We start from the raw sequence: 57,671 nt of genomic DNA on the forward strand, positions 1-57,671 counted from the left end.
ACCACATTCGCTGCCGCATCCCCGCTGGCGTCTCGAGCCGGCGCCGTAGTGGCGGTGTAGGCCTCAACATTGGCGGCATAGCTACCGTCTGCGCTACGCACAAAAATGTCTTCACCAACCGGGGTGGGGTGCAGGAATTCCTCCGACTTCGATCCGCCCATAGCGCCCGAGTCGGCGGCCACAATGACGTATTCGAGCCCGAGCCGGGTGAAGATGCGCTCATAGGCGTCACGCTGACGCTGATAGCTCTCGTCGAGTCCCTCATCCGAGTAGTCGAACGAGTACGCATCCTTCATCGTGAATTCGCGGCCGCGCAAAATACCGGCGCGTGGCCGAGCTTCATCGCGATATTTATCTTGAATCTGATAGATCGTCAGCGGCAGGTCTTTGTATGACGAATAGAGGTCTTTCACCACCGAGGTGAACGCTTCCTCGTGCGTTGGTGCCAGCACCATCGGCACATCCTTGCGATCGGTGAGCCGGAACATGCCGTCGCCGTAGTCGTCCAGACGCCCGGTGGCCTCATATAGTTCGGCCGGCAGCAGCGCAGGGAAAAGCATCTCTTGAGCACCGGCGGCGGTCATCTCTTCGCGCACGATCTGCTCCACCTTGCGCCGCACCCGCAACCCCAGCGGCAGCCAGGCGAAAACGCCCGGTGCTTGGCGGCGGATGTATCCGGCCCGGACGAGCAATTTGTGGCTCGCAACTTCGGCATCTGCAGGGTCATCGCGCAGTGTGCGCACGAACAGCGTAGAAAGACGTTCAATCACGGGTGTAATGCTACCCGCAGCGATGAGTGGTCACCGTAACCGCTACCAGGGTTTGTCGGCTCCGCCCCCAAAGCGATTGCCGTCGAGCTCATCCTCACGCTGATCGCGGTTGTCTTCGAGGTCTTGTTCGATCTCGTCAAGCGCATCGGGGTTCGGGTCACCGGGTTGCCGTTTGTCTTTGCCGCCGTCTTCTTCCGGCTGCGGCTGGGGTGGCGACTGCTGTTCGAGTCGGCGAATTTTTTCGCGGATGCGCGGCTCGCTCTCGCGCAGTGATCCCGTCGCGGTCGAGTCGGCACAGGTGGGGTCGGCTTCGGTGATCACCTTGAGCGCTTCGACATAGTGCGCGTGCGCGTTTTCAAAATCGGCTTTGAAATAGGCATCGTCGCCCTGAGACTCGATAGTGATCGCAAGGTTTGCCCGAATTGGGCACTGTTCTCGCGGCTGCGCCAGACCGAGTGCGCTCTCAAATGCCGCGCGAGCCTCATCGTAGGCTTCCGCTGCCAACAGACTCGTCCCGGTGTTGTAGTCGGCCTTCCAGGTCTCAACGACATTGAGCCAGTGCAGCTGCGAGGAGGTGTTGAGCGCGCCCTCAAAGTTGCTATCGGCATACTGCGCGGTCACCACACTGGCGGCGATATGCTGCGCGATCAGCTTGCATCCGATAAGCCCCATCGCGGCAGCCAGCGGTACCGCCACGAGCACAAGAATGCGCCGCTGACGACGACGGCGACGTTCTGCTATCAGGAGGCGCTCTCGGCGGTCGGCATCGCTTTCGCGCAGCTTCGTGAGCGCCGCCACGCGACGATCGAACTCGTTCTGGGTGCTCTGGCCAGTCTGCTCGCTCTGGTCAGTCTGCTCGCTCTGGTCAGTCTGCTCGGCCATATTTTTGCGACTCATTCCGACACCACTTTCGCCGCCGCAAGTTCGCGCTGCTGCCGCACCAACCAACCACATTCAACGAGCATCCAACCGGCTGCCACCAGTGCAAACACCCAGTAAATCGGGAAGGTCGTCACTCCCCCGCGCTGTGTGGCACCTTCGCCGCGAGCCGGGTCAATATCCGCCGCTTCCGGTTCACTATCAGCGTCGCGAAGTTCATATTCAATGCCAAGGTCATCGGCAATGTCTTGCAGATTCGCCTCATCAATCGTCGAAATTCCCTCCTGGCCATTGCGGTCGCGGATATAGTCGCCGCCGCTATAGGGATCAGAATCGCGCATCCGGCCCCCCTGTTCGGTGCCATAACCAAATACTCTGCCGCCCTGGATGAGATCGGCCGAGCCGCGATACCGTTCGGGTGTGGTGTCGGAAGTGATCTCGCCATCCCCCAGGTAATAGACCACGCGCATCCGTTCCGGGTTGTAATCGATCGCATTATTGAGCACCTGTTGCAAAAGCTCAGCTCCGGCACCGATTGACGAGCCTTGACTGCGACCGGATGGCTGCGGTTGCGCCAATTGCATCGCTTTGGCGAGCGCCGTCGTATCAGTGGTAAAGGGCAGCCGGTATTGGGCTTCGCTATCAAATGTGATCAGCGCGAACCGCGCCCCCGCGTGCCGCAGCGCCAGCTGTTCAATATCGCTGCGCATCCCGGCCAGCCGCGGTTCGCCGTCGTTCCAGTCTTCGGCGCCGGCCGAGCCGCTGAGGTCGACCACAAACACCACATCGAGTTCGGTGTTCGCGGCATTGGTCGCCACCGACCCAACGCACGGGCGCAGCGCCGCGATCAGCACCGCACACACCAGCAGTAGCCGCCCAAGCCACATACCCCGACCATCTTTCGCGGCCGCACGCATCCCGACCAGCACCAGTGCCACCAGGCCGATGCCGATCAGTAGCAGCAGTAGCGGATGCACGAGCGGATTGAGCGTCATAGTCGCGACCTCCAGACCATCGTCAGATAGATCGCCGTACCTCCCAGCAGCAACCACAGCCAAACTTCGGGCCGGTCGGTGATGGTCAGCTGCGGGGCACCGCGAATGAGGCTTGTCTGTTCAGAGGTGATGGTGTCAACGATGGTGTCGACCTGGGTGCCGTCAGTGAGCGCGAAATACGTGCCGCCATTGTTTTCGAGCGAGATTCGATACTCTTCGGCGTAGGCGTCCTGGTTTTCGTTGGCGTCGAGCCCGTACACCGAAATCGAATTATGGCGCGCGTATTGCAGCGCTTCGGGAAGGGTGACCGTCTGTTCCCCATTCACCTGGTTGTCGGTGGCGAGAATGATCGACCGCGAGCGGCCGTCATCGATCGGTTCTTCATCGGTAGACGGCGCCGCCCCCTCAAACTGCATCACGCACGAGGCCAGGCCATCGCCCACGAGCGAAGCGCCGGGTTTTTCGAGGGTGCCAACATTGACGAACTCGGAATAACCACCCGACTCCATTGCGTCACGCATTTGCTCAAGCTGTTCTTTCACAAATGCGTAGTCGTCGGTGAGCGGAAAAATCGGCACCGCCGACGAGTTCCACACCACCAGCGACATTCGTTCGCCATCGAAGCCCGGCAGCATCTCGAGATAGCGGTCGATCACCTTCGCGTCGTAATCAACCATCGATCCCGATACATCCAGGCACAGCACAATATCGCGGTTATATTTTTCGGGCGTCACCACGTTCGTGTACACCCAGCGAGCCCCGCCAATCGTGGCAACGCCGAGACAGAGCACTGCGGCGATAAGCGCGAACCAAACCCGTTTGGAAGCGCCCCGCACCGCCCGCTCATACTCGGGTAGCCGTGTCAGACGCTCCGAATTGGCGATCGGGGTGCCCGTTTTTCGGCGACCTGTCCTGCGCAGCTGCTGACTGATGACCACGGCCACCAGCAGCGCCAGCACGACTACCGGCACCCACCACAGCACTAGTGACATCCCGACATCACCTGCCTGGCGGCTCGCACCGACTCATCAAAGTTTTCGGGCGGCTCGGCGGCAAACACCGCCGGATAAAATTTCGCCACCGCATCGGCTGTGCCCCGCAGCGGTGACTGCTGCAGCTGCCTGAGCGTCATCTTGTCGGCGGGGATACCAGTTATGGCGGCGACATATTTTCGCACCGCATGCGAGAGTTCCTCGGTGGCTTCGCGCTGACCGAGTTCGCCATGTCGAGCCCGCTGTTCGATCGCATCCACGCGCTCGGCCAACTGCTTTTGTAGCGTCGCGGGGTCGGCCGGGTGCGCATTGGGATGCTGGCGCACTGAGCGTGTTTGCCGTCGCGTGAGCAGCGTGGTCACCAAAAAATAGGCGATGATCAGCGCCACTAGCAGCAGCCCCAGCAGCAACCACACCGGCGAGTATCCGGTTGGAGGCATCGGCGGGCTCGGTGCCGGCCAATCGTCATCGGGTTTCAGCAGCGGCACCAACGCCAGGTTCAGAACGAGACTAGTGCCGGTCATACTGCCTCGTTTTCAACATCTCGAGCAATTTTGGTGCCACCTCGTCACGGCGATCGATGCGCGTATACGAGGCGCCTGCGCGACGCAGCAGCTGCAGCAACCGCTCGTTGCGCTGGTCGCTGGCACGTACCACGGCCTCGGCAAGCTCGGCATCCCCCTGCAGCACCCGCGGCAGTGCCCAAAACCCGGCCACATCAAAACTCCCCTGCCGGCGACTGTTTTCTAGCCCCATCGGGTGCGCATCAGCCAGTTCAACCCACAGCAATTCGTGCTGATACGACAGCGTGGCGATGAGCTCTTCGAGTTCGCTACTCATAACCACCTCATCAGCGACCACCACAAGTAGCGAGCGCTGCCGCTCGCGGTCGCGCACCTGCCGAAGTAGTGCCAGCAGGTCACTATCAGCGGTGTCGGACCCACTATCCCTGTGGATGCGTCCCAGTAGCCGCTCGAGTTCGCCCTCCCCAACGCGGAACGGGAACCGTTCGTTTCGGCGCGCATCCACCACCAGCGCCCCGACCTCGTCGCCGTGTTGCAGCGCAAGCCAGCCCAAAATGCCCACGGCCTCGACTGCAAGATCAGCTTTTCGCTCTCCGGCGGCCGATACCGCACCGAGATTCCGGCCGCCCGCAACCGCGAATAGCAGACGGTGCCGCCGCTCGGCGCCATAGCGACGCACCATGATCGCACTGTGGCGGGCGCTGGCCCGCCAGTCGATATCGCCAACCTCGTCGCCGGGCTGGTAATCACGCAGATCATCAAAATCTAGGCTGCGGCCGCGATGCATTGATGCGTACTGCCCCTCGAGCAGATGCACCACCGGACGCCGGGCACGCACATAAAGCCGTGATTTCACACGGCTCAGCAGCGATTGCGACTCAACTTGCACGGACACTACGGAGTCCGGATCGCCCCGAGAACCGCATCAACATAGTGGTCGGCTGTCACACCCGTGGCCGCTGCTTCATAGCTGAGCACGAGCCGGTGCCGGAGCACTCGCGGCGCAATCGAACGCACATGCTCTGGAAGCACCTGCGCGCTGCCCTCGATCAGTGCCAGGGCGCGGGCGCCGGCACTCAGCGCGATAGCCGCTCGCGGTGACACTCCGACCTCGAGCAGGCGGGCGAGCTCTGGCGGCAAATACTGTTCGATGTGCCGGGTTACATAGGTTATCGACACGATGTATTCGGTGATTGCCGGGTCGATGTACACGCGCTTCACCAGTTCTTGCAGCCGCTGCACATCGTCGAGTGTGGCAACCGGGTTTGGTTCGGCGGCAAACCGCCCCTCATCGATGCGTCTCAGCACTTCGGCTTCCTCAGCAGGCGTGGGATAGTCGAGCACGTCCTTCAGCATGAAGCGGTCGAGCTGCGCTTCAGCAAGCACATAGGTCCCTTCCTGCTCGATCGGGTTCTGGGTGGCGATAACCATGAACGGCTTTGGCAGCGGATACTCCACGCCACCGATCGTGGTCTGCCGCTCCTGCATCGATTCGAGCATCGCCGACTGAGTTTTGGCGCTCGACCGGTTAATTTCGTCAAGCAGCACGATATTCGCGTGCACCGGCCCCAGCTGGGTGCGAAACTCGCCATCGCGGGCGTCGTAAATCTGGCTGCCAATAATGTCGCTTGGTAGCAGGTCGGGTGTGCACTGGATGCGGTTAAAGCTGCCGTCAACTGCCGCGGCAATTGTTTCGGCCGCGGTAGTTTTTGCCAGCCCCGGCACCGATTCGAGTAGCACATGGCCACCGCAAATAAGCCCCACCAGCAGCGACTCGCCGAGCCGCCGTTGGCCAACAACCCGCTCTGAGAAGGCCTCGGCAATCCGTGAAATCGTTTCGGACGATTCCGCAAGTTCGGCTTCGCTAAGCGAGTTGGCCGCTGCCTGGCGATCCGGCTGTGCTAACTGCTGCGGCGGCAGCATCGGTAGTGGCCGGTTCAGCTGTTGCGGCTGATGCGTGGGCTGCGGCAACGGTTGCGGTTGTCCCCACCCTGGCTGCGTTGGTGATGTCTGACCATATGCTCCCTGAACCTGCGACGCTCCCCCCGCTTGTGGCACCTGCCCCGGTCGCGCAGGCGGCGGTGGCCCCTGCCACTGCTGCTGGTATGCCGAAAAAGCGCCGTTGGGAAGTTCAGAGGGCGAATGCATGCGCCCAGGTTACGCGATGATTTCTGGTGAGCCTTCAGACCCCGGTGGCATTTCGGCGGCAATGCGCTCAGCCTCTGCGATGAGGGTCGGTACGATCTCCGATTCAGGCACGGTTTTGATGACCTCGCCCTTGATGAAGATCTGTCCCTTACCGTTACCCGAGGCGACCCCAAGGTCGGCTTCGCGAGCCTCGCCCGGACCGTTCACAATGCATCCCATTACCGCGACGCGAATCGGGACGGTGAGGTGCTTCAATCCCTCTTCAACCGAATTGGCGAGGGTGTAAACATCCACCTGCGCGCGGCCGCAGGACGGGCACGAAACAATTTCGAGCTTGCGTTCGCGCAGATTGAGCGAGCGCAGAATCGCCAGCCCCACCTTCACCTCTTCAACCGGTGGAGCCGAGAGTGAAACGCGAATTGTGTCGCCAATTCCGTCGCCCAGCAGCGAGCCGAATGCCACCGCCGATTTGATGGTGCCCTGGAAGGCGGGCCCGGCCTCGGTCACACCGAGGTGCAGCGGCCAGTCGCCGCGCTCTGAAAGCATCCGGTATGCATTAACCATGACCACCGGGTCGTTGTGTTTCACCGAAATACCGAAGTCGTGGAAGCCGTGCTCTTCAAACAGGCTCGCTTCCCAAACCGCCGACTCAACAAGTGCTTCCGCGGTGGGCCGACCATATTTTTGCAGCAGCGACGGCTCGAGCGAGCCCGCGTTGACACCGATTCGCAGTGCCACACCGGCATCCGACGCAGCCTTGGCGATCTCACCGACCCGGTCGTCAAACTTACGAATATTGCCCGGGTTTACGCGCACCCCGGCGCAACCGGCATCGATAGCCTGGAAAACATAGTTCGGCTGGAAGTGAATATCCGCGATCACTGGAATCGGGCTCTTTTTCGCGATGATCGGCAGCGCCTCGGCGTCATCCCGGCTGGGCACAGCAACGCGCACAATATCGCAACCAGCGGCCGTTAGTTCGGCGATCTGCTGCAAAGTGGCGTTGATGTCGGTGGTCGGGGTGGTGGTCATCGACTGCACCGTAATGGGCGCATCGCCCCCGACATACAGCGAGCCGAGTTTCACCTTGCGCGTCTTGCGGCGCGGGGTGATGACTTCGGGGACCTTGGGCATACCGAGATTTACTGCAGACACGCTACGAGTTTACGACGGTACTGCCTGACAGACTGCACCGACTCGGTGCGCCCCGTCACGAAGGCTACTCAAACAGCCGGATGGGGTTGACGATATCCGTGAAGATGAACAGCGCACCAATCACCATCAGCAGCCCCGCCACCACGATCGTGACCGGCAAAAGTTTTGCCGAGTCGAACGGTGCTGGCTCGGGGCGGCGCAGCAGACGCGCCCACCACTTGCGCAGCCCGTCCCACAGCGCCGCGGCAATATGCCCGCCATCAAGCGGCGGCAGCGGAATCAGGTTCATCAACCCGAGCGCAACGTTCACAGAGCCGACCATGCCGATCATGGTGGCGGCACGATCGGCGATCGACACATCGTGCAGCTGCGCGATCTGACCGGTAATCACCCCGACACCGACCACGCTCACCGGCCCATTCGGATCGCGTTCGGCGCCAAGGAAGCCGGCCTGGAACATCTCAACCACCCGCTGCGGCATAGTGATGATCACGTTCACCACCGCGCGCGACTGCTGCACAAACATTTCACCGGCGTAGAGGGGCGATTCGTGCACCTGCTCGAACCGCGAACCGAAGCCCACAAAACCGACCGTTTCGAGCACCGGGTTCCCGGCGTCATCCTTCACCTGGCTACCGGTGACCTCGTCAAAAACATAGCGCTGAGTTGGTTCGGGCCGCAGCACGGTCTCATGAATTACGCCCTCGCGCGTGTACTGGAGTTTGAGGTCTTTACCGGCTGACTCGCGAATGATCTGCTGCATGTCATCCCACGAGTCGAGGTTTTCAGAGTCAATCTTTACCAGGGTGTCGCCGGGGCGCAGCCCCGCAGCGTATGCCGGAGACGGTGTCTCGCACGAGTCGGGATCGGCGGTTGTTTCTTGGCCGGCCGGAACCACGCAGCGGTACACCGATTCAAGCGTCAGCGATGGCTGATTCACACCGAACCCGGTGGCGACGATCACAAAACAAATGATGGCGACGATGAAATTCATCAGCGGCCCGCCAAACATCACCAGCAACCGCTGCCACACCGGCAAGCGGTAGAACGCACGATGCTCTTGGCCGGGCGGAATTGTTTCGGCCGATGCCTGGCGACCATCCTCGATGAATTGCGAGAGGATCCCGGTGCCTCGCGCCTTGGCCTTCTCGCCCGGTGCCGGCGGGTACATGCCGATCATCTGCACGTATCCGCCAAGCGGAATCGCTTTCACACCGTATTCGGTCTCACCACGTTTTGTTGACCAGAGCGTCGGGCCAAACCCGATCATGTATTGCGTGGTCAGCACATTAAAACGCTTCGCGAAGTACAGATGCCCGCATTCGTGCAGCGCAATCGACAGCGCGATACCGAAAATCGCGATGAGGATTCCAATAATGAACGCAATGACATCAATCACAGCGTTCAACCTTAAACCGCAATGATCCGGGCCGCCTCGGCACGCGCCCAGCGCTCGGTTTCGGCCAGCGACTCGCGGGTGATCTCACCCGATGCTGGCTGATAGCGGTCAACCACCCGTGCCACTGTGTCGACGATCTCGACAAAGCCCAGCGCGCCCTCGTGGAATGCATCCACACACACCTCGTTCGCGGCATTGAACACCGCCGGGTATCCCCCGCCAGCTTCACCAACCCGAGCCGCCAGCTGCAGTGCCGGGAAGGTCTCGTGATCGGGAGCTTCAAAAGTCCAGGTGTGTGCGCTTGTGAAATCAACCGGCGGCACTGCATCCGGCACACGTTTGGGCCAGTCGAGCGCCAGCGCGATCGGCAACCGCATATCGGGATTCGACACCTGCGCCAAAATCGAGCCGTCAACATACTCGACCATCGAGTGAATCATCGATTGCGGATGCACCACCACATCGATCTGCGAAAACGGGATGTCAAAAAGCACATGGGCCTCGATAACCTCCAGCCCCTTATTAACGAGAGTGGCCGAGTTTGTGGTCACCACCCGTCCCATATCCCACGTGGGATGCGCAAGCGCCTGCGCCGGGGTTACTTCGCGCAGCTGTGCCCTTGTTTTCCCTCGAAATGGGCCGCCGGAGGCCGTGAGAATGAGCCGCCGCACCTCGGACCGGCGGCCGCCGCTGAGACACTGCGCTAGAGCCGAGTGCTCAGAATCAACCGGAACGATCTGGCCGTGCTTCGCGAGCCTGCGCACGAGCGGCGCCCCGACGATGAGCGATTCTTTATTGGCTAGTGCCAAAGTACGACCGGTTTCGAGCGCGGCCAGTGTCGGCCCCAGCCCCACCGACCCGGTAATACCGTTCACTACCACATCGGCGTCCACATCCCGGACAAGCTGCTCGGCCGCATCCGCACCCAGCGCGGTGTGTGCCGCGGGCACGTTGAATTGCGCCGCCTGTTCGGCGAGCTGTTCGGCGTTGCGTCCGGCGCTGAGCGCCACCACCTCGAAGCGATCGGGGTTTGCCCGCACAATATCGAGGGTCTGGGTGCCGATCGAGCCGGTTGATCCGAGCACCACTACGCGACGCAGCTGTTCAGTCATGACACATACGTTAGCGCCGCCGAGGCCGTAGCATGGCTGACAGTGTGCTTGCGGTGGCAAAACCCTGCGTGTTCGGGTCGCCTGGAAGCGAATGATTTTTGTAGTAGAGCTGTGTCTGAGGAGGCGGTGTCACGGTGGGACGTTCGGGAACTTTCATTGCAGCGGATGCGGTGGAGCTTGCGACGGTTTCGCGCGGCGGCTTCATTGAGTCGCGGCATATCGGCTCGGCGGCGGTGGTTGACGGCGAGGGCGAACCGATCGCCCTCATCGGTGACACTTCGACACCAGTGTTTCCGCGTTCGACCATGAAATTTTTGCAGACGCTGGCCGCATTGGATGCGGGTGCTCCGCTTGACGGTGAGCATCTGGCGATCGCCTGCGCCAGCCACTCCGGCACCCCCCTGCACGTGGCGCTGGTGCGAGATATTCTCGGCCGCGCGGGGCTGGATGAGACTGCGCTGCAGTGTCCGCCCGCCTGGCCCGCCGACCGCGCCGCCCGCGACGCGCTGATTCGATCTGGTGAACCGAACGCCCCGATCTATATGGAATGCTCGGGTAAGCACGCGGCGTTTCTTGCCGCCTGCCGTGAAGCGGGATGGCCCACCGACAGCTATCTCGACCCCGAGCATCCTCTGCAGCGTCGAGTCGCTGAAACCGTGGGCCGATTTGGTGGTGGACGTATCGACCACACCTCGGTTGACGGTTGTGGCGCCCCGGTACACACCATGCCGCTGGTTGCGTTGGCGCGCAGTATGGCGCGTTTCGCCACCGCGCAAGAATCGTCGCCGTTCGCGATATTCCGCCACGCAGCACAGATTCGGGATGCGGTGATTGCCCATCCGACCGCGATGTCGGGTGCCGGCCGCCCCGATACCGTGTTGATCGAACAGCTCGGCATCATGGCAAAGTTTGGTGCCGAAGGGGTGTATGTCGCCGCCACCCGCGAAGGTGTGTCGGTGGCGTTGAAATATCTCGACGGCACCGGTCGCGGTGCACCGCTGGTGGCGCTCCAGCTGCTCGTCGCGGCGGGCGCCGTTGCGCCGCAACAGGCCGAGCAGGTGCTGCCGCATCTGGGCCTGGAGGTGCGTGGTGGTGGCCGCGTGGTCGGGCACGTGAATGTGGGTGCCGGTGTTCCTGTCGAGCTTCCCGCTCGCTAGTTTTGATCGCGGTTGTCGGCCTGTCATTTGCTTGGCCGGTTCGTTTCGGTCGCCGACTGGTCTGTTACGCCGGTTTCGCTCCAATCGGCTTCACAAAACTGCCACGGTAATCCATCGCGCAATCGCACCCGGCGAAATTTGCCGTTCGGAGTGCGCCACAGCCCGTATTCATGCGGGTCGAGGATGGGTGGCGGTAGCGGATCATCACGCAAAAATGTTCGCCACTGCGCCGGGTCAACACCGATTGCGAGCACCGGCCGCTGCTGTGATTCTCGAGCCAGCGCCCCGTAGGTGCCCTGCCACTGCTCGGGGTCTCCGATGAGTACTCGGGCACCGGTTACCACTCGCACCTGCTCGCCCGGCGCTGCTGGCATGGCCGCCCCGGGTTTTGGCACCCCGCCGACATCGTGGCCAGCCGCCGCAAACCACTGTGATAGCCGATCGGTTTGGCGTGCCACCACGATGCAGCCGGATTCCGGCACCTCAAATAAACTATGTCGTAGCACCGGCGCTCGTTGTTGCAATTCCGTTTCGCTGTGGCAGCTGTGTACCTGCACCAGCAGGTCGTGCCATCGGCCGCGGCCGGGCATAAAATGCCCGCTGAAATGACGGGTTTCACCCCCGTTCAGCAGCCACTCCTGTTTTGAGTGCGTTGCTAGCCGCAACACTGCGCTCATGAGTGACCCCAGTCGCTGTAGTGACCCGTTAAGCCGCGTGCTGGCAAACACCACACTGTGGCCGCCCGGCTGCCGAAGTAACCGGGTGATGCGGTCAAGCAGTTCGGTGCGATGCGGTTCTTCAAGCTGCTGTTCAAGCGCATCCAAATCATCGATAAGTAGCAGGTCGCCGGCCGCACTGGCGGTTGGTAACTGGTCCAGAAGCTCGTAGACATTTTCGGCGCTGTGCCCCACCCAGCGCACCGGCCGCCGCGCCGCGGCCGCCGCACGCGCCATACTCGCCAGAGCAGTCGACTTACCCGACCTCGGCGCTCCCACAATAAAGGCGTGGTCACCCGGTCTCGGTAGGTCGAGCTGCCACTGCAGCTGCTGCTCGGGTTGGTCGGCGGTAGCCCAAGTGGTGCCGCGCTGCGGAACATCCTCGCCGAGTGCTGGCTGCCAGGGGCGCACTATTTCGGGTAGGCACTCACTGCGTCGACGATGGTTTTCGCGGGCCGCAACCTCAGCAATATCCACCGAGCTCGCTCGTGCCACTTGCGCGGTGCCAACGCTGCCGCTACCAATGCGATAGAGCATGCGACCACGCGGGGTGATGGGCAATTCGGCCGCATTTTCAATACCGAGAAGCGTGCGTGAATCAATGGGCTGTTCCACTCGAAGGCTCAGGCGCAGGGCACAGTTTGCCAAAAGTGATTCGCGAAACACCCCTGTGGGCCGCTGCGTGCACAGCACCAGGTGGATGCCGAGGCTTCGGCCTCGCGACCCAATATCGGCGAACACTTCGGTGAGCTGCGGGTGGTCGGTCACAAGCGCCTGGTATTCATCGACAAATACCACCAGCCGCGCAAGCCGCCCCTGCGCCTCGGCAATATCGCGCACGCCCAGCTGCCGCAGGCAGTGCTCGCGGCGTTTGAGTTCTGCCTGCAAGCTGGCGAGAACGCGCAGCGCTTCGCCCTCATCGAGATCGGTGACAATACCCACGCAGTGCGGCAATTGCTGCACCGCATCGAAGGTCGCCCCGCCCTTGAAGTCGAGGCAGAGAAACTGGCAGGAATCGGCGCTGTAACGGTCGGCAAGCGCGGTGACCCAGGCCACCAGCAGCTCGCTTTTCCCCGAACCGGTGGTACCGCCGATAACCGCGTGGGGTCCGTCACGCACCAGGTCAATTACCAGCGGCCCGGATGCTGCCATCGCAAATTGCGCCGCGAGTTCAGCGGCGCTCGATCCCGCTCCGCTGCCGCACAGCATCGGGTTTAGCTCGCAGCTGTCGGGAATCGCAGCCTGACGTTGATCCGTCTGGCGTTGCGCCGGCACCACAACCCGCTGCAGCCACTGGCGAAGTTCGAGCACCCCGATTGTTTCGGCGCGTGCCGCCACCCGTTTGCCATCGGGCCACTGCACCACGGCGCTGCCATCGGCGCGCACCATCAGGCTCACTGCATCCGGTAACGCACCGCTGGCGGCAATCAAAATCGGTTCGGATGCATCCGGTCGATAGTGCCGCTGCCAGTTCACCCGCACTCCCCAACTGCGCAGTTGCTGCGCCAGTGGTTCGAACGCCTCGCCCGCAAGATTGATCATCTTGCCGGGGTCGTGATGGGCTCGCTGCACGATTAGCGCATATGCGGCGCCGTACATGACCGACTCGGCACCGGTCACCGCAATGGGGGCTGCGGTCACCGCAAGTGGTGCCCCCGAAAATTGCTGAGCTGCGCGCCGCACCCGTTCGCAATCGGGGTCGTCTTGACCACTACCTTCGATTCGCAGCTCGCTCGGCACGGTCGTGGTTCCCACAACCACAGCGCCTTCGGTGTTCGGCAGCAGCTCGCAGGTCAGTAGATCGCGGGCAAGCGGATGCGCAGCACGGGCTCGGGCGCGAAGCCGTTGGTGTGCAGCAACCACTTCTGTCTCGACACGCTCGAGCTCGGCTTCGAACTCGGCACGTTTACGCCGCATCCGGCGCCGGCCACCGATTTTTCGGTCGAATGACTGGGCCAGCATCAGCACCGGCCCGAAGAGCATGAACATGAGCAAATACGGGCTGCCGATAACGAGAAATAGCGTGAACCCAAGCACCATAGGCGCGATCATCGCGATTGCGGGAAGCTGCTGCGGTTCAGGAGGTACCGGTGCACTCGGAAGCCGGATGGGTGGTTCCACCGCGGCCGCCGGTGTTTCGGCAACCATGCCTTCGGCTGGCTGCTCGTGGTGGTGAAGCAGCACCAGTTCAGTTTCGCTAGTGGGCGGCTCGAACTCGGCTGTGGCCGGATGCACTCGAGTAGCTGCTGCGGGCACGGTCACGTCAGCGGGTCGTTGGCGATCAGATCGTGCAGGTCAGCATCGCGCACTCCGCCGGCACATCCGGTGCTGCCGATCCAGCCGGGCAGCACCGCCCGCGCGCACAGGTCATCAATTTCGATGGCGAGCGGGTGCGTCTGATCGCTCCGCAGCACCTGCTGTGCGTAATAGTCGGCGGCGGTGAGGTTTCCGCTTGCCCAGTGTGTCCAGGCCAGCACTGACAGCACATCGCCGCGTCGGTCATTTTCGAGATGCGCGGCCAGCTGTCGCAAAAGTCGCGTTGCCCGCTCACAGCGGTCGAGATCAACCGCTTCAATAGCCACCCGGTCGATGGCTGCCTGCAAAAAGTCGCTGGCGGCTGACCACTCCGAGGCTTCGCCGGTGTGTGGCGCATCGTCTTCGCGGCCGCACTGGAACCCCTGTGTCCACCACCCCTCGAACGCAGCGTCTCCGACGCAGCCATGCGGTCGGCCCCGCTGTGCCCTCGAGTGCAGCAAGTAAACCGCGAGCAGCTCGTTCACCGCCTCTGGGCCGTATCCGATGTGGTGCAAGAGCAGACCGGTAAGCGCGACCGAGCGCATCCCGCTGACGACCACCGCCAGTCGCAGCACATATTCGTCGAGTTCTTCAACCGCTGCGGCCAGCTCGAGTTCATCCCAGGTTTCGAGAAGCTCAAATGGATGCAGGCGCGGCATCACCTCGTCAACCATGTGCAACAGTTGAGCGAGTTCGTCACGTGCTTCGACAGCCGCAGGTTGAATTTCCAGTCGCGCTGTTGGCGACTGTGCCAGCAAATCGAGGTCGTGTTGCAGGCTTTCGATCGTGCCGCTTCGCGAGCCACCATATTCACACCAGCCATCGGAGGCGTGCACCAATACGGTTGCCACCTCGATAGCGGTCACATCACAGACCGCGATCAGCGCCGTGATGAGTTTTTCGTAGGGGGGTTCATTGAGCCCGAGCGGGCGGTGCGTATAGATCGCGATTGCGACCTGGGTAATGTCGTGGAAGCGGGTAAGTTTTGCGGCAACCGCGGCCGCATACATTTCAAATTCGTGTTCGTATGCGGGCAGGTCGATACGCATCACAGCACCACCGTATTTTTCGCTAAACGGCAGTACGACGAGCGATTCGACGGGCATGAACCCGCACAGTTCGGGGATTGTGGTCAGGACTTCAACGGGGTTGCGGAGGGTTCGAGTGTTGCTGTTCATGGCAGCAAAGCTAGGTGCCCGCACAGGTGCGTGCCCGCGGAAAAGAGGTCTCTGGGGATAGTTGTGTGCGCAGCCACCTGTGGAAACTCAGTAGCGGGACCGGCCGAAACCGATCCCGCTACTGCGCATCAATCACTGCGAGCTAATTGCTCGGCTGGTCGCCCGGCTGCGCACCGGGCTGCTGTCCCGGCGCCTGCGGCGATTGACCGTAGGGTGTTGAGGATGCTTGCTGCGCACCGGGCTGCTGTCCCGGCGCCTGCGGAGGCTGGCCGCCATACTGCGGTTGGCCGGGCTGCTGCCCGTATGCCTGAGCCCCATACGGCTGGCTGCCGTAAGACTGCTGGGGTTGAGCGCCCGGTTGCTGACCGTAGCCGGGCTGCTGGCCGTAACCGGGCTGCTGCCCGTAGCCGCCAGCCTGGCCGTAGCCGGGTTGGCCGGCATATACATAGCCGCCGGCTTGCATCCCGCGGTTCGCCGCCGCCGCACTGGGGCCGCTCACCAGGCCGCCGGACAGTCCACGCCACTGGCTGCTGTCAAACGCAATGATGGCGTACCAGACAATTGGCAGGAAGATGAACAGCACGATCCAGGCGCCGTCTTTTCCGAATCCCTCGCCGATGCGATAGGCCGCCATGACGATGAACACCACCGCAACGATGTTTGCGAATGGCACAAAGGTCAGCAGTGACAGCCAGCCCGGATATGCACCCGCTTCAAGGAAGACCCACATGTTGTAGATGGGCACCCAGGCTTTCCAGCCCTCGATCCCCATTTTCGCGTAGATTTTCATTAGCAGCAGCGACGAGATCACATAGACGATAACGCCGAAAATAAGGATGAACGCGAACATCGAGGCGATGAGCGCGAAAAACCCACCATATGTGCTATACAGATCAGTACTCATTACGATTCTCCTTGCTCAGTCGAAGCAGTCGTTCAAAAGCATAGAGATCGAGACTCCAGGGCGGGTTAACTAGGAAGATTTTTTCCGAATATCCATCGAGCGGACTATGTCGATGCTTCCGCTCATCGACGAATGAGCCGACACACCAAGGCCGCGCTCAGTTCGGGCGCACCACCACACGCACTCGTTGTGCAGCCATCGGTTCCATGACGAATTCGGGCGCGAGGGCTTCTCGCAGCTCTTCGAGACTGGTAATGCGGTCTTCATGGCGCTCGGCGAGTTTACGCACGAGCAAACCCTTCGCGCGCTTATTGAAGTGGTTGAGTGAGCGAAACTCGCCGTTCGGTAGCGCTTCAACAACATCGGCCCAGACCGCATCGTCACGATCTTCGGGGAGCGGGCCGAGGGTCACGTATCCTTTTGACCGCAGATCGAGAATCGGGCCCTGATGGGTGGCTAGATACGCCGTTACGGCTTCGGCCCAGCGCTCTCGCAGGGATGCGCCGGGAAGTTTGGAGTTGTATGACAGCCGGTATGCCGCGATTGCGGATCCAGCGGAGACGAGCCCGTATAACGCCGATTGAATCAGCACGTGCTCGTCGAGCCACTGCCTGACGGCGTCATCTAGCGAACCGGCATCGAGCGCGTCATAGAGCACTCCCGTGTACCGCTGCGCGGCCGGTTTCACCTCCGCGTTGCGAAGTTGGCGGTTTCTCGCAAGTTCTTTATCGGCCTGACGAACAGAAATTTTCAACGCTTTTGCGGCAAGCTCGGCATCAGCCGAGCTCAATGCGATGAGATCGTCGCGCACCTTCTCACCGATGGCGCGCAGCTGAGGGTCGTCGGGCTGAATATTTGTGGAAACGCGGCTACCGCCGTCCGATTTTGTTTCGGACGGCGGTAGCAGCAGGAGCAGTTGCGAGGTCACTCTGAAACGAGCGCCTCACCGGCGATGACCGTGACCTGGTCGCCAGCAACCGACAGAAACCCGTCGTCTGCCTGCGCCGTAATCTCGGTGCCGTCAACTGCTTTCACCCGCACCTCACCCTTCGCGAGGGCGGCGAGCACGGGACTGTGACCGGGAAGAATACCGATCGACCCCTCGGTGGTGAAGGCCGAAACCATGGTGGCTTCACCCTCCCACACCTGCTCAGTGGCGTTGGTGACGTTGACGTGCAGCGTGTTCGGTGCGGTCGCCATGGACTAGCCCAGTTCTTTCTGCAGTTCAGCGTACTTCTCGAGCACGTCCTCGATCGGCCCCACGTTGTAGAAGCACTGTTCGGGGATGTGGTCGAAGTCACCGCGGCAAATCGCGTCGAATGCCTCGATCGTGTCCTTGACGGGCACGGTCGAACCCTCAACACCGGTGAACTGAATCGCGGTGTAGGTGTTCTGCGACAGGTACTGCTGGATGCGACGTGCGCGGGCCACAGTAATCTTGTCTTCTTCCGAGAGCTCGTCAACACCGAGGATGGCGATGATCTCCTGAAGCTCCTTGTTCTTCTGGAGGATCTTCTTCACCGTGGTGGCGACGCGGTAGTGCTCTTCACCCACGTACTGCGGGTCGAGGATGCGGCTGGTCGAGGCCAGCGGGTCGACCGCGGGGTACAGACCACGCGAAGCAATCGCACGCGAGAGCTCGGTGGTGGCGTCGAGGTGAGCGAAGGTGGTTGCCGGAGCCGGGTCGGTGTAGTCGTCGGCGGGCACGTAAATGGCCTGCATCGAAGTGATGGCGTGACCGCGCGTCGAGGTGATGCGCTCCTGGAGAATACCCATCTCGTCGGCCAGGTTGGGCTGGTAACCCACAGCCGAAGGCATACGGCCCAGCAGGGTCGACACCTCCGAGCCTGCCTGGGTGAAACGGAAGATGTTGTCGATGAACAGCAGCACGTCCTGCTGCTGAACGTCACGGAAGTATTCCGCCATGGTCAGACCGGTCAGCGCGATGCGCAGACGCGTCCCCGGCGGCTCGTCCATCTGGCCGAACACCAGGGCGGTCTTGTCGAGCACCCCGGCTTCTTCCATCTCGAAAATCAGGTCGTTACCCTCACGGGTACGCTCACCAACACCGGCGAACACCGACACACCACCGTGGTCGCGTGCCACACGGGTGATCATTTCCTGGATCAGAACGGTCTTACCGACACCGGCACCACCGAACAGACCGATCTTTCCACCCTGCACGTAGGGGGTGAGCAGGTCGATGACCTTAATACCGGTCTCGAACATTTCGGTCTTCGACTCAAGCTGGTCGAATGCCGGCGGGTCGCGGTGGATGGGCCAACGCTCGGTGATCTCGTAGGGCTCGGTGATCATCGAGTCGTTGAGCACGTCACCGGTAACGTTGAACACCTTGCCCTTGGTGACGTCACCAACGGGCACCGAGATGGGTGCGCCGGTGTCAACAACTTCCTGACCGCGAACGAGGCCGTCAGTCGGCTTCATCGCGATGGCACGAACCATGTCGTCGCCGAGGTGCTGTGCCACCTCGAGTGTGAGCTTGAAGGATTCCTCCCCCATGCTCACCTCGGTGGTGAGGGCATTGTAAATGCCGGGCATCGCGTCGTGCGGGAACTCGATGTCGACCACCGGGCCCGTAACGCGAGCGATGCGGCCGACGCCGGCAGGCTTGGTACCTGCCTGCTGCTCGTACGTCGCATTCGTCGTCATGTGCATTCCTTTTTCTTCGTGGTTGGCGCGGGTTACGAAGCGAGCGCGTCCGCGCCGCTCACGATCTCAGTAATCTGCTGCGTAATTTCGGCCTGGCGCGCGTTGTTTGCCAGGCGCGTGTAGTCACGCACCAGTTCTTTAGCGTTGTCCGATGCCGACTTCATTGCCCGCTGACGTGCGGCCTGCTCTGAGGCGGCCGAGTGCAGCATGGCGTTGAACAGTCGCGCTTGGATGTAGACGGGCAGCAGCGCATCCAGCACTGCCTCCGGCGTGGGTTCGAACTCGTAAAGCGGGTAGAGCTCATCGTTCTGAGGCTCCTCGCCACCCTCTACAACCTCGAGGGGCAGCAGACGAACCACTGTGGGTTCCTGGCGCACCATGTTGATGAAGCGGTTGTAGATGAAGTGAATCTCCTCTACGCCGCCATCCTCATACGAGGTTGTAAACCGGTTCACCAGCTCTTCGCCGATTTCTTTGGCGGTGGTGAACTCTGGCTTTTCGGTCGAGCCGGTCCAGTCACGGTCGAAGCTGCGCTCACGGAAGGTGAAATAACCGACAGCCTTGCGGCCGACGAGATAGTAGACAACTTCTTTGCCCTGCTCGCGGAGCAGGGTCGTGAGCTCTTCGGCTTCCTTAAGCACGTTGTGCGAGAAGGCGCCGTTGAGGCCGCGGTCGCTGGTGAAGAGCACGATCGCCGCACGGCGAACCTGCTCGGGCTCAGTGAGCAGCACGTGGTCGATGTCGTCGGCGTAGGTAGCTGCCGCCGACACTGCCTGCGTAACTGCGCGGGTGTACGGGTTCGAAGCTTCCATGCGGGCGCGCGCCTTGTTGATGCGCGAGGTCGCGATGAGCTCCATAGCGCTCGTGACCTTTTGCATCGTCTGGGCGGATTTAATCTTCGCCCGATATTCGCGAAGCTGTGCTCCCATGGTTCTCCTGGTCTCTCAGTAACCCGGGTGGCGCCTAGCGGCGCTTCCCGGTAACGATCTGCTCCTGATTGACGTCTTCCTCGTCGGTTGCGTCAAATTCTTCGGTTCCAACCGAGAACAGCGGCTTCCCGTCCGACTTCTGGAAGGTCTTCGAGAACTCGTCGATGGCTGATTCCATCGCCGACTTGGTTTCGTCCTCGAGTTTGCCGCTGTTGCGCAGGTCGTCGAGCACCGAGGTGTTGCGCTTGAGGTAGTCGAGCATCTCGGCTTCAAAACGCAGCACGTCTTCTACCGGCACTTCATCAAGCTTGCCGTTGGTACCGGCCCAGATCGAAACGACCTGTTCTTCGATGGGGTACGGCGAGTACTGCGGCTGGCGCAGCAGCTCGGTGAGGCGGGCACCGCGCTCAAGCTGGCGCTTGGTTGCGGCGTCGAGGTCGGATGCGAACATCGAGAAGGCCGCGAGGTCGCGGTACTGGGCCAGCTCGAGCTTGAGCGTACCCGAGACCTTCTTGATGTGCTTGCGCTGTGCGGCACCACCAACACGCGACACCGAAATACCCACGTCAACAGCCGGGCGCTGGTTGGCGAGGAAGAGGTCAGACTGCAGGAAGATCTGACCGTCGGTGATCGAAATCACGTTGGTGGGGATGTATGCCGAAACGTCGTTTGCCTTGGTCTCGATGATCGGCAGACCGGTCATCGAACCCGCGCCGCGCTCATCCGAGAGCTTCGCGCAACGCTCGAGCAGACGCGAGTGGAGGTAGAACACGTCACCGGGGTAGGCTTCACGGCCCGGCGGACGACGCAGCAGCAGCGAAACTGCACGGTAGGCTTCAGCCTGCTTCGACAGGTCGTCAAACACGATGAGCACGTGCTTGCCGTTGTACATCCAGTGCTGACCGATTGCCGAACCGGTGTAGGCCGAAAGGTACTTGAAGCCGGCGGGGTCGGATGCGGGCGAAGCCACGATGGTGGTGTACTCGAGGGCGCCTGCCTCTTCGAGCGCACCGCGCACGGCGGCGATGGTCGAGCCCTTCTGACCGATGGCGACGTAGATGCAGCGAACCTGCTTGGTCGGGTCGCCCGACTCCCAGTTCGCCTTCTGGTTGATGATCGCGTCGATGGCGATAGCGGTCTTACCGGTCTGGCGGTCACCGATGATCAGCTGACGCTGACCGCGCCCAACGGGGATCATCGCGTCGATGGCCTTGATACCGGTCTCGAGCGGCTCGTGCACCGACTTGCGGTCCATAACGCCGGGGGCCTGGAGCTCGAGGGCACGGCGGCCTTCGATACCGGTGATTTCACCGAGGCCGTCGATCGGCTGGCCCAGCGGGTCGACCACGCGGCCGAGGTACCCCTCGCCCACCGGCACCGAGAGCACCTCGCCGGTGCGGGTAACTTCCATACCTTCGACGATGCCGCCGAAGGGGCCGAGCACGATGGCGCCGATTACGTCTTCTTCGAGGTTCTGCGCGAGACCGAGCGTACCGTCGGCGAAGCGAATGAGCTCGTTCGCCATTACCGAGGGCAGGCCCTCGATACGCGCGATACCGTCAGCAGCGCTGATCACCGTGCCGACTTCGGTCGCCGTCGCACCCTGCGGACGGTACGAGTTCGCGAATTCGCTGAGCGCGACGCGGATCTCGTCCGGATTGATCGTAAGTTCTGACATTTTCTTCCCTTGTCGTCGGGGCTAAGCCCCTAGGTTCTTCCCATGTTGTGGGGGCCGAGCCCCTCGGTCGTAACCGTTCGCTACGCGAGCTGAAGGCGGAGGTCGTGGATTCGCGCTGCGGCGGTGTCGTCGATGACCTCGTCACCGAGTTCCACACGCACCCCACCGATTACCGAGGGGTCGATGACCTGGTTGATAGCAACCGTGCGACCGAAGCGGGCAGACAGACCAGCTTCAAGGCGCTCAAGCTGCGACGCTCCAAGCGGGCGAGCCGTGGTCACCGTTGCTACCTGGCGGTTTGCCTGGTCAGCAACAGCGGCAATTGCTCGCTGCACAAAACGACGCGGACGGTGACCGCCGGGGTTACGCACGAGCGAACGCAGGATGCGTAGCGAGTCTTCGCCGAGTCGGCTGCCGAACAGTCGCTCAACCAGCTGAACTTTGGCTTCGGAGCTACCCAGGCGTGACCCGATTGTGAGTTCGAGTTCACCGTTGGAGGTGACCGTGTCGCTGAAGCTGTTCAGTTCGCTGACGAGCTGGGCGTGGTTCGAAGTGGCCTGCGCAACGGCGCGGATCGCGGCCTCTTGCACCGCTGCGGTGAATTCATCAGCACTTTCCCAGCGCTGCGCAACCGCGGTGTCGAGCACACGCTTGGCGCCTGCCTCAAGACCGGGGAACGCACGCTGAACGAGCGCCGACTTGTTTGCCGCATCCACGCCTCGAGCTGCGAGATCGCCGGCCAGCTCACGGATGTTCGCGAGCGAATCGGCCACGTCGAACAGCTGCCGAGCGGCAGCTACATCACCGGGGCCAAAGCCGTCGACCTCGCGCTTGATGGCGACGAGGGCCTGATTGCTGGTCGTAGCCATTAGTTGGTCGTTCCCGCCTTCTGGTCGAGGTCGCTGAGGAACCGGTCGACGTAGGCGCTCGAACGCTGGTCGTCGGAGAGGTTCTCGCCAACCACGCCCGAAGCGAGGTCGAGGGCGAGCGCGCCGACTTCCTGACGCAGCGAGACCACTGCGGCCTGACGTTCGGCCTCAATCTGGTCCTTTGCCGATTTCGTCATGCGGTCGAGCTCAACCTGGGTCTCCTGCTTCTTCTCGGCCTTAATGGCCTCGCCCTCGGCACGTGCCTTTTCGCGGATTTCAGCCGCTTCGGTACGCGCTTCGGCCAGGAGCTGTTCGTACTCATCCTTGCGAGCATCGGCTTCGGCCTGCACGGCCGCTGCCTTTTCGATACCGCCTTCGATCTTGGCGGCACGCTCGTCGAGAGCCGAGTTCAGCTTGGGAAGGACGAACTTCCAGAAGAAAAGCAGGAGCACCACGAGCACGACAAGCGACCAGAAGATGTCGTATGCCGCCGGGATCAGCAGGTCCGGCTGCCAGCCGAACTTCTCGCCGTTCTCGGCTGCGAGAATGATGTCGTAGTTCATGATGCTCACTCCGGAATCGTCTTACGCGCCGAAGATGAAGGGGGTGGCGATACCGATGAATGCGAGCACCTCGGCGAATGCAATACCGAGGAACATCGTGGTCTGCAGGCGGCCGGCCATCTCGGGCTGACGAGCCATCGCCTCAACGGTCTTACCAGCGATGATGCCGATACCGACGCCGGGGCCGATGGTTGCGAGGCCGTAGCCGACGGTAGCGATGTTGCCGTTGATCTCGGCGAGAGTGGTGGTGTCCACTAGGGTTTCCTTCCGGTTGGGCGAGGAGGCCGGTTGGCCTCGACGTCTTACTGGTGATTAGGGGATCAGGGGTTTTTATTCGTTCGCGAACGCTAGTGCGATTTCGCGACCGAAAGCTGGATGTAGCTGGTGGTCAGCAGCGCGAACACATAGGCCTGCAGCACCGAGACCAGCAGCTCCATGAGGGTCATGATGAACGAGCCGGCGAGGGTGAACACACCCATCACGCTCCACATGTTCATCAGACCGACAAAGAACGCGGTGGCTGAGAAGGTGATGACCAGCAGCAGGTGACCAACCATCAGGTTGAGCATGAGTCGCAGGGCGAGCGATACCGGGCGCACCAGGAAGGTGTTCACCAGCTCAATCGGGGTGAGCAGGATGTAGAGCGGCCAGGGCACACCTGCCGGGAACAGCGCGTTGCGCAGGAAGGTCAGACCGCCAGCCTCGCGGAAGCCTGCGTAGATAAAGACCACATAGGTGGTGAGCGCCAGTACGAGCGGCATACCGAACAGACCGTTACCCGAAATATTGAGGAACGGAATCGCGGTGGTCAGGTTCATGAAGAGGATGCCGAAGAACAGCGTGAGGATGTACGGCAGGTACTTTTTACCGATGCGTTCGCCGAGCATGTCGTAAACGATCTCGTCGCGAACGTAACCGACAGCTAGCTCAATGATCGATTGGCCGCGCGAGGGAACCACCTTCGGTTTCCGCAGCGCGAGCCAGAACAGGAGCATGAGCACGACAACGGCAATCAGCCGCACCATAATGACGCGGTTGATTTCGAAGATCGTGCCGTCAAACAGCAGTGCCGGTGGGAAGAATTCTTCCTGAACGGTCGGTGCACAGTACTCGCCTTCGGGGCAGTTTGCTGATGCAGCGAAGATGCCGGTCAGATTCAGGGCAGTCGGGAACAGCGCGATCTCCTGTCACTGGGCGCGAACCGATCGGGTTCGCGAAGTCTGGCAAAGCGGTGTCGAATTTTGCGCTTGGCGCGATTCACACCGACTGTCCAACTCTATCAGGAAATACTCCGGTTCGAAGTGCAGTGGTGTGTCCGTGTTGGTGAACGATTGGCGAAACATTTGCCGGTTTTAACTACTCACCGGGCAGTTTGATATCGCTCATTGCACCGAGACGGCTGCTTGCAACCACGAGCAGGTCAATAGTCAGGTGGCCGATGATGGCGACAACCATGCACGACCACAGCATCCAGTCGTGGGTGAAATCGAGCTGCTTGACGATTGCGAGCACGCCGAGGAACACCAGCAGCTTCAAAATCCAGGCGCCGAGGATGATGCCCATAAACATCACCGCGTCAAACCGAGCCGCGAGGATCACCGAGATCACCGTCACACCGGTGAACAGCATCGCCAGGAGCGCGGCGACGACTGCCGACCACACCCCGGCCCATCCGGCGACAAACCAACCGACAATGCCGCCCACCACCGCGATTGCCGCGGTGAGCACCAGCGACCAGCGCAGCACGCGCTTCATCACCGGCACGCTGGCGGGTTGATTCGTTGAGGTCATGAGTCATTCTCCTTGGTTTCTGCGGCAGTGACAATTTCGGTGACAGCTGAGCCGTCGGATTCGACATCACCGGGTTCAGGTTCGGCGACCGGTTTGTTTGTCGGTGCCGAAACATCCGATTTAGATTCTTCGTCGAGCAGCTTTCGAATTCGATTTCGCAGCGCAAGCGGCGCGGCTTGCGCGCGGCGAACACGGTCTGATTCCGACTCACCCAGCGCATCCAGTGGATCAAATTCGTCATCATCATCGCCATACGGTGATAGCTGGGCCATTTTTTCGAGCCGTTTGCGACGGCTGGCAATTGGCGAGACTGTCACCGCGACGCACAGCGTCAACCCCACGACGAGGAACGTTCCCCAGGCCCAAACACTTGGTGCGACGAACGCGATCAGCGCGGTCACTGCGATCACACTTGCCCAGGCATAAAACACCAGCACCGCCCGGCGCTGGGTGTGCCCCATGTCGAGCAGTCGGTGGTGCAGGTGTTTGCGATCGGCGCTGAACGGTGATTTACCAGCGGCGAGTCGACGGATGACCGCCATCGTGAAATCGACAATGGGCACAATCAGCACGGCGAAGGGGAAGATCAGCGGCATGAAGGCCGGGAAAAGCTCGTTACGGTTGATCGCCACGGGGTCGACCTCGCCGGTGACCGCAATAGTTGAGGACGCCATCAGCAAACCAACCAGAAGTGCTCCGCCATCCCCCATAAACATTTTGGAGGGGTTCCAGTTCCACGGCAAAAATCCCAAACACGCACCCACCAAAATTGCCGAGAGCAGCGCACCCAAACCGAAGCGGCTGGTTTGCAGCTCTTCAGTGAGCAGATAGGCATAGATCAAAAACACACCGTTCGCGATGATCGTAACCCCGGCTACTAGCCCGTCGAGCCCGTCAATGAAGTTCACCGCGTTCATCACCAGCACGACCGCCAGCACCGACACCAGCACCGACAGCCACTGCGAGGGCACGAGCACTCCCCCGACCGGCAGGGTGGTGATCGCCACACCTGAGAAGGCCAGCACCACACCACCGATCATCTGCACGCCGAGTTTTAGCATCCAGTCGAGATCAACAAAGTCGTCGATCACGCCCATCACCACGATGATGGTGGCGGCACCGATGATGCCCCACATCCGATCGGGTGCAGCGTAGACAATGTCGAACCAGCTGATTTGCGAGGCAATCGCGAGTGATACCAGAACGGCAATGAACATGCCGATACCACCCAGCCGGGGTTTTGGTTTGCTATGCACATCGCGTGACCGCACCGGTGGATACCAGCGGTGCCGCATCGCGAGTCGATATACCCCGCCACAGGCGAGAAACGACACCGCGGCGGTAATGACGATGATCAGTGCATAAAAACGCACGCTGGCTGGGCCCTATGCTTCGATGGCCGGAGACACTGTTTCCGACGGTTCGGTGGCTGACGGTGACGCGGCCCTATCGGCCGCTTCGGCGGTGGTCTCGTCGGGCGCCAGCAGATCGCCGAGCTGTTCGGCGAGTAGTTCCCGCGATAGCGCTCCCTGGCGCACGATGCGCGCGGGCCGAGGTGGTGTTTCGCACAGCGCGGTGGCGTCGAGAATGGTCGAGGCGACTCCCCCAACCTCACCTGCATCGAGAAAAATATTCACCGCGTCCGAAAGCTGCTCCACCGCAGCTTCCGCGGTGGCGGGTGCGGGCTTACCGTGCTTATTGGCGCTCGACACCGCCAACGGACCGGTTTCACGCAGCAGTTCGAGTGCCAGCGGATGGTTTGGGATGCGCAGCGCGACCGTGCCACGAGTGTCGCCTAGATCCCATTGCAAGCTCGATTGGGCCGGCAAAATCACCGTGAGCGGCCCCGGCGCGAACTGATCAAACAGTTCAATCACCGGCTGCGGGATCTGCTCGGCAAGTGCTTGCAGGGTGGCCACTGAGGCTGCCAGCACCGGCGGTGGCGCTTGCCGGGTGCGTTCTTTTGCCGCCAAAAGCGCCGCTACCGCATCGGGGTTGAATGCATCGGCGGCGATGCCGTACACCGTATCGGTGGGCAGGACAATCACTTCGCCGCGACCAAGCGCCATGCGGGCCTCGCGCATCCCCGAAAGCAGTTGTTCGGGCTGCGACAGGTCAAATACTTGCGACATGATGACGCTAGTCTAGCCGCGACTTTGCCGAGGTGATGCGCTCTCGACCCGTTAGGTCGGGGTAAGTTTGTGCCTGCTGCAGGCCGGCCGCGACAAATAGCTCGCGGATGAGCTCCCCCTGCTGCTCGGTGTGTTCCACAAGAATGCTGCCACCCGGCCGCAGCAGGCGGGCCGCGTCCGCAGCCAATTGACGAATATCATCAAGCCCATCGCTGCCGGAATACAGCGCGGTTTCGGGGTCAAACAGGCGCACCTCGGGATCCCGCGGAATTTCACGATCGGGCACATAGGGCGGGTTCGATACCAGGACATCGACCGAGCGACTCGGCAGCCCGGCGAGCAACCGGTGCCAATCACCAAAGTGTGCGCGCACCTGCGGCGCGATCCGCTTCAGGTTTTGTCGCAGCCAGGGCCAGGCGTACGGTGACGATTCGACCGCGGTGACTCGCGCTTCCGGTAGCTCGACCGCAATCGAGGCGGCAATCGCACCCGTTCCCGATCCGAGATCGTAAATCGCGGGTGCATCCCCGCAGTCACGTGCCGATTTAATCGCGAGCGTCACGAGCGTCTCGGTTTCTGGACGCGGAATAAACACTCCCGACCCCACCTCAAATTCGTGCCCGTAAAACCCGGCCGTGCCGGTGAGATATTGCAGCGGGATGCGGCGAGCACGCTGCGCGGTAAAGCTGCGGATGCGCTGCACCTGCACCGGTGTGGGCCGGCGGCCGAGCAGTCGGGCTAGTTCGAGATCGCCACGGCTGCGTTCGAGGGCTGCGGCGATGGTGATTTCGGCTTCACTGGGTGCGAGCCCGGCGGGCACCAGTATTTGCCGCGCCTCAGCGACGAGTTCGTCAAGCGTCGGGACGGGATCGGATACAGGCATGGCCATATTTTCGCAGGCCGAATCGCTGCACCGTTCGGCAACGTGACTCTGCGTGACATTTCGAACGCAAAAAACAGTTCTGTTTGCAACTATATGGGGACACAAAAGAAAGGTGACCCCCATGGCAGCGATTTATCGCGACATTACCGAGACCATCGGCGGTACTCCGCTGGTACGACTCAACCGCGTCAACGAGACCGACGCCAATATTCTGGCCAAGCTCGAGTTTTTTAATCCCGCTTCGAGTGTGAAAGACCGTCTCGCCTGGGGCATCATCCGGGCCGCGGAGCGCTCGGGGCAGCTTCAGCCCGGCGGCACCATCATTGAGGGCACCTCGGGTAATACCGGTATCGCCCTGGCCGCGATTGGCGCGGCCCGCGGCTACCGCGTAATTATTGCCATGCCCGAGACCATGTCGGTCGAGCGTCGCCAGATTATGCGCGCGCTCGGTGCTGAACTCGTGCTCACTCCCGGCAGTGAGGGGATGCGCGGCGCGGTCGCGAAGGCACAGCAGCTGCGCGACGAGATCGAGGGGTCGATCCTCGCCAACCAGTTTGAAAACGAGGCCAACACCGAAATCCACCGCGAAACCACCGCCGAGGAAATCTGGAATGACACCGACGGTGAGGTTGATGTGGTGGTCGCCGGTGTGGGTACCGGTGGCACCATCACCGGTGTGGCGCAGGTGTTGAAACAGCGCAACCCCGAGGTGCGCATCGTCGCGGTCGAGCCGGTCGATTCGCCGCTTTTGAGCGAGGGTAAGGCGGGCCCGCACAAAATCCAGGGCATCGGCGCGAACTTCGTGCCCGAGGTGCTCGAGCGCGACCTGATTGACGAGGTCATCCCCGCATCACTGGATGACTCGGTGCGTGTCTCTCGTGATGTGGCCGCTCGCGAGGGTATTTTTGCGGGTATTTCTGCCGGTGCAAACCTTTGGGCTGCGCTGCAGGTGGCAGCTCGCCCCGAGTATGCTGGCAAAAACATTGTGGTGATCGTGCCCGACACCGGCGAGCGCTACCTGTCGAGTGTGTTGTTCGACGATCTTCGCGCCTCGAACGAAAGCTAAGTATGCTTGCTTCTCCCCGCCGCCCGCACTCCGCGATGCCCCGCCGTTCGCGCGCTGATGAGTTTTTTCGACGCGTGCGCGAGGACATTTTTGCGGTGCAGCGGGGAGATCCGGCAGCGCGCAGCAAGCTGTCGATTGTGATTAATTATTCGGGCTTGCACGCGCTGTGGCTGCATCGGGCCGCCCACGCACTGTGGCAGCGCCCCGGTGGCAAGCTACCGGCACGAATGCTCTCGCAGTTTTCGCGCTTTTTGACCGGGATTGAAATTCATCCGGCCGCCCGCATCGGCCGCCGGTTGTTCATCGATCACGGGATGGGCGTGGTGATTGGTGAAACCGCGGAGATTGGTGACGATTGCGTCATCTATCACGGCGTCACCCTCGGGGGCGTATCGACCAAGCAGGTAAAACGCCACCCGACCATCGGCGACCGGGTATTGATCGGCGCCGGTGCGAAATTGCTCGGCCCGATCACGATCGGTGACGATTGCCGAGTGGGCGCCAATGCGGTGGTGAATAAGGATGCACCGGCAAACTCGCTCGTGGTGGGCATCCCTGCAAAACCGCGCCCTCTCAGGCCTCGCGCGCACAGCGAACACCGTCCGATCGTTCCCGATTCGTGGGTCATCTAGCGACCAGCAACCCAACCGACAGCAAAGTGGCCACGGTTCCGAATGGTTCCGTGGCCACTTTTGTGTTGCGCTTGGCGGATGCGCGACTAGGCGTCTTCCTGCCCCGAAAGGGCCGCCAGGCGGGCTTCTTCATCGGCCTGCACAGCCGAGTCAATTACCGGCCCGAGCGCCCCGTCCATCACCTGGTCAAGGTTGTAGGCCTTGTATCCGGTGCGGTGATCGGCGATGCGGTTTTCGGGGAAATTATAGGTGCGGATGCGCTCCGAACGGTCCATCGAACGAATCTGTGAGGCACGCATCCCCGCTTCGGCTTCGGCGAGCTCCTCTTGCTGTTTGGCAAGCAGTCGCGCCTGCAGAACGCGCATGGCGGCGGCCCGGTTTTGGATCTGCGATTTTTCGTTCTGCATCGAAACCACAATACCGGTGGGCAGGTGCGTAATGCGCACGGCCGAGTCGGTGGTGTTCACCGACTGACCACCGGGACCCGACGACCGATAAACGTCAATTTTGAGGTCGTTCGGGTCGATGTTGATTTCCTCGGGCTCATCAACTTCGGGGAACACCAGCACACCGGTGGTGGAGGTGTGAATGCGGCCCTGTGATTCGGTTGCCGGAACGCGCTGCACGCGGTGCACGCCACCCTCATATTTGAGTGAGGCCCACACGCCATCAGCCGGTTCGTTTGAAGTCGACTTAATGGCCACCTGCACCGATTTGTAACCGCCGAGGTCTGACTCGGCCTTGTCGAGCAGTTCGACCTTCCAGCCGCGGCTTTCGGCATAGTGCGTGTACATGCGCAGCAGGTCGGCAGCGAACAGCGCCGACTCTTCGCCACCTTCGCCGCCCTTGATTTCCATGATCACGTCGCGGCCGTCATCCGGGTCGCGCGGGATGAGCAGACGGCGTAGTTTTTCGTGCTGTTCTTCAAGTTTTTGCTCGATCGCCTCGGCCTCGTCCGCGAACATTTCGTCTTCGCGGGCGAGTTCATTGGCGGCTTCGAGGTCGTCCTGCAGCGCGGAGAGTTTGTCGTCGGCCGCGAGAATCTGCGACAGCTCGGCGTAGCGCCGGTTTACTTTTTTGGCGCGGGCCGGGTTGGCGTGCAGTTCTGGGTCGGCAAGCTGTTCTTGCAGCTCGGCATGTTCTTCGCGCAGCAGGCCTACCGACTCGGCAAATTCGTTCGGTGTGCTCATGCGCGCACCGCCAGATTTGCTTCGCGGCTCACCGCGGCGACGAATTCTTCGTTCGTGGCGGTGGACGAGAGCCGTTCGAGCACCGATTCGAGCGACACCTGGGTGTCATCGCCGAGCGCGCGGCGAATCTTCCAGGTGGCAGCGAGTTCGGTTTCGCTCAGCAGGTCTTCTTCGTGCAGCGTTGACGACTGCTGAATGTCAACGGCCGGGAAGATTCGCTTATCAGCCATCGCGCGTGAGAGTCGCAGCTCCATATTGGCGGTGCCAGCGAACTCCTCGAGAATAACCTCGTCGGTGCGCGAACCGGTTTCGACCATCGCGGTGGCGAGGATCGTCAGCGAACCGCCGTTTTCAATATTGCGTGCGGCACCGAAGAAGGTTTTCGGCAGGTGCAGCGCCGAAGCATCCACGCCACCGTCGATGATGCGGCCCGAGCCGGGCGCCGCGATGTTGTAGGCGCGGCAAAGCTGGGTCAGCGAGTCGAGCAGCACCACCACATCGAGACCGAGCTCGACCAGTCGCTTGGCACGCTCGATAGCGAGCTCAGCGATGGTGGTGTGGTTTTCGGCCGGCATATCGAAAGTTGACGACACGACCTCACCGTTAATCATGCGCTGCAGACGGGTGACCTCTTCGGGCCGCTCCCCCACGAGCACGAGCATCAGGTGCGCATCCGGTTCGTTCTGGGTTACCGCGCTGGCAACCCGCTCGAGCATGATCGATTTGCCCGACTTCGGCGGGGCCACCACAATGCCGCGGGTGCCCTTACCGATCGGAGCAAAAAGATCAACCATCCGCTGTGCGGCGTGGCCACCTGCGGTTTCGAGTCGCAGCCGGTCGACCGGGTACAGCGGAGTGAGCGAGTCGAACTCGGGGCGCTTGGCGATCTGTTCGGGAGTCTGACCGTTAATGGTGTCGATCTTGGCGAGTGCGTTGTACTTCTGGCGACCACCCTGGTGCTCGCCCTCGCGCGGCTGACGAATCGCGCCAACGATTGCGTCGCCCTTGCGCAGCCCGTACTTTTTCACCTGACCGAGGGAGACGTACACGTCGTTTGCTCCGGGGAGGTATCCAGAGGTGCGCACGAACGCGTAGTTGTCAAGCACGTCGAGGATGCCCGCAATCGGCAGCAGCACATCGTCGGGCGCGATCTCGGGGTCGGCATCATCGCGCCGGTTGCGACCACGCTGACGCTGCTGGTTCTGGTTCGAGTCGTCGTTGCGATTGCGGCTGCGGCTGCGGCTGCGTTTGCGACCGTTACCCGAGTGCTCCTGCTGCTTATCGTCGTCGGCGTCTTCCGCTTCACCGCTCGAGTCGTCGTCACGGGCCGGCGGCAAAACAATGTCATCGAGCGTCTTCGGGCTCGACGACTCGTTGCCCTTGGCTGCGTCATCATCGCTGTTGTCGTTCTGTTTGCGCTTTTTTGACTTGTTTGACTTCGACTTCTTGCGCGGCTGATCGCCGCCGTCAGCGCTCTTGGCACCGCTATCGGTCGGTTTGCCTGAGTCTTTTTCAGTCGACTTCGCGTCAGCGGCGGGCTGCTCAGCTTTGCCGGGCTCGTTCTGTTTACCGCGGCGGCCGTCAGCGTCGTCACTGTCAGGTTTTTCGGATGCAGCCTCGGGAGCAACAGTCACGCGGCGGCGCGGCTGCCGAGCCGAGGTCGGTTTGTTATCAGACGCTGATTGTTCGGCTCCGCGCTGCTCGGTGTTTTTGTCATCGGCAGCGGCCTTGTTCTCAGCGGCCGCAGCTGCCTTCGAGCTGCCTTCACCGCGGGCCTGCTCGATGACTTCGATCAGCTGGCTCTTGCGCAGTCGCGCGCTGCCCTTAATACCCATTTCGGCGGCAAGCGCCTGCAAATCAGCAACTCGCATTGAGTTGAGCGGGCGTGCCTGAGTTTCGTTTTGTTCAGTCATGTGTTGGTGTTCTCGTCCTGTTATGAGGAAATGCGAGTCGGTACTCGAATGGAACGCGTCAACGCGCCACCGGACAGATCGTCCGCAAGAACTGCGGTATCCGCCTCGCGATCAGATGTTTCGATATTCGTAACCGGTGCCGCAAGCGGCGAGGTCACGCATCCATCGACGATGTCGACAGTTCCGAAACTACCTCCACTGTAGCACCCAGTGTGTCTACGGCGGTCATAATTGCCTGCCAACGAGTGTCGGTGCGCTCGCTAGCAATACGCTCCGCAACCAGCCGGTCGGCCGGGTCGCTGCACATCACCAGCACGCTCGGGCCCGCTCCCGAAACCACCGCTGGCAGCTTCGCGGCCCGCAGTTCATCAATCAAAAGCTTCGTTTTTGGCATCGCTGACGCGCGGTAGCTCTGGTGCAGGCGATCTTCGGTGGCGTCGAACAACACCTCGGGGCTCTGGGTGAGCGCCGCCACCAGCAGCGCCGACCGCGACAGGTTAAAAATGGCGTCGGCGTGCGGCACCTGGTCGGGCTGCAGCGAACGCGCGACGGCGGTTGACATGGTCTCTTCGGGGACCAGCACCACCAGCGAAACCCCGCGGTCGACCGCAAGCTGTTTCGACCGCGGCTCGCCCTCGGCATCCATCCACGCGATCGTGAGACCACCGAATAGGCAGGGAGCAACATTATCGGGATGCCCCTCCAGCTCGGTCGCAATATTGAGCAGCTGGTTCTCGGTAACGGCCACCTGGTCGGATACGAGGCCTGCCGCGGCACACACTCCGGCAACAATTGCTGCGCCGGATGATCCCAGCCCTCGGCCGTGCGGGATCGTGTTGTGTGCCCGCAAGCGCAGACCGGGGCTGGCAAAGCCAAGGCGGTCGAGCGCCGTGTAGATCGAACGCACCACCAGGTGTCGTTCATCCAGTGGCACCTCGCCCTCACCGACACCGGCAACCTGAATGTCAATTTCGCCGGCGGGCAGTGCCTGCACCTCAATTTCGTCGTAGCGAGCCAGCGCCAGGCCGAGCGTGTCAAAACCGGGGCCAAGATTCGCACTGGTGGCTGGCACGCGCACCGCTACTGTGCGTCCCTGCGTAACCTGGTTCATGCGCGCATACCGAGCACTTCGGCAACCACGCTGGTGTCGGCGTCAACAACCGTGGGAGTTACGTCGTTGCCGTTTTCGTCGCGCAGCGCCCACTGCGGGTCTTTCAAACCGTGACCGGTGACGGTGAGCACACAACGCGAGCCCACGGGGATATTCCCCTTGTCGGCTTCCGAGAGCAGACCAGCCACCGAGATCGCCGAAGCCGGTTCGACAAACACACCGGTTTCAGCGGCGAGGATGCGCTGGGCTGCGAGAATTTCGATGTCATCAAACATGCCGAAAAAGCCGTCGGTTTCGTCGCGCGCCTCGAGCGCCAGGCGCCACGAGGCGGGGTTACCGATGCGGATAGCCGAGGCGATCGTCTCGGGAGCGGTGACAACCTCACCGCGCACGATCGGCGCGGCACCCGAGGCCTGGAAACCAAACATCCGCGGCAGTTTGGTCGATTTACCGGCTTCACGGTATTCGCGGTAGCCGCGCGTGTAGGCGGTGTAGTTACCGGCATTACCAACCGGGATGAAGTGGAAGTCGGGGGCGTCGCCGAGCACGTCGATGATTTCGAACGAGGCGGTCTTCTGCCCCTCGATACGGTCATTGTTGACCGAGTTCACCAAGTGTACCGGGTAGTTTTCGTCCAGCTCGCGAGCGATGCGCAGGCAGTCGTCAAAGTTGCCGCGCACCTGCAGCAGCTCGGCGCCGTGGATGATTGCCTGCGAAAGCTTGCCCATTGCGATCTTGCCCTCGGGCACCAGCACTGCCGATTTAATACCGGCATATCCCGCATAGGCTGCGGCCGAGGCGGAAGTGTTACCGGTGGATGCACACACGACCACCTTCGCGCCGTGCTCGACGGCCTTCGAAACCGCCATAGTCATCCCGCGGTCTTTGAACGAACCGGTGGGGTTCATCCCCTCAAATTTCACGTACACATCCGCGCCGGTACGACGCGACAGCGACGGCGACGGGATGAGCGGGGTGCCGCCCTCTCCGAGCGTGATGATCGGCGTGGCTTCGGTCACGTCGAGGTACTCGGCGTATTCGCGGATAACTCCCTGCCATTGCTTGGCCATGTCTTTTCCTCACCGCGCTATTCAGTAGCGCTCATCTGAACTTGCAGTTCACTGCGATTGGGCGGGGCTGTTAGTCGCCCTCAACCCGAAGTACGCCGGATACCCGGTCGACGGTCGGCATTTGCTCGAGCGATTCGACCAGTGCGCCCAGAGCGCCTTCGGGCGCACGGTGCGTACCGATTACCAGGGTAGCGCTCGCATCGTCATCCTCGCCCGGCTGCTGGGTGAGCGTCGCCACCGACACACCGTGTTCGCTGAAGCACTGGGCGATTTCGGCGAGCACACCCCGCTCGTCATTCACCTGTAGTGAGATCTGGTACGAGGTTTCGATCGCGCTGATGTCGATCACCGGCAGGTTGGCGGCCATCGACTCGCCGAGCCCGGGGCCACCCATCAGATGACGGCGCGCCGCCGAAATCAGGTCGCCGAGCACCGCCGATGCGGTCTCCACTCCCCCGGCTCCGGCGCCGTAGAACATCAGCGGGCCGGCTGCGGCTGCCTCAACAAAAATCGCGTTATTACCGCCGTGCACGCTTGCCAGGGGATGCTGTTTTGGAACGAGTGCGGGATACACGCGGGCTGAAACACGCTCGGTTTCGCCGTCGACGATCCGCTCACAGATCGCCAGCAGCTTCACCACATAGCCGGCAGCGTCGGCGTCAGCGATCTGCTTTGCGGTGACCTCGGTGATGCCCTCGCGATAAACCTCGTCAACCGGAACCTGCGTGTGGAAACCGATGGATGCAAGAATCGCGGCCTTCTGCTGTGCGTCGTAACCGCCAATATCGGCGGTGGGGTCGGCCTCGGCATAACCGAGCTCAGTGGCGATTTCGAGCGACCGCTCAAAGCTGTCGCCGCTGGTGTGCATCCGGTCGAGGATGAAGTTGGTGGTGCCATTAACGATGCCGAGAATGCGGTCAATCCGGTCACCGGCGAGGTTTTCGCGCAGCGGACGGATGATCGGGATCGCGCCACCGACAGCGGCCTCATAGTAGAGCTGCGCGCCAACTCGCCCAGCGAGGGCGAACAGTTCGTTACCGTGGTGCGCGAGCAGTGCCTTGTTGGCGGTGATGACATCAGCACCCGATTCGAGCGCCAGCTTGATGAGTTCACGGGCGGGTTCGATACCGCCCATGAGCTCCACCACAATTTCGGATTGCAGGATGAGCTCACGCGGGTTGTCGGTGAAAAGTTCTTTTGGCAGATCGGTATCGCGCGGTGCATCCACATTGCGAACCGCGATACCCACCAATTCGAGCTGCGCGCCACCGGTGCGCTGGGCAAATTCTTCGCGCTGTTCGAGCAGCAGGCGTGCCACCTGGCTACCTACCGAGCCGGCGCCGAGCAGGGCAACTTTGACGGTGCGGTTGCTAATCATGGGTGTTCCTCCGGGGTCGATGCGGTGTCGGCCGCGAGCAGGTCTTGGATGGTGATGCGACGCACCAGGGTGCGTGATTGGCCATCCCGTACCGCCACCATGGCGGGGCGATCAAAGTAGTTGTAGTGACTTGCCATAGCAAAGCAGTAGGCGCCGGTGGCGGGCACGGCGAGAATATCGCGATAGTTCACGTCATCGGGCAAATAGTCGGCATAAACGACGATATCTCCCGACTCGCAGTGGCTGCCAACCACTCGCACAAGCTGCAGCGGCGCATCCGATTCACGATTCGCAAGCCGCACGCAATAGTCGGCCCGGTACATGGCCGGGCGAGCGTTATCGCTCATACCGCCGTCCACCGATACATAGCGGCGCACGGCCGGGGTGCCGTGCTCGTCGCTGACCGTCACATCCTTGGTGACGCCCACGCGATAGAGGGTCACACCGGCCGGCCCCGCAATTGAGCGGCCCGGTTCGAAGGTGACAAGCGGTAGGTCGGTGCCGGTTTCTGCGCAGGCCCGCGCAACTTCCGCGGCGATTCCACGGGCAAGTTCGTCGAGCGGCAGCGGCCGATCGCTTGGCAGATAGGCAATCCCAAAGCCACCGCCGAGATTTACCTCGGGCACGGGGCCGCCCTTCAGCAGCTCGGCGCGCAAGCGCATGAGCCGGTCGGCCGCGGCACCGAACCCATCAGCCGAGTAGATCGAAGAGCCAATATGCGAGTGCAGGCCCCGGAACTCAAGCGCTTCGTAACCGCGAATTTTGGCGACCGCCTCGGCGGCACTTGCCAACGTGATGCCGAACTTCTGGTCTTCGTGGCTGGTGGCGAGATACGAATGGGTGTCGGCGTGAATACCCGAGTTGATGCGCAGTAGCACCGGTTGCCGTTTACCGAGCTCGGCTGCCACTGCGGCGAGCCGGTCGATCTCGGTGAGCGAGTCGATAATCACCGTGCCGACACCCACCTCGGCCGCGCGGGCGAGCAGCGCATCCGATTTGTTATTGCCGTGCAGCCCAATCGTTTCGGGTTCGATTCCGGCAGCCAGTGCCACCTCAAGCTCACCCGCCGACGCGACATCCAGCCCCACGCCGGCCTGCTGCATCCAGCGGGCAATATCGATGCTCAGCAGCGCTTTCGAGGCGTAATGCAGCTGCACCTGCGCGCCGATAGCATTGAAGGCCTCGGTGAATGCGGCCAGCGCCGATGCTGCCCGTTCGCGCATATCGTGCTCGTCAATGACGTAGAGGGGTGAACCATACCGTTCGAGCAGCTCAGTGGCGCGCACGCCACCAATGGTGAGCTCACCTGCTGCATCGCGGATTGCAGTCGTCGGCCACACACCCGAGTTGAGCTGGCGAGCGTCCGCCGGGTTTAGCCACTGTGGAGCGAGTGGGTTTACCGCGTTTGACTCTGAAAAAATCACGCCACAATCCTATCCAGAGCCGAGCGCGACCTCGCCCGCTGTGACCGATTAAGTAATCTGACCGCGGGCGAGGTCGGCACGCTAGTGCGAGGTTTCGCCACTCTCAGCGCCGAAGCGCGCGAATCGACCGATCGGGAGGGTGCCCCCGGGAACCGCCTCGATGAGTTCGCGGGTGTAGTCGGTGGCCGGGTTGCCGAAAATACCGTCGGCCGGGCCCTGCTCCACCACGCGCCCCTGCTGCATCACCACGATATCGTCAGCGTTCTCACGCACCACCGCGAGGTCATGCGTAATAAACAGGTACGACAGCGAGAGTTCTTGCTGCAGTTCGTTGAGAAGCCGCAAGATCTGGTCTTGCACCAGCACATCGAGCGCCGAGACTGCCTCGTCGAGCACGATCACTTCGGGTCGAAGCGCGAGCGCCCGCGCAATTGCCACCCGCTGACGCTGGCCGCCCGAAAGCTCGTGCGGATAGCGGCGCATTGCAGATTTTGGGAGCGCCACCATGTCGAGTAGCTCACCCACGAGCTTTTCACGACCGGCACGGCCCCCACCCACGCGATGCGTGCGCAATGGCTCATCGATCACCCGAAATACCGAATAGGTGGGGTCGAGTGAACCGTAGGGGTTTTGGAAGACCACCTGCATCCGCCGGCGCATCGCAAACGTTTGTGCGCGCGACATTTTGGTGATGTCCTGACCGTCAAACAGGATGCTGCCGCTTGTTGGCTCGAGCAGCTTCAGCACCATATTTGCCACGGTTGATTTACCCGATCCCGATTCACCGACGACGGCGAGGGTTGATCCCCGGCGCAGTTTGAATGACACATCGTCAACGGCTCGGAATACCCGGTTTCTCGCTCCCCGCATGGGGAATTCCTTGACGAGATTGTTCACCTCAATCACGGCATTTTTTGCGCCCTGCACATTGATTGTTTCGGTGACCGCAACGGGGTTGATCCCCTTCTGCACGGCACGGATGCGCGCGCTTGATAGCGATGGTGCTGCATCCACCAGCCGCTGGGTGTAGGGATGCTGCGGGTCGGTGAGAATTTCGAGGCTCGGCCCCGATTCCACCACCCGTCCACGGTGCATCACCACAAGATGTGAGGCGCGTTCGGCAGCCAGGCCGAGGTCGTGTGTGATGAACAGCACCGCAGTGCCGCGCGAGCCGGTGAGTGTCTCGAGGTGATCGAGGATGCGTCGCTGCACGGTCACATCGAGGGCGCTGGTCGGTTCATCCGCAATCAGCAGTTTCGGGTCGGAAGCTAGGCCGATTGCGATCAGCGCACGCTGCCGCATACCGCCCGAAAACTCGTGCGGAAACTGGCGTGCTCGACGTTCCGCGTCGGGAAGCCCGGCTTCGCCCAGCACTTCGACCGCGCGCTTTTTTGCGTGCGCAGCAGAGGTGCCATTGGCGAGAAGCGCTTCTTCAACCTGCGTGCCAATTCGCCACACCGGGTTGAGGTTCGACATCGGATCCTGCGGGATCATGCCGATCTCGCTCCCCCGCATCGCAACCAGCTCCTGCTTGGTCAGGTTCGTGATGTCACGTCCGTTGAACTCGATCGAACCGCCAACAACCTGACCGGTTCCCGGCAGCAGACCGATGATGGCGGCGGCCAGGGTCGATTTACCCGATCCCGACTCCCCCACGATCGCTACAGACTGGCCGGGGTAGATGGTGATGTTTGCTTTCCGAACTGCGGCAACAGTTCCGGTTGACGACTGGAACGCGACCTCGAGATCGGTAAGTTTAAGCAGTGGTGTCTCGGTCATCGTTTCACCGACTTCGGGTTGAGCGCATCACGCACAACGTCGCCCATCATGATAAAGCTGAGCACGGTGAGCGCCAATGCAATTGACGGGAAAAAGAGCACCATCGGGTCGGTGCGAATAGAGGTCTGCGCCTTGGCAATATCGCCACCCCACGAGACCACATCCGGTGGGAGACCAAGGCCAAGGAACGAAAGTGTCGCCTCGGCAACGATGAAGGTGCCCAGCGCCACGGTCGCATAGACGATGATCGGTGCGGCAGCGTTCGGGAGTACATGCCCGATGAGGATGCGCCACTCTGGCACACCGATCGCGCGGGCTGCCGAAACATACTCGCCGTTTTTGGTTTCGAGCACCGCACCGCGGGTGATCCGGGCAATCTGCGGCCAGCCGAAGGCCGCCAGCACGACAGCCACCATGACCACGTTGCGTGCATCCTTAAACATCTGCATGAACACGATCGCGCCAAGCACGAACGGCACCGCGAAAAAGATGTCGGTGAGTCGTGACAGCAGCGAGTCGAGCCAGCCGCCGATATATCCGGCGAGCGCTCCGAACACCACACCGATGGTGGTAACGATTGCGGTCGAGAGCAGGCCCACCGCTACGGAGGTGCTGGTGCCGTGCACGATACGCGACATGATGTCGCATCCCTGCCGGTCAAAACCGAGCGGATGCGCGCCGCTCGGGTCGCCGAGCGAGTTTTTGAGTTCACAGAAACTGGGATCAGTCGGGGCGAACACATTGGGCATGAGCGCCACGATCACCACGATTGCGATGATGGTGCTCGAAAACCAGAACAGCGGTCGCCGACGCATGATGCGCCAGGCTTCGCCGAACATCGAGCGGGGAGCAGACTCGTCCTTGACTGCGTCCACAGCACCCAGGCCGGTTTCATCGGTTTCGGCGACCCAGCGCTCCTGGCCGGGACGCAAACCCTTCGAGTTCGATTGCAGATCAGACATAACGAATCCTCGGGTCAAGTACTGCGTAGAGCAGGTCGACGATCAGGTTGGCCAAGATGTAGACGAGCACCAGAACTGTCGTAAAGGAGACCACCGTGGTGGTTTCACCCTTGAGGATGGCCTGGTAGAGAGTTCCACCGACACCGTTAATCGAGAAGATACCTTCGGTGACGATTGCTCCGGCCATAAGCGCCCCAAGGTCACCACCGAGGAAGGTAGCCACGGGAATCAGTGAATTACGCAGCACGTGCCTGCCGAAAACCCTGCGTTCGGGCAGCCCCTTTGCTCGTGCGGTTCGCACGAAGTCACTCGACAGGTTTTCTGACACGGTCTGTCGGGTGAGTCGCAGCACATAGGCGAATGACACCGATCCCAACACAATCGCCGGCATCAGCAGCGATTGGAAGTTTGGTGAGCCGCCCACCGTGGTTGGCAGCCATCCGAGTTTCACGCCGATAAAAAACTGCAGCACGAAACCAACAACGAAGGTGGGAACGGCGATCAGCACGAGTGAGAGCACAAGCAGCGTCGAGTCGAAGACACCGCCCTTTCGCAGACCCGCGATCATGCCGAAGGCCACACCGAAAACCGCTTCGAAGACGAGAGCCATCACCGCAAGCGCCGCGGTCACCGGGAACGCTTTCGCCATCACTTCAATAACGGGGCGCTGGCTGAAAGTCTCGCCGAAGTCGAGCGTAAAAATGCCCTTGAGATAGAGCAGATATTGCATGAAGAATGGCTCATCCAGGTTGTACTGGGCCCGGATGCGCGCTTCAGCAGCTTCTGAGAGTCCGCGGTCACCGCCGAGCGCCTGAACCGGGTCACCTGGCATGAGGTGAACCAGCGCGAAGATCAAAAAAGTCGCGCCGAAAAATACTGGAATGATTTGGAGCAGTCGTCTGCCCAGATATCGGAGCATATTGTGCGTCCTCTGGCACCGGAGTGGGGCCGGTTTGTTGACCAGCCCCACTCATCGGTAGTCGATGCCGACTAGTTCTTGGTGATCTCGTAGTAGACCGGGACCGAGTTCCAGCCGAACTCGACGTTCGAGACTGACTCGCTCCAGCCGCCGACCACGTTCGCGTACCACAGCGGAATCGACGGGAGGTCCTCGAACAGGATCGACTGTGCTTCTTCGAAGTATTTGTTGGCTTCCTCTACCGAAGTAGCCTTGGCACCTTCAGCAAGCAGCTTGTCGAACTCGGGGTTCGAGTAGTCGGTGTCGTTCGAACCAGCACCGGTTGCGTACAGCGGCGCGAGGAAGTTGTACAGACCCGGGTAGTCGGCCTGCCAACCGGTACGGAAGGCGTTCTTGATCGAACGGTCGTTGACTTCCTGACGCAGCTCCTTGAAGGCGGCGTAGGGCTTGCCCTTGGCCTCGATACCGAGGTTGTTCGAAATCTGGTTGGTCACAGCTTCGACCCAGGCCTGGTGGCCACCGTCCGAGTTGTAACCGATTTCGAGCGTGCCGCTCCACGGCGAAATCTTGTCGGCCTCAGCCCACAGTTCCTTAGCCTTCTCGGGGTTGAACTCGAGTACTTCGCTACCGGGGATGCTGTCGCTCCAGCCATCGATTACCGGTGAGGTGAAGTCACTGGCGGGGGTACGGGTACCGGAGAACACCACGTCGGTGACCTCCTCACGGTTGATCGCCATCGAGATGGCCTGACGACGCAGCTTGCCCTCTTCACCGGTGAAGTGGTCAATGTTCGGGATGGTGACCGACTGGAACACAGCGCTGGGCTGGTTCACCGAGCGCCCTGCAAGCTCGTCTTCGTAGGTGCCGAATGCCGAGTCGGGCAGCGCGTCAAGAACGTCGAGGTTATTAGCCAGCAGGTCGTTGTAGGCAGCATCCTGGGTCGCGTAGAACGTGATGGTGATACCACCGTTCTTGGGGGTGCGGGGACCGTCATAGCTCGGGTTTGGTACGAGGTCGACCTTGACGTTGTGCTCCCAACCGTCCTCAGCAATCATGTACGGGCCCGAAGCGAGCGGAGCGTTGCCGTACGCGTCGAGGTCTTCGAATGCGACGTCCGGAAGCGGTGCGAATGCCGAGTACCCCAGGCGCAGACCGAAGTCGGAGGTGGGTTCTTTCAGCTTGACGGTGAAGGTGTGGTCGTCAACCTTCTTCAGACCCGACAGTTCGGGCACATCCGCACCCTCATCTGCCGAGTAGCCCTCGATCGGTTCGAAAAAGTAGCCCGAAAGGTGACCGTTCTTCGGGTTCGCCCCATAGTTCCAGGCCTTGATGAAGTTGTCGGCCTTGATTTCGGTGTCGTCCGAAAACTTTTGACCGGGCTTGATCTTGATCGTCCACTCGCTGGCATCGTCATTGGGAGTGATCGACTCGGCCAATTCGTTCTGGGCCGCACCGTCAACGTCGTAGTACACGAGCGTGGCGTTGATGAGGTCGAGGATCTTGCCGCCACCGACCTCATTGGTCATGGTGGGGATCAGGATGTTCTCGGGCTCGGTGCCGTTGGTGGTGACGATGGCTTCCGGGTTACCGGCGCCACCGCTCCCCTCGGGCTGCTCGCTGCCAGAGCCAGCGCAGCCGGCCAGCAACAACGAGGCGGCCAGAATTCCAGCCGTCGTCACCAAGATACGGTTCTTTTTCACTTGTTCCTCCTTGAGCAAGTGTCCGAGCCACGATCAGGGCTCTGTTCCAATGCGCCCATTGGCGCAACCAATTTTGGTTGGCATCATGATAAGCCAATTCTTCGGTGCCACACCAAATTGACAGTGGTGCTAAGAAGTGAATTGACTATTTGCGACACTTACCCAGCTCGGTAAACGATTCTTCAGCCGCCGTAAAACTGTGCCGGGTTCGCACACCGACCGTCAGCCCCGCATCCGAAACATCCACATTCGTGATTTGCAGCAGTTCGGGAATGTACTCGGCAACGCAGGCATCAAAGCTCACCAGCCGTTCCTGAGTGTCGATCTGGCTGCTGAAATCGCCTGCTTTAAAGCGCAGGTCGGTTGCCTCGATGCGAATATAGCCACCGGCACGAATCCGAACGCGCGCATCCACCAGCACCGCAATTTGCCGCCCGAACACGTCAATCTCGGTGCCGTAGCTCAACGTGCCATTCGAAAATTTTAGGTCGTTGATCGTGATGCCCGCCGCTTGCGCCGCATCCTGTAACAACCGGTTGACCTCGGCGGCACTCAGCCGAATTTCACCCTCGAGCGAGTCGATCTGCACCGGGTCGCCGAGCTGAATACCGGCGGCGTCCGCGTTCACCTCGCCACGCACATCCCCCACCGTGAGATCGGAAGTTGACAGGTGCAGTTTCGAAAGCCGCAGGGTCGCAAGCTCGCACAGCACGCAGGCGCCCTTGGGTGCCGCGTTAATGTGCGCGCTCACGCCCTGCGGCAGAGCTTCGGCAATCTTGTCGGCGGCGATGCGTCCAACGAGCACGCGAGCTACCAGCTCAGCGATAATCAGCAGCACCGCCAGGGATGCTGCCACGATCACCAGCGCACGGCGCCGGCGCTTAGCCCGTTTAACGGTGATGGATGCGGTCACGCTACATCCGCTCGGGAGCAGTCACTCCCAGCATCTCGAGACCGTTCGCCAGCACCTGCCGCGCTGCCAGGTTGAGCATCAGACGGCTGGCATGCACCGGTTCAACCGGTGCATCACCCTGCGGAATCACGCGGCAGTTGTCATACCAGCGGTTATAGGCGGCAGCGAGATCTTCCAGGTAGCGGCTGACGCGGTGCGGTTCGCGCTCGGCCGCGGCGAAAGCCACCAGGCGCGGGAACTCACGCAGCTGACCGAGCAGCTCGTTTTCGGTGGCGTGGCTGAGCGCTGCCGGATCGAACGCTGCCGTGGTAATTCCCGCATCTGCGGCGTTACGGGCCACCGCGCAGGTGCGCGCGTGGGCGTATTGCACGTAATACACCGGGTTGTCGTTCGAACGCGACACCAGCAGGTCGAGATCGATATCAATCGATGAATTGGTGGATGAACGCACCAGCGAGTAACGCGCCGCGTCAACACCCACCGCATCCACCAGGTCGTCGAGGGTGACGATCGTGCCGGCGCGCTTCGACATCCGCACCGGTTCGCCGTCACGCACCAGGTTCACCATCTGGCCGATGAGAATCTGCATGTTGACATTGGGGGTGTCGCCAAATGCCTGGGCCATGGCCATCATGCGGCCGACATAGCCGTGGTGGTCGGCTCCGAGCATGTAGATACATTCGTCAAAGCCGCGATCGCGCTTGTTGAGGTAGTAGCCAATATCACCGGCAAAATAGGTAGGTTCGCCGTTGGAGCGCACCACCACGCGGTCTTTATCGTCACCAAAATCGGTGGAGCGCAGCCACACCGCGCCCTCCTGCTCGAAGATGTTGCCGAGCTCGCGCAGTTTGGCGACGGCACGGTCGACCGAGCCGTCTTCGTGCACCGAGTCTTCGTGGAAAAACACGTCGAATTCGACTCGGAACTCGTGCAGCTTCTGTTTGATTTCGTCAAACATGAGCGCCACGCCGTGCTCGCGGAAAACTCCCTGTTCGGCGTCGCGGTCGGCAGCTGCTGCCAGCTCGTCGGCGTGTTCAGCTGCAACCTGCGCGGCGATTTCAGCAATGTAGGCGCCGCCGTAACCGTCTTCGGGGGTCGGCTCGCCGTGGTGTGCGGCCAGCAGCGACTTGGCAAAGCGGTCGATCTGGGCGCCGTGGTCGTTGAAATAGTATTCGCGGGTCACATCCGCACCGGCCGCGATCATCACGCGAGCCAGCGAGTCGCCCACTGCTGCCCAGCGGGCACCACCGAGGTGGATGGGGCCGGTTGGGTTGGCTGAGACAAACTCGAGGTTGATCTTGTGCCCGGCAAGGCCGCTGCTGGTGCCATAGCCCGCACCGGCCTCGACAATTTGCGCCGCAAGCGCACCGGCGGCAGCCTCATCAAGGATGATGTTAATAAAACCGGGGCCGGCCACAGCCACTGATTTCACTGCCGGATTTGATTCGAGCGCCGCGGCGATTTCTTGCGCAAATTCGCGCGGATTCGATCCGACTCGCTTCGCGAACCGCATGGCGATGTTCGAGGCCCAGTCACCGTGTTCACGGTTGCGGGGGCGTTCAAGTTTGAGGTCGTCAGCGGTGAGTTCGAGTTCGCGGCCGGCTTCGCGGCGGTCGAGCGCGGTGCGCGCGGCTGCGGCGAGGGCTTCGCTCAGGGTCAGATCGGTCATGGTTATCTATCGTAGGCCCGACTCGTGACACTTGCTGGTATGCTTACCCCTTGTCCGCCTCCGTAGCTCAGTGGATAGAGCGCCGGTTTCCGGTACCGTAGGTCGCAGGTTCGACTCCTGTCGGGGGCACCAACAGTTTGGGCTCGAGTCATCACTCCGATGACCCGAGCCCACGCTTTTTGTACAGCCGCTTTTGCGCAGTCACAAGATTTTTGCAGTCTCGATGCCGTTTTCGCGGCGCAGCCCGGCTGCCGGCCAGCGAAACAGCGTGGCTACGTCGCGTGGCCGCTTGGGAAGTTACGCGCGCAGTGCCACGAGTGCCCGCAGCAGTTTCGATAGTTCGTCCGCATCCGAATTTGGTGCCTCGGGATGCCACTGCACACCGAACTGCGGCAGCGTTTCGTGCTCAATAGCTTCGACTACGCCATCGTCGGCACGGCCAACCACCCGCAGCCCCTCACCCGGCTCGGCAACGGCCTGGTGGTGCGATGACTCGATCGCCGCAACCCGCGTGCCGAGTGCTTTCCCGACCACCGAATCGGCTTCGAGATCAACCGGATGCGGCAAAAACTCATCCCAGCGGGGACCTGGCGGAAAACGGTGGTCACCAGAGTTTTCGAGATGCTGGATGAGGGTGCCGCCATGCGCCACATTGAGCAGCTGCATCCCCCGGCAGATACCAAAAACCGGTTTCGTGTCGCTCGCTGCCCGACCGATCAGCGCGACCGTGCGTTCATCCGCCAGTGTCACGTGGTGACCGCGCTCGGGATAGTCGGTTTCGCCGCCGTAGAGCGCCGGGTCAACATCATCACCGCCCATGATCACAATCGCGTCAGCCGCGCGATATGCCGCGTCAATTACTTCCTCGCTGACATCGGCAATCGGCAACCGCTGCGGCTCATAACCCATTTCGGATGCGCTCGCCACCACTTGCTGGGTGAGCGTTTCGAGTGCCGCTGTGAATTTTTTATCGGGGTGGAGCATCGTCGCTTCCACCACCAAAACGTGAACCGGTTGCATGAGCACGGTTCTATCACGTCGCGTTCGGTGCCGCCAACCTGGCGTTTTAGCGGCTCCACAAACGACTGTGCGTCCCGACATTTGAGCGGGACGCACAGTTTTTAAGGTTGTAATGCGAACGGTTCAAGCAACCGACGCGGGCAAATCATCATTGATTCGCGTGATCCCGCTCGTACTGCGCAAATGCGGCAGCCAGTCGGTCCAAAAACTCATCGACTTCACGCAGGTCGTAGCCCGCTTTGAATCGGGTAGATTCAAACTTCACATCCTCAACCTGTGATGCGGTTAGCGAGTGCGCCGAGGCTTCACCGGTCTCGTAGCGGTAAAGCGCTTCTGCGGCGCGGTCAAGGAAGTTGTCGACCTCGAACTGGTCGTAGCCGAAAACGTATTTGGTTGCACGGAACTGTTCGTTGATCACATCTTCACTTCGCATGAGGTTGCTCCTGCTCTGAAATTGTGGACGAGAAATTCCGCCGACATCGTATCGAACATTTGGCTGCATCCTCGGATTTTGTTCCATGTCGAGGCCGGTAGGATGCCAGCGCCACCCCGCATTCGATCCGAGGACCAACCATGCTGCGCCTGATAGCCCGAGCGCTCAAGCGCGTGTTCATCCACTCGCCGATCTCGCGTCTGGGCTGTGCTTTTGCAACGGTTGTCGGGCTGCTGTGGGCGGCTCCGCTCTCGACCGGCGCAATCACCCGTCACGGCGACCTCATCGTGTGCCAGGGCCTGCCGAAGTGGGCGTTTCGCCGCGGTGGAGTCTGCGTCGGGCGCGTGTATATCACTCGCAACACGGTCTCGCCGGCGGTGCTTCGACACGAACTCGTGCACGTCAAACAGTGGCGCAAATACGGGCTGCTTTTCCCGCTGCTCTACGCGATTGCCGGGCGCGATCCGCTGCGCAATCGTTTCGAGATCGAAGCCGGGCTCGTCGACGGCGGCTATATGCGCCGATAGTAGGCATTCATTCGCGGCTGTATTAAAGCATCGCCGCCGGTGGCACCCGCAGCTGCCACTGCAATTCGTTCTCGAGCTGCTGACCAAATTGCAGCAGCGTGCGCTCATCCCCCGGCCTACCGATTGCCTGCACACCGAACGGCAACTCGAACGCATCCCCGCCGCTGAGCACCGATGCGCTCGCGGCCGCGCGACTGCTGCGCACCGGCAGGCTGATCGCTGGCAGCCCACAGGCGTTGAGATATGACGTGAACGGCGTGTACTGGCACTGCTGCTCGAAATTGCGTTCACCGTCGCTCTGGTCATACCAGCCCAGCGGCCGGGGTGCCATCGCCATCGCCGGGGTGAGCACGAGATCGTAGGGCGCATAGTCGGCGATGACCTGCTGTTCAAACCGAGCCAGAGCGTCCAGAGCCCATACCAGCTGCGCGGCGCTCACCTCTTGGCTGCGTTCATACAGCCAGCGGGTGAGCGGTTCGACCTGGCCGCTTTCGATGACTGCGGCTGGCACCTGGGATGCACCGGCCTGCCAGATCGTGCGAAACGCCGCGAAATACTCGGGGAATGGCCGCGGCTCAACCGGCTCGACGCGGTGTCCGAGCCGTTCGGCCAGCCGGATTGTTTGTTCGAGCGCGATCGCGGCTTCATCTTCGACCTCGATGCGGTAGTCGGTTGCCCACGGCGACCAGCTGTTAAACCCGATGCGCAGCGGTTTGATTGACGCATCCAAGATGTCGAGGTAGGCGGCTTCGCCGCGTGGCGCGACAGTGGCGAACGGATGCGGTGCGTGCCCGCGCATCCCGTCAAAAAGAAGCGCCGCATCCGCAACCGAACGCGCTATCGGTCCCGAAACGACCAGCCCGGCGAGCGACTCTTGACCGGCACCGGCCGGAACGCGTCCGCGCGATGGTTTCAGTCCCACAAGCCCGCAGGCTGCGGCCGGGATGCGCACCGAGCCGCCGCCGTCGCTGCCGGGAGCAAACGGCAGCATCCGGGCCGCAACCGCTACTGCCGCGCCGCCGCTGGAGCCGCCGGGGCCGAGGTCGGTTTGCCAGGGGTTGCGGGCCACCTTGGATGCATCCGATTCGTCGTCAACGAACAGCTGGTTTTCGGTGTACGAGGGGAAACCGAATTCGGGGGTGTTGGTTTTTCCGAGTGACACTCCTCCGGCTGCATCCATAGTTTCGACGAGTGGATGCGATGCGGTGGCAACATTTTGGCGGAGCGCTTGCGAGCCGAAGGTGGTGACCACTCCGGCGCGGTCGACCAGGTCTTTATCGGCATAGGGCAGGCCCCATAGCGGCAGTTCGTGACTGCGGGTGGCGCCACGGTTTTGGTCGTCGTCGAGCGCTGCGGCGCGTTCGCGTGCGGTGTCGGCAGTGACTGTTGTGAACGCGCGGAGTTTCGGATTGAGCGCTTCGATGCGCGCGAGGTAGTGATCGGTGAGTTCAAGGCAGCTCAGTTCGCCGCGAGCAATCAGCTGGCGCTGCTCGGTTGCGGCGAGTTCGTGAAGTTCGCTCATGCCGCCACCCTATAAGCGCCGGATGCATGCATCCTGCCGCGCCGCATCCCGCCGCGCTGCCGTGCCGCATCCTGCCGCGTCGCATCCTGCCGCGCCGCATCCTGCCCCTGCTGATTTTTGTTTCCTGACTGCATCCCCGAACAGAGATTTGTTTCCTGACTGCATCCTGTTTCGGAGATTTGTTTCCTGGCTGCAAAAAGCGTGGTTTCCGGGCAAATGGCACCGAAAACTGCCGATTTGCAGCCAGGAAACAAAAAGCAGGAAACAAAAATATGAGGCCAGGAAACAAAAATCTGCAGGTGCAGAGTAGTGCAGGCGGTTAGGCCCTAGGCGCCGGCAGCGGCTGCGATTCGTCGACGCGCCAGTCGATTGGCAGCGCTCCCTGCTGAATTAGCAGCTGGTTGGCGCGCGAAAAGGGCCGCGATCCGAAAAATCCACGGGATGCAGACAGCGGGGATGGATGCACCGACTCGATCGCGGGCACCTCCGGCATGAATTGCCGGCAGCGCCGCGCATCATTGCCCCACAGAATCGCCACCAGCGGGCCGCCGCGCTCGGCAAGCGCCCGGATCGCGCACTCGGTGACCGCTTCCCAACCACGGCCCCGATGCGAAGCCGGCTTCCCCGGCTGCACTGTAAGTGAGCGGTTGAGCAGCATCACCCCCTGTTGCGCCCAGCGCGACAGGTCGCCGTGTTCACACGGAGCAATGCCAAGATCATCCTCAAGCTCGCGATAGATGTTTTGCAGCGAACGTGGCAGCGGCCGAACCTCGCGGTCGACCGCAAAACTCAGCCCGATCGCGTGCCCCGGCGTGGGATACGGGTCTTGCCCCACGATGAGCACTCGAACGCTCGCAAGTGGCTGCTGGAACGCGCGCAACACTCGGTCACCGGCTGGAAAATAACCCCGCTGCGCGGCATTTTCAGCGCGCAAGAAGTCGCCCATTGCGGCAATATTTTGTGCCGCCGGGGCTAGCGCGGCCACCCAATCGGATGCGATCAGGCCGCGCTCAGCGAGTTGTTCCAGCCGCATCCCGCTCATTCAGATTCCGAAGCTCGCAGCGAGGTGAGAGTCACCCGCTCATCGATCATTTCGAATTGCCATACCGACCCGCTGCCATACAGCGAGAGTTCCCCCGGCTTTGCCACGAGGGCGGTACCCGCGTCGATCGCTACCGCGCGGTCAACGATGCCGGCCTCAACGGCTGCCGCAGCAAGCCCCACGCGACCTGCACCAACCGCATCCGGGATCACCGTAATGTCGACAAGCCCGATCCCCTCGGCAAATTCAAGCTCCGCGGTTTCGACGGCAGGAGCAACCGGCACCCCGCCGATTGTGTTTCCGCCGGCCCAGGCGATATCGCTCGCAATCGCCGCACCGGCATCGATACCGAAATAGGCCGCGCCCTCGTGCACCAGGCGACGCAGATCCACTACGCGATGTTCCAGTGCGTTTAGCAGCAAGGCCGGGTTATCGCCCGACACCACGATCTTGTCGCAACCGAGCAGTTCGCCGCCGTCAACGGGTGTCGCCGAGTTTGTTGCGTCGAGCGCGAGTTCGAAGCCAAGAGTGAACCGCGTCTGCAGCTGCTCACGCAACTCGGCGTGAGCAATACCACCGGCGGTGATGAGCGCGAGTCGGCTGTGACCGCCATCGGCCTCCCGCGTGAAGCGATCAATCAGGGGGTCAATTTCAGCGAGCGTGCCGCCGCCACAAACAAAAATTGTCACCTCACCACCCTAGTTTGTTGGTTCCGACGGCGACAGGATGCGCGGCAAAAGAACGACGGGATGCGCAGCCAACCATTTCATTAACCGCCACTTTTCGACACTTTGTGACACACAACTCGCAAACGCGCATCCGCTCATCAACACTGGTGGCAACCCATCAGCTGCTCAGCATTGAATCGCTCGCGAGCCATTTAGCTCCGCGGCAGCCAACTTGAAAGCGAGAAGGCCCATGACCCAGCGTTTTGAAACCCTGCAAATCCACGCCGGTACCCAGGTGGATCCGACAACCAACTCGGTTGTGACGCCGATTTACCAGACCACCGCCTACCAGTTCAATGACGCCGACCACGCGGCCGGGGTGTTTGCGCTCACCGAGCCGGGCAATATCTACACCCGTATCACTAACCCCACCAATGCCGTGCTCGAAGAGCGGGTCGCCGCACTCGAGGGCGGTAGCGGCGCGCTTGCTGTCGCTTCGGGGCAGGCTGCCGAGCTGTTCGCCATTCTCAACATTGCTCGCGCCGGTGACCACATCGTGTCGTCCACCACCATCTACGGCGGCACCTACAACCTGTTTAAGTACACCCTCGCCAAGCAGGGCATCGAGGTGACCTTCGTGCTCGACCAAAACAACCCTGACGAGTGGCGCGCGGCCACTCGCCCGAACACCAAGGCCTACTACGCCGAATCGATCGGCAACCCCTCGGTGAACTATCTCGACATTGAACTCATCGCGAGCACCGCGCACGAGCAGGGTCTGCCGCTAATCATCGACAACACTGTGGCCACGCCCTACCTAATTCGCCCCTTTGAGCACGGTGCCGATATCGTGCTGCACTCGGCCACCAAGTACCTTGGCGGGCATGGTTCGGTGCTCGGCGGTGTGCTCGTTGATGGCGGCAGCTTTAAGTGGTCGGAAAACGCCGAGCGTTTCCCCGAGCTCACCGAGCCCGACCCGTCGTACCACGGCATCAGCTACACCGGTGCTGTCGGCGATAAGCTCGCCTACATCACCAAGGCTCGCACCCAGCTGCTGCGCGATATCGGTGCCTCCATCGCACCCGCGTCGGCATGGCAGATCATCCAGGGCATTGAGACACTCTCGCTGCGCGTGGAGCGTCACACGCAGAACGCGCAGGCTGTCGCTGAGTGGCTGAACGAGCATCCGCAGGTCGTTGGCGTGAACTACGCGGGTCTGGCTGACAGCCCGTGGCACGAGCTCGCACTGAAGTATGCACCGCTGGGCGCCGGTGCGCTGCTCTCGTTTGAGCTCGCCGGTGGCCGCGATGCGGGCCGTCGCCTGGTCGAGTCGACCAAGCTGTTCAAGCATGTGGTGAATATCGGGGATGTGCGTTCGATCATCACTCACCCGGCTTCGACCACGCACAGCCAGCTCACTCCCGAGCAGCAGCTCGAAAGCGGCATCGCGCCGGGGTTGGTGCGGCTGTCGATCGGTATCGAGCACGTTGACGACCTGATCGCCGATCTCGACCAGGCCATCAACATCGCCACTCAGGCGTAACCGCGTCACCGCGCGTTACCGGGGCGCCGACCCGCAACGGGTCGGCGCCCTCTGGTATTTGAGGGGCTAGGCTGGCTTAAGTGCAGTGGAATGATGTAGATGTGCAGCCGATTCGCCAGGGGGTGAATCGGCCCGATGTGATTCGTCCACCGGCTAGTGGCGCGTGGCGTGAGGGCGATCATCCCGGTGAGCGGCAGTTTGCGCAGCTGGGCACATTCGATTTTGAGCACGGCGGCAGCGTGCAATTGCGCATGGCCTACGAAACCTGGGGTGAACTCAACGAGGCCCGCGATAACGCGATTTTGGTGTTGCACGCGCTCACCGGCGACTCGCATATTGATGGTGCCCGCGGCCCCGGACATGCCACTGCGGGATGGTGGCCAGGCTTGGTCGGTGAGGGTGCCACGATCGACACTGACCGCTGGTTCGTGCTGGCCCCGAATATGCTCGGCAGCTGTCAGGGCACTACGGGTCCGGCCGCCATTGGCCCCGACGGTCGCGAATATGCCGCTCGTTTCCCGATGACGACGGTGCGTGACCAGGTTCGGGCGGCGGGGATGCTGGCCGATCATCTCGGCATTGAGCGTTTCGCTGCCGTCATTGGCGGTTCGATGGGCGGGATGCAGGCAATCGAATGGGGTGTCAGCTTTCCTGAGCGGGTGGCTCGGTTGGCGGTGCTTTCGGCGCCGGCCGCTATCGATGCCACGGCAATTGCGCTCAACCGGTTGCAAATTGATTCGATCCAGCTTGATCCTGCCTGGCGCAGGGGCGACTATTACGATGCTGAGCCCGGTGAGGGCGCCTGGCGCGGCCTCGCGTTGGCGCGCCGGCTCGCGATGCTGAGCTACCGATCAGCGAACGAGCTCGATGACCGGTTCGGGCGATCGTGGCAGTCTTCGCTGTCGCCGACCGATGATGGTGGTCGCTACTCGGTCGAGTCATATCTCGATTTTCACGGCAACCGGTTTACGCGCCGTTTTGATGCCAATAGTTACATCACACTCGCGAATGCGATGAATTCGCACGATATTGGCCGTGGCCGCGGCGGTGTCGAGGCGGCGCTGCAGCGAGCCACGATGCCGACGCTCGTGGTGGCGATTTCAACCGATGCGCTGTTTGTGCCGGCCACTCAGCATCGGATTGCTGCCGGGCTACCGAACTCAATTACTGGCAGCCGGGCGCTGGAAATCGATTCGCCCTACGGGCACGACGGTTTTTTGCTTGAAATTAACGCCGTGGGCCGGGCGCTGCGCGAACTCATCAACACGCCCGCCAGCTAGGCAGCAACACGCGCCACGCGCGTGACCGCGCGGCTCCCATGCACGCAGCGCCGCTCACCCTACCGGTTTCGTTTCGCAAATGCGCCCCTTGCCAGATGCACGAGCGACCACACCATCAATCCGGCGACCAGCAGGTTTCGCACCAGCAGCGTGAACGCTCCGGCCTTCATCCCGTCAACGATTTGCCAGTAGTACCAGGGGTAGACAAGCTGCGTGAGTAGCGAAATCGATAGCGCCACGATCGCCAGGGGCAGGAAGCGGCGCCCGTCCCACACGAGCCCAAAGATGATTACCGGCGCCAGCCAGGTGATGAACTGTGGCGAGCCCACCTTGTTGACCACGATGAATGTGGCGACCGCACCCAGGGTGAGTGCTGGCAGCCGCGTGGCGATGCCCATCCCCTGTTTTTTGGCAAGCATGGCAAGCCCCATCAGCACGATCATCATCACGAACATCAACGGGGTCAGCAGGTCACCGACGAGCTGGGTTCCCGGACCCTCGATTTCTTGGGTGAGGATCTCCTGCGAAAATTCGTTCTTGTAGTAAACCAGGCCCAGCGCGTGCAGCATCAAAAAGAAGCTCGCCGCGGTCGATTCCACCTGCAGTCCGCGGTCTCCCTGACCGCTCACGAAGCTCAGCGCGTGCGGAATCGCGTCGAATCCGCCGATTGCTACGACACCCACCATCACGCTAACGCACACCACAATCGCGCCGAGCACGAGCATCCAGCGACGCCGAATGGCCACGAAAGCCGAAGCAAAAAGCGCTGCCGGCCACACTTTGGTCCAGGCCCCCAGTGTCATGAGCGCGCCCGCAACCGCGGGCCGGGTCATGACCAGACTCAGGGCAATAATTGCGATCGGCACGGTAATCGCGTCAATTCGGCCGAACGCAATTGTGCCCAGTAGCAGCAGGAAGATCGTCCACCACCAGGCGGCGAGACGTCGCGGCCCGGCAAGCGCCCCGTGGGGGTTGCGGGTGAGCCACCACAGAGCGAGCGAGTCGAGCGCAATAACGATGCCCATCCAGGCGTACATATAGCCGCCGCGGCCGCCGAATAGATCGGCCAGCCACATGGGGATGAGTGACACGACCGGATAAACATAGTCGCTGTGGATTCCGGGAATGTCTCCGGCAACTGCCTGGTCGATCCAGCCGCGGTAGACGATGGTGACGTCGTTGAAGGGGCCGGATGGATGCCAGGTCGCCTGCCACGCGTAGAACACGTGAGTTGCCAGAAACACGAGCCACATGACGCTGAGCTCAACGCGCCGCGTCCACCAGCGCGGCCGGGGAATTCTCCGCAGCCCGTTCGAATAGCGCTTGTGTTTGGGCTTGGATGCGATGACGGTGTTCACTTGGCCAGCACCGCCGCCACCACGTTGGGAATAGCGCCGGCCACATCTGATGCGAGAATCGGGCCGCCGAGCGGGCCATGGTCGAGCATGAGTGCGGGTGCGTGCACGCTTGCGGGTGGGGTTTCGAGCCCGGCCGCGAGTTGGGATGCGAGCCAGCCGGCTCGGGCATGCAGCCAGGCTGCGGCTGCAACGACCTGGGGATGCTTGGGTGCGAGCCGGTGTGCGTGGCGGGTTGCCAGCAGTGTGCCGATCACACCGGCGAGCACGTCACCGGTGCCGGCGGTTGCCAGCCACGAGTTTGGGGTGCGCACCCGCAGACGTTCTTCGCCGCTGACGATATAGGTGTGCCGGCCCTTGAGCAGTACGGTGCAGCCGAGCAGTTCGGATGCGAGCACGGCGGCTTCGCCCTCAGATTCGGCGATTTCATCGGCACTCATTTTGGCCAGGTCGAGTCGTTTGAGCAGCTCTGACAGCTCGCGGGCGTGCGGGGTGATCACCAGGTTTTTGTGTCCGGGCTCTACCAGGGTGAGTGCCCCCGCATCAACGACGATGGGGGTGTCTGCGGCCAGCGCCGACCGGTAGAGCGCGGCGCGTTCGTCTTCGCGTGCATCCGGGATGCCCGACCCGATTACCAGCGCACCGAAATTGCCGAGCCCGTGCACCACTTCGGGGCGCACCGCGAGCACCGCGGCGGCCACTGAGGCCGGGCCCGAGTAGCGCACCAGGCCTGCGCCGGTGCGGCAGGCGGCCTGCGCGCTGAGCACAGCCGCGCCGGGATATGTGACCGACCCGGTTGCCAGCAGCACCACGCCACGCGAATATTTGTTGTCTTGTTCGGTGGGTTCGTGCAGGCAGGCGCGCACTTCACCCGCGGTTACCGAGTGCCAGCGTTCGGGTTCGCTATCTGCGTGTTCGGTCATGGCTTGGCCAACACTCTTGCCAGTGTCGGTATCGAGCGCCGGATGGTCGCCTGATGCACCGGCAGAGAAGTCGTTGAAGTCATGATTCACGCGCGCAAGTTTACCTGTTCATCCACGTATTTCTGCGTGACTTCCCGCCTGCCGACGTGGGCTAGGGGTGCCGCGCGGTGGCATCACGCACTTCACCAACGAGTTCTTCGATGATGTCTTCGAGGAAGAGCACGCCCGTGATGGTGCCGTCTTTTTCAACCACGCGCACGAGGTGTTTGCCGGTGCGACGCATTGAGGCCAGCGCATCTTCGAGCTCGGTGCCGGTGTACACCGACACCAGGGGGCGCAGCACCTTTTTGGGGGTGGGTTGTTCGTAGGCGGCGTCGGTGGCGAGTTCGAGCACGTCTTTCAGGTGCACGTATGCAACCGGGCGGCCCTCGGCGTCGGCGACAACATAACGCGAATAGCCGTATTCGGCCACCGCCTGCTGCAATTGGTGCGGGGTGAAGCCCGGCGGCAAAAGCACCATTTTGTCGAGCGGCACGGCCACCTCACCAACCTGCTTGGTCGTGAATTCGAACATGTTTGCCAGTGTGCCGGCGTCGTCGAGCAGCACGCCCTCGCGGGTTGATTGCTCAACGATTCCGGCCACCTGGTCGAAGGTGAACGCGCTGGTGGCCTCGGCCTTGGGGGTGACTCCGAACATTCGCAGCACGAGGTTGGCGATCTCGTTGAGCAACCAGATCACGGGTTTGAACATGCGCGCGAAAAACACCAGCGGCGGTGCCAACATGAGCACGGCCCGGTCGGGAATCGAAAACGAGAGGTTTTTCGGCACCATCTCGCCGAACACGACGTGCAGGTAGGTCACCAGCAGCAGCACGATTACGAAGGCAACGGTGTTGACCACTTCTGGTGACATACCGGTGGCGGCCATCGGCACCGCGAGCATGTGGTGCAGTGCCGGTTCTGACACGTTCAGAATCAGCAGCGAACACACGGTGATACCCAGCTGCGAGGTGGCGAGCATGAGCGTGGCGTGTTCCATGGCCCACAGCGAGGTCTGTGCCGCTTTCGAGCCCTGTTCGGCACGCGGTTCGATCTGCGAGCGCCGCGCGGTAATGACCGCGAATTCGGCACCGACGAAAAACGCATTGAACACCAGCAGCACAACCAACCAGATAATGCCCATGAAGTCGTTCATCGCTTTTCACCGCCCTCGTAGTCTGCCGAGCGTTCACGGCGCAGTCGATCTTCGTTTGATTCGTAGCAGTCATTCGGTACGAACCGCACCCGGTCGACGCGCCGGCCCTCGAGCTGTTCAACGATAAGTGTGCCCACCGGTATTTCTACTCGGTCACCGATCTCGGGGATACGGCCGAGCGCCGACATGATGAACCCGCCGACGGTTTCGTAGGGCCCATCCTCATCGATTTCAATATTGAGCCGGTCGCGCAGTTCGTCGGGTCGCAGCAGGCCGTCGAATAGGATGCGGTCGCGGCGGCGGATGATATCGGCGCGTCGAACATCGTGTTCGTCAACGAGGTCGCCAACGATTTCTTCGACCAGGTCTTCCAGGGTGGCGATACCGGCGGTGCCGCCGTATTCATCCAGCACGATTCCCATCTGATAGCCGTCAGTGCGCAGTTCCGAAAGCAGCAGATCAAGCGAAATTGATTCGGGCACCATTGGCACGTCGACCTTGATCGCCCCGACCGGCACCGATTCACGCCGCTCACGCGGCACTGCCATCGCATATTTCACGTGTGCCACCCCGACAACGTCGTCGATATCTTCGCCGATGACCGGGAAGCGCGAGTGCCCGGTTTCGATGGCGAGCGCGATGAGGTCAGACACCGGCGCATCCGCACCGATCACGGTGAGTCGCGGGCGCGGGGTCAT

General features: G+C 61.8%; 54 protein-coding genes and 1 tRNA gene (2 of these 55 running past the window's edge). 7 read left to right on the forward strand and 48 right to left on the reverse strand.

Annotated elements, in window-relative coordinates:
* The 10 genes from PV375_RS07650 to dxr form a co-directional block, all read right to left on the reverse strand.
* A protein-coding gene (locus PV375_RS07650; RefSeq protein ID WP_332106805.1) for a proline--tRNA ligase crosses the window boundary here: on the reverse strand, nt 1-770 show its 5' portion. Its footprint begins 1,015 nt before the window's first position; 770 of the gene's 1,785 nt are visible here — the first part of the coding sequence; its start codon is at nt 768-770; its stop codon lies off the left edge, out of view.
* A 42-nt stretch (nt 771-812) separates the two neighbouring features.
* On the reverse strand, nt 813-1,667 hold the full coding sequence (locus PV375_RS07655) for a hypothetical protein (protein WP_332106806.1): 855 nt from the start codon (nt 1,665-1,667) through the stop codon (nt 813-815).
* Nucleotides 1,664-2,644 (reverse strand): vWA domain-containing protein, encoded by a 981-nt coding sequence (locus tag PV375_RS07660; RefSeq protein WP_332106807.1) that lies wholly within the window; start codon nt 2,642-2,644, stop codon nt 1,664-1,666. The genes PV375_RS07655 and PV375_RS07660 overlap by 4 nt, the downstream gene beginning before the upstream one ends.
* Complete coding sequence (locus PV375_RS07665) at nt 2,641-3,636, reverse strand: vWA domain-containing protein (protein WP_332106808.1); 996 nt, start codon at nt 3,634-3,636, stop codon at nt 2,641-2,643. The genes PV375_RS07660 and PV375_RS07665 overlap by 4 nt, the downstream gene beginning before the upstream one ends.
* The gene (locus tag PV375_RS07670) at nt 3,627-4,160 is read right to left on the reverse strand and encodes a hypothetical protein (RefSeq protein ID WP_332106809.1); all 534 of its coding nucleotides are present in this window, start codon (nt 4,158-4,160) and stop codon (nt 3,627-3,629) included. The genes PV375_RS07665 and PV375_RS07670 overlap by 10 nt, the downstream gene beginning before the upstream one ends.
* Entirely contained in the window at nt 4,147-5,055 is a 909-nt protein-coding gene (locus PV375_RS07675; protein WP_332106810.1) for a DUF58 domain-containing protein, read from the reverse strand. Before PV375_RS07675 ends, PV375_RS07670 begins: the two co-directional genes overlap by 14 nt.
* Entirely contained in the window at nt 5,055-6,083 is a 1,029-nt protein-coding gene (locus tag PV375_RS07680; protein WP_332106857.1) for an AAA family ATPase, read from the reverse strand. Before PV375_RS07680 ends, PV375_RS07675 begins: the two co-directional genes overlap by 1 nt.
* 234 nt (nt 6,084-6,317) lie before the next feature.
* Nucleotides 6,318-7,463: a flavodoxin-dependent (E)-4-hydroxy-3-methylbut-2-enyl-diphosphate synthase gene (gene ispG / locus PV375_RS07685; protein ID WP_201517112.1), complete on the reverse strand. Its 1,146-nt coding sequence runs from the start codon at nt 7,461-7,463 to the stop codon at nt 6,318-6,320.
* 64 nt (nt 7,464-7,527) lie between these two features.
* Nucleotides 7,528-8,862: a M50 family metallopeptidase gene (locus PV375_RS07690; protein ID WP_332106811.1), complete on the reverse strand. Its 1,335-nt coding sequence runs from the start codon at nt 8,860-8,862 to the stop codon at nt 7,528-7,530.
* Between the two features lie 11 nt (nt 8,863-8,873).
* Entirely contained in the window at nt 8,874-9,962 is a 1,089-nt protein-coding gene (gene dxr / locus PV375_RS07695) for a 1-deoxy-D-xylulose-5-phosphate reductoisomerase (protein WP_332106858.1), read from the reverse strand.
* Between the two features lie 146 nt (nt 9,963-10,108).
* Between dxr and PV375_RS07700 the strand changes: the two genes are divergently transcribed.
* A complete protein-coding gene (locus PV375_RS07700) occupies nt 10,109-11,131 on the forward strand; it encodes an asparaginase (protein WP_332106812.1) in 1,023 nt (340 codons plus the stop codon).
* 23 nt (nt 11,132-11,154) lie between these two features.
* Here the strand turns inward: PV375_RS07700 and PV375_RS07705 are convergent, their stop codons facing one another.
* The 16 genes from PV375_RS07705 to prmC all read right to left on the reverse strand — a co-directional run bounded on the left by PV375_RS07705 (nt 11,155) and on the right by prmC (nt 27,739).
* The gene (locus PV375_RS07705; RefSeq protein WP_332106813.1) at nt 11,155-14,109 is read right to left on the reverse strand and encodes an FtsK/SpoIIIE domain-containing protein; all 2,955 of its coding nucleotides are present in this window, start codon (nt 14,107-14,109) and stop codon (nt 11,155-11,157) included.
* Nucleotides 14,106-15,320: a DUF4192 family protein gene (locus tag PV375_RS07710; protein ID WP_332106814.1), complete on the reverse strand. Its 1,215-nt coding sequence runs from the start codon at nt 15,318-15,320 to the stop codon at nt 14,106-14,108. The genes PV375_RS07705 and PV375_RS07710 overlap by 4 nt, the downstream gene beginning before the upstream one ends.
* Before the next feature lie 142 nt (nt 15,321-15,462).
* Nucleotides 15,463-16,224, reverse strand: a complete 762-nt coding sequence (locus PV375_RS07715; protein WP_332106815.1) for a DUF5684 domain-containing protein — start codon at nt 16,222-16,224, stop codon at nt 15,463-15,465.
* A 157-nt stretch (nt 16,225-16,381) separates the two neighbouring features.
* Nucleotides 16,382-17,152, reverse strand: a complete 771-nt coding sequence (locus PV375_RS07720; RefSeq protein ID WP_332106816.1) for a YaaA family protein — start codon at nt 17,150-17,152, stop codon at nt 16,382-16,384.
* On the reverse strand, nt 17,149-17,424 hold the full coding sequence (locus PV375_RS07725) for a F0F1 ATP synthase subunit epsilon (RefSeq protein WP_201517118.1): 276 nt from the start codon (nt 17,422-17,424) through the stop codon (nt 17,149-17,151). Before PV375_RS07725 ends, PV375_RS07720 begins: the two co-directional genes overlap by 4 nt.
* 3 nt (nt 17,425-17,427) lie before the next feature.
* A complete protein-coding gene (gene atpD / locus PV375_RS07730) occupies nt 17,428-18,894 on the reverse strand; it encodes a F0F1 ATP synthase subunit beta (RefSeq protein WP_201517119.1) in 1,467 nt (488 codons plus the stop codon).
* Nucleotides 18,895-18,926: 32 nt separating this feature from the next.
* Complete coding sequence (locus tag PV375_RS07735; protein WP_201521532.1) at nt 18,927-19,823, reverse strand: F0F1 ATP synthase subunit gamma; 897 nt, start codon at nt 19,821-19,823, stop codon at nt 18,927-18,929.
* 34 nt (nt 19,824-19,857) lie between these two features.
* On the reverse strand, nt 19,858-21,501 hold the full coding sequence (gene atpA, locus PV375_RS07740; protein WP_201517121.1) for a F0F1 ATP synthase subunit alpha: 1,644 nt from the start codon (nt 21,499-21,501) through the stop codon (nt 19,858-19,860).
* Nucleotides 21,502-21,581: 80 nt separating this feature from the next.
* Nucleotides 21,582-22,370, reverse strand: coding sequence for an ATP synthase F1 subunit delta (gene atpH / locus PV375_RS07745; RefSeq protein WP_332106817.1), 789 nt, complete (start codon nt 22,368-22,370; stop codon nt 21,582-21,584).
* Nucleotides 22,370-22,933: a F0F1 ATP synthase subunit B gene (locus PV375_RS07750; RefSeq protein ID WP_201517279.1), complete on the reverse strand. Its 564-nt coding sequence runs from the start codon at nt 22,931-22,933 to the stop codon at nt 22,370-22,372. The genes atpH and PV375_RS07750 overlap by 1 nt, the downstream gene beginning before the upstream one ends.
* Before the next feature lie 21 nt (nt 22,934-22,954).
* Complete coding sequence (atpE, locus tag PV375_RS07755) at nt 22,955-23,188, reverse strand: ATP synthase F0 subunit C (protein ID WP_201517123.1); 234 nt, start codon at nt 23,186-23,188, stop codon at nt 22,955-22,957.
* Nucleotides 23,189-23,280: 92 nt separating this feature from the next.
* Nucleotides 23,281-24,114: a F0F1 ATP synthase subunit A gene (gene atpB / locus PV375_RS07760; RefSeq protein ID WP_332106859.1), complete on the reverse strand. Its 834-nt coding sequence runs from the start codon at nt 24,112-24,114 to the stop codon at nt 23,281-23,283.
* Nucleotides 24,115-24,289: 175 nt separating this feature from the next.
* Nucleotides 24,290-24,724 (reverse strand): hypothetical protein, encoded by a 435-nt coding sequence (locus PV375_RS07765; RefSeq protein ID WP_332106818.1) that lies wholly within the window; start codon nt 24,722-24,724, stop codon nt 24,290-24,292.
* Entirely contained in the window at nt 24,721-26,097 is a 1,377-nt protein-coding gene (locus PV375_RS07770; RefSeq protein ID WP_201517125.1) for an MraY family glycosyltransferase, read from the reverse strand. Before PV375_RS07770 ends, PV375_RS07765 begins: the two co-directional genes overlap by 4 nt.
* Before the next feature lie 12 nt (nt 26,098-26,109).
* Complete coding sequence (locus tag PV375_RS07775) at nt 26,110-26,856, reverse strand: L-threonylcarbamoyladenylate synthase (RefSeq protein ID WP_201517126.1); 747 nt, start codon at nt 26,854-26,856, stop codon at nt 26,110-26,112.
* A gap of 7 nt (nt 26,857-26,863) precedes the next feature.
* Nucleotides 26,864-27,739, reverse strand: a complete 876-nt coding sequence (gene prmC, locus PV375_RS07780) for a peptide chain release factor N(5)-glutamine methyltransferase (protein ID WP_332106819.1) — start codon at nt 27,737-27,739, stop codon at nt 26,864-26,866.
* 121 nt (nt 27,740-27,860) lie between these two features.
* On the opposite strand from prmC, the gene cysK reads away from it, so the two are divergent.
* Together cysK and epsC are read left to right on the forward strand one after the other, a co-directional pair.
* Nucleotides 27,861-28,805, forward strand: coding sequence for a cysteine synthase A (gene cysK / locus PV375_RS07785; RefSeq protein ID WP_332106820.1), 945 nt, complete (start codon nt 27,861-27,863; stop codon nt 28,803-28,805).
* Between the two features lie 2 nt (nt 28,806-28,807).
* The gene (epsC, locus tag PV375_RS07790) at nt 28,808-29,437 is read left to right on the forward strand and encodes a serine O-acetyltransferase EpsC (protein ID WP_420842072.1); all 630 of its coding nucleotides are present in this window, start codon (nt 28,808-28,810) and stop codon (nt 29,435-29,437) included.
* A gap of 86 nt (nt 29,438-29,523) precedes the next feature.
* Here epsC and prfA read toward each other — a convergent pair whose 3' ends face one another.
* From prfA to argS, 12 genes are all read right to left on the reverse strand, one after another.
* On the reverse strand, nt 29,524-30,627 hold the full coding sequence (prfA, locus tag PV375_RS07795) for a peptide chain release factor 1 (RefSeq protein ID WP_201521524.1): 1,104 nt from the start codon (nt 30,625-30,627) through the stop codon (nt 29,524-29,526).
* Nucleotides 30,624-32,540, reverse strand: coding sequence for a transcription termination factor Rho (gene rho, locus PV375_RS07800; protein ID WP_332106821.1), 1,917 nt, complete (start codon nt 32,538-32,540; stop codon nt 30,624-30,626). The genes prfA and rho overlap by 4 nt, the downstream gene beginning before the upstream one ends.
* Before the next feature lie 154 nt (nt 32,541-32,694).
* Nucleotides 32,695-33,651 carry a homoserine kinase gene (thrB, locus tag PV375_RS07805; RefSeq protein ID WP_201517131.1) on the reverse strand — a complete coding sequence of 319 codons (957 nt, stop codon included), beginning with the start codon at nt 33,649-33,651 and terminating at the stop codon, nt 32,695-32,697.
* The gene (gene thrC / locus PV375_RS07810) at nt 33,648-34,721 is read right to left on the reverse strand and encodes a threonine synthase (RefSeq protein WP_201517132.1); all 1,074 of its coding nucleotides are present in this window, start codon (nt 34,719-34,721) and stop codon (nt 33,648-33,650) included. The genes thrB and thrC overlap by 4 nt, the downstream gene beginning before the upstream one ends.
* Before the next feature lie 70 nt (nt 34,722-34,791).
* Nucleotides 34,792-36,099: a homoserine dehydrogenase gene (locus PV375_RS07815; protein ID WP_332106822.1), complete on the reverse strand. Its 1,308-nt coding sequence runs from the start codon at nt 36,097-36,099 to the stop codon at nt 34,792-34,794.
* Entirely contained in the window at nt 36,096-37,523 is a 1,428-nt protein-coding gene (lysA, locus tag PV375_RS07820; RefSeq protein ID WP_332106823.1) for a diaminopimelate decarboxylase, read from the reverse strand. Before lysA ends, PV375_RS07815 begins: the two co-directional genes overlap by 4 nt.
* 81 nt (nt 37,524-37,604) lie before the next feature.
* A complete protein-coding gene (locus PV375_RS07825) occupies nt 37,605-39,302 on the reverse strand; it encodes an ABC transporter ATP-binding protein (RefSeq protein ID WP_332106824.1) in 1,698 nt (565 codons plus the stop codon).
* Complete coding sequence (locus tag PV375_RS07830) at nt 39,299-40,264, reverse strand: ABC transporter permease (protein WP_332106825.1); 966 nt, start codon at nt 40,262-40,264, stop codon at nt 39,299-39,301. The genes PV375_RS07825 and PV375_RS07830 overlap by 4 nt, the downstream gene beginning before the upstream one ends.
* Entirely contained in the window at nt 40,257-41,183 is a 927-nt protein-coding gene (locus PV375_RS07835; RefSeq protein ID WP_332106826.1) for an ABC transporter permease, read from the reverse strand. Before PV375_RS07835 ends, PV375_RS07830 begins: the two co-directional genes overlap by 8 nt.
* Before the next feature lie 71 nt (nt 41,184-41,254).
* Nucleotides 41,255-42,883, reverse strand: coding sequence for a peptide ABC transporter substrate-binding protein (locus tag PV375_RS07840; protein ID WP_332106827.1), 1,629 nt, complete (start codon nt 42,881-42,883; stop codon nt 41,255-41,257).
* Between the two features lie 145 nt (nt 42,884-43,028).
* Nucleotides 43,029-43,796, reverse strand: coding sequence for an LmeA family phospholipid-binding protein (locus PV375_RS07845; protein ID WP_332106828.1), 768 nt, complete (start codon nt 43,794-43,796; stop codon nt 43,029-43,031).
* 1 nt (nt 43,797) lies between these two features.
* Nucleotides 43,798-45,465 carry an arginine--tRNA ligase gene (argS, locus tag PV375_RS07850; RefSeq protein WP_332106829.1) on the reverse strand — a complete coding sequence of 556 codons (1,668 nt, stop codon included), beginning with the start codon at nt 45,463-45,465 and terminating at the stop codon, nt 43,798-43,800.
* 56 nt (nt 45,466-45,521) lie between these two features.
* Here argS and PV375_RS07855 point away from each other — a divergent pair.
* Nucleotides 45,522-45,597: transfer RNA gene (locus tag PV375_RS07855), tRNA-Arg, on the forward strand.
* A 165-nt stretch (nt 45,598-45,762) separates the two neighbouring features.
* Here the strand turns inward: PV375_RS07855 and PV375_RS07860 are convergent.
* Both PV375_RS07860 and PV375_RS07865 read right to left on the reverse strand, forming a co-directional pair.
* A complete protein-coding gene (locus tag PV375_RS07860; RefSeq protein ID WP_332106830.1) occupies nt 45,763-46,485 on the reverse strand; it encodes a gamma-glutamyl-gamma-aminobutyrate hydrolase family protein in 723 nt (240 codons plus the stop codon).
* A gap of 148 nt (nt 46,486-46,633) precedes the next feature.
* Complete coding sequence (locus PV375_RS07865) at nt 46,634-46,918, reverse strand: DivIVA domain-containing protein (protein ID WP_332106831.1); 285 nt, start codon at nt 46,916-46,918, stop codon at nt 46,634-46,636.
* A gap of 140 nt (nt 46,919-47,058) precedes the next feature.
* On the opposite strand from PV375_RS07865, the gene PV375_RS07870 reads away from it, so the two are divergent.
* Nucleotides 47,059-47,445, forward strand: a complete 387-nt coding sequence (locus PV375_RS07870) for a Fe-S oxidoreductase (RefSeq protein WP_332106832.1) — start codon at nt 47,059-47,061, stop codon at nt 47,443-47,445.
* Between the two features lie 22 nt (nt 47,446-47,467).
* Here PV375_RS07870 and PV375_RS07875 read toward each other — a convergent pair whose 3' ends face one another.
* From PV375_RS07875 to PV375_RS07890, 4 genes are all read right to left on the reverse strand, one after another.
* The gene (locus tag PV375_RS07875; protein ID WP_332106833.1) at nt 47,468-48,967 is read right to left on the reverse strand and encodes an amidase; all 1,500 of its coding nucleotides are present in this window, start codon (nt 48,965-48,967) and stop codon (nt 47,468-47,470) included.
* Nucleotides 48,964-49,101, reverse strand: coding sequence for a hypothetical protein (locus PV375_RS07880; RefSeq protein WP_332106834.1), 138 nt, complete (start codon nt 49,099-49,101; stop codon nt 48,964-48,966). The genes PV375_RS07875 and PV375_RS07880 overlap by 4 nt, the downstream gene beginning before the upstream one ends.
* 185 nt (nt 49,102-49,286) lie before the next feature.
* Nucleotides 49,287-50,000 carry a uracil-DNA glycosylase gene (locus PV375_RS07885; protein ID WP_442903942.1) on the reverse strand — a complete coding sequence of 238 codons (714 nt, stop codon included), beginning with the start codon at nt 49,998-50,000 and terminating at the stop codon, nt 49,287-49,289.
* Between the two features lie 5 nt (nt 50,001-50,005).
* Nucleotides 50,006-50,698, reverse strand: coding sequence for a hypothetical protein (locus tag PV375_RS07890; protein ID WP_332106836.1), 693 nt, complete (start codon nt 50,696-50,698; stop codon nt 50,006-50,008).
* Between the two features lie 229 nt (nt 50,699-50,927).
* Between PV375_RS07890 and PV375_RS07895 the strand changes: the two genes are divergently transcribed.
* Nucleotides 50,928-52,220 (forward strand): bifunctional o-acetylhomoserine/o-acetylserine sulfhydrylase, encoded by a 1,293-nt coding sequence (locus tag PV375_RS07895; protein ID WP_332106837.1) that lies wholly within the window; start codon nt 50,928-50,930, stop codon nt 52,218-52,220.
* A gap of 80 nt (nt 52,221-52,300) precedes the next feature.
* Complete coding sequence (metX, locus tag PV375_RS07900; RefSeq protein ID WP_332106838.1) at nt 52,301-53,500, forward strand: homoserine O-acetyltransferase MetX; 1,200 nt, start codon at nt 52,301-52,303, stop codon at nt 53,498-53,500.
* A gap of 59 nt (nt 53,501-53,559) precedes the next feature.
* Here the strand turns inward: metX and PV375_RS07905 are convergent, their stop codons facing one another.
* The 4 genes from PV375_RS07905 to PV375_RS07920 form a co-directional block, all read right to left on the reverse strand.
* Complete coding sequence (locus tag PV375_RS07905; protein WP_332106839.1) at nt 53,560-54,858, reverse strand: glycosyltransferase 87 family protein; 1,299 nt, start codon at nt 54,856-54,858, stop codon at nt 53,560-53,562.
* Nucleotides 54,855-55,868: an ADP-dependent NAD(P)H-hydrate dehydratase gene (locus PV375_RS07910; RefSeq protein WP_332106840.1), complete on the reverse strand. Its 1,014-nt coding sequence runs from the start codon at nt 55,866-55,868 to the stop codon at nt 54,855-54,857. The genes PV375_RS07905 and PV375_RS07910 overlap by 4 nt, the downstream gene beginning before the upstream one ends.
* Before the next feature lie 61 nt (nt 55,869-55,929).
* Nucleotides 55,930-56,973, reverse strand: coding sequence for a hemolysin family protein (locus tag PV375_RS07915; RefSeq protein WP_332106841.1), 1,044 nt, complete (start codon nt 56,971-56,973; stop codon nt 55,930-55,932).
* Nucleotides 56,970-57,671 carry the 3' portion of a hemolysin family protein gene (locus PV375_RS07920; protein WP_332106842.1) on the reverse strand. The gene runs 657 nt beyond the window's last position, so only the last 702 of its 1,359 coding nucleotides appear in the window; the start codon falls outside the window, past its right edge — the gene reads right to left on this strand; its stop codon occupies nt 56,970-56,972. The genes PV375_RS07915 and PV375_RS07920 overlap by 4 nt, the downstream gene beginning before the upstream one ends.

The sequence above is a fragment of the Gulosibacter sp. GYB002 genome (assembly GCF_036577665.1).
GTDB lineage: Bacteria > Actinomycetota > Actinomycetes > Actinomycetales > Microbacteriaceae > Gulosibacter > Gulosibacter hominis.

Bases quoted from the DNA above. Each gene is read 5' to 3' on its own strand.
- PV375_RS07655 (WP_332106806.1), bottom strand. From the start codon at position 1,667: ATGAGTCGCAAAAATATGGCCGAGCAGACTGACCAGAGCGAGCAGACT.
- PV375_RS07660 (WP_332106807.1), bottom strand. From the start codon at position 2,644: ATGACGCTCAATCCGCTCGTGCATCCGCTACTGCTGCTACTGATCGGC.
- PV375_RS07665 (WP_332106808.1), bottom strand. From the start codon at position 3,636: ATGTCACTAGTGCTGTGGTGGGTGCCGGTAGTCGTGCTGGCGCTGCTG.
- PV375_RS07670 (WP_332106809.1), bottom strand. From the start codon at position 4,160: ATGACCGGCACTAGTCTCGTTCTGAACCTGGCGTTGGTGCCGCTGCTG.
- PV375_RS07680 (WP_332106857.1), bottom strand. From the start codon at position 6,083: ATGCTGCCGCCGCAGCAGTTAGCACAGCCGGATCGCCAGGCAGCGGCC.
- PV375_RS07710 (WP_332106814.1), bottom strand. From the start codon at position 15,320: ATGAACAGCAACACTCGAACCCTCCGCAACCCCGTTGAAGTCCTGACC.
- PV375_RS07715 (WP_332106815.1), bottom strand. From the start codon at position 16,224: ATGAGTACTGATCTGTATAGCACATATGGTGGGTTTTTCGCGCTCATC.
- PV375_RS07725 (WP_201517118.1), bottom strand. From the start codon at position 17,424: ATGGCGACCGCACCGAACACGCTGCACGTCAACGTCACCAACGCCACT.
- atpD (WP_201517119.1), bottom strand. From the start codon at position 18,894: ATGACGACGAATGCGACGTACGAGCAGCAGGCAGGTACCAAGCCTGCC.
- PV375_RS07735 (WP_201521532.1), bottom strand. From the start codon at position 19,823: ATGGGAGCACAGCTTCGCGAATATCGGGCGAAGATTAAATCCGCCCAG.
- atpA (WP_201517121.1), bottom strand. From the start codon at position 21,501: ATGTCAGAACTTACGATCAATCCGGACGAGATCCGCGTCGCGCTCAGC.
- atpH (WP_332106817.1), bottom strand. From the start codon at position 22,370: ATGGCTACGACCAGCAATCAGGCCCTCGTCGCCATCAAGCGCGAGGTC.
- PV375_RS07750 (WP_201517279.1), bottom strand. From the start codon at position 22,933: ATGAACTACGACATCATTCTCGCAGCCGAGAACGGCGAGAAGTTCGGC.
- PV375_RS07765 (WP_332106818.1), bottom strand. From the start codon at position 24,724: ATGACCTCAACGAATCAACCCGCCAGCGTGCCGGTGATGAAGCGCGTG.
- PV375_RS07775 (WP_201517126.1), bottom strand. From the start codon at position 26,856: ATGTCGCAAGTATTTGACCTGTCGCAGCCCGAACAACTGCTTTCGGGG.
- prmC (WP_332106819.1), bottom strand. From the start codon at position 27,739: ATGCCTGTATCCGATCCCGTCCCGACGCTTGACGAACTCGTCGCTGAG.
- cysK (WP_332106820.1), top strand. From the start codon at position 27,861: ATGGCAGCGATTTATCGCGACATTACCGAGACCATCGGCGGTACTCCG.
- epsC (WP_420842072.1), top strand. From the start codon at position 28,808: ATGCTTGCTTCTCCCCGCCGCCCGCACTCCGCGATGCCCCGCCGTTCG.
- prfA (WP_201521524.1), bottom strand. From the start codon at position 30,627: ATGAGCACACCGAACGAATTTGCCGAGTCGGTAGGCCTGCTGCGCGAA.
- rho (WP_332106821.1), bottom strand. From the start codon at position 32,540: ATGACTGAACAAAACGAAACTCAGGCACGCCCGCTCAACTCAATGCGA.
- thrB (WP_201517131.1), bottom strand. From the start codon at position 33,651: ATGAACCAGGTTACGCAGGGACGCACAGTAGCGGTGCGCGTGCCAGCC.
- thrC (WP_201517132.1), bottom strand. From the start codon at position 34,721: ATGGCCAAGCAATGGCAGGGAGTTATCCGCGAATACGCCGAGTACCTC.
- PV375_RS07815 (WP_332106822.1), bottom strand. From the start codon at position 36,099: ATGATTAGCAACCGCACCGTCAAAGTTGCCCTGCTCGGCGCCGGCTCG.
- PV375_RS07825 (WP_332106824.1), bottom strand. From the start codon at position 39,302: ATGACCGAGACACCACTGCTTAAACTTACCGATCTCGAGGTCGCGTTC.
- PV375_RS07830 (WP_332106825.1), bottom strand. From the start codon at position 40,264: ATGTCTGATCTGCAATCGAACTCGAAGGGTTTGCGTCCCGGCCAGGAG.
- PV375_RS07835 (WP_332106826.1), bottom strand. From the start codon at position 41,183: ATGCTCCGATATCTGGGCAGACGACTGCTCCAAATCATTCCAGTATTT.
- argS (WP_332106829.1), bottom strand. From the start codon at position 45,465: ATGACCGATCTGACCCTGAGCGAAGCCCTCGCCGCAGCCGCGCGCACC.
- PV375_RS07860 (WP_332106830.1), bottom strand. From the start codon at position 46,485: ATGCAACCGGTTCACGTTTTGGTGGTGGAAGCGACGATGCTCCACCCC.
- PV375_RS07865 (WP_332106831.1), bottom strand. From the start codon at position 46,918: ATGCGAAGTGAAGATGTGATCAACGAACAGTTCCGTGCAACCAAATAC.
- PV375_RS07870 (WP_332106832.1), top strand. From the start codon at position 47,059: ATGCTGCGCCTGATAGCCCGAGCGCTCAAGCGCGTGTTCATCCACTCG.
- PV375_RS07875 (WP_332106833.1), bottom strand. From the start codon at position 48,967: ATGAGCGAACTTCACGAACTCGCCGCAACCGAGCAGCGCCAGCTGATT.
- PV375_RS07880 (WP_332106834.1), bottom strand. From the start codon at position 49,101: ATGCAGTCAGGAAACAAAAATCAGCAGGGGCAGGATGCGGCGCGGCAG.
- PV375_RS07885 (WP_442903942.1), bottom strand. From the start codon at position 50,000: ATGCGGCTGGAACAACTCGCTGAGCGCGGCCTGATCGCATCCGATTGG.
- PV375_RS07895 (WP_332106837.1), top strand. From the start codon at position 50,928: ATGACCCAGCGTTTTGAAACCCTGCAAATCCACGCCGGTACCCAGGTG.
- PV375_RS07915 (WP_332106841.1), bottom strand. From the start codon at position 56,973: ATGAACGACTTCATGGGCATTATCTGGTTGGTTGTGCTGCTGGTGTTC.